55 protein-coding genes and 1 tRNA gene (2 of these 56 cut by a window edge) are annotated in these 55,142 nt (G+C 65.3%); 33 read left to right on the top strand and 23 right to left on the bottom strand.

Annotation, left to right across the window (positions count from 1 at the left end):
* The 6 genes from pyrF to ACIPPQ_RS18590 form a co-directional block, all read left to right on the top strand.
* Positions 1–561, top strand: the 3' portion of a protein-coding gene (gene pyrF / locus ACIPPQ_RS18615; protein ID WP_446545551.1) for an orotidine-5'-phosphate decarboxylase. Its footprint begins 114 nt before the window's first position; only the last 561 of its 675 coding nucleotides appear in the window; the start codon falls outside the window, past its left edge; the stop codon is at positions 559–561.
* Positions 562–659: 98 nt separating this feature from the next.
* Complete coding sequence (locus ACIPPQ_RS18610) at positions 660–1,298, top strand: phosphoribosylanthranilate isomerase (protein ID WP_446545550.1); 639 nt, start codon at positions 660–662, stop codon at positions 1,296–1,298.
* Positions 1,295–2,506 (top strand): tryptophan synthase subunit beta, encoded by a 1,212-nt coding sequence (trpB, locus tag ACIPPQ_RS18605; RefSeq protein WP_446545549.1) that lies wholly within the window; start codon positions 1,295–1,297, stop codon positions 2,504–2,506. The genes ACIPPQ_RS18610 and trpB overlap by 4 nt, the downstream gene beginning before the upstream one ends.
* Positions 2,503–3,294, top strand: a complete 792-nt coding sequence (trpA, locus tag ACIPPQ_RS18600; RefSeq protein WP_446545548.1) for a tryptophan synthase subunit alpha — start codon at positions 2,503–2,505, stop codon at positions 3,292–3,294. The genes trpB and trpA overlap by 4 nt, the downstream gene beginning before the upstream one ends.
* Positions 3,291–4,142 carry an acetyl-CoA carboxylase, carboxyltransferase subunit beta gene (gene accD / locus ACIPPQ_RS18595; RefSeq protein ID WP_446545547.1) on the top strand — a complete coding sequence of 284 codons (852 nt, stop codon included), beginning with the start codon at positions 3,291–3,293 and terminating at the stop codon, positions 4,140–4,142. The genes trpA and accD overlap by 4 nt, the downstream gene beginning before the upstream one ends.
* A gap of 120 nt (positions 4,143–4,262) precedes the next feature.
* The gene (locus tag ACIPPQ_RS18590) at positions 4,263–5,612 is read left to right on the top strand and encodes a bifunctional folylpolyglutamate synthase/dihydrofolate synthase (protein WP_446545546.1); all 1,350 of its coding nucleotides are present in this window, start codon (positions 4,263–4,265) and stop codon (positions 5,610–5,612) included.
* On the opposite strand, the gene ACIPPQ_RS18585 is transcribed toward ACIPPQ_RS18590, so the two are convergent.
* The 3 genes from ACIPPQ_RS18585 to ACIPPQ_RS18575 all read right to left on the bottom strand — a co-directional run bounded on the left by ACIPPQ_RS18585 (position 5,609) and on the right by ACIPPQ_RS18575 (position 8,486).
* Complete coding sequence (locus tag ACIPPQ_RS18585) at positions 5,609–6,352, bottom strand: PLDc N-terminal domain-containing protein (protein ID WP_446545545.1); 744 nt, start codon at positions 6,350–6,352, stop codon at positions 5,609–5,611. The two genes, ACIPPQ_RS18590 and ACIPPQ_RS18585, sit on opposite strands and share 4 nt — an antisense overlap.
* Positions 6,353–6,362: 10 nt before the next feature.
* A complete protein-coding gene (locus tag ACIPPQ_RS18580; RefSeq protein ID WP_446545544.1) occupies positions 6,363–7,919 on the bottom strand; it encodes an AmpG family muropeptide MFS transporter in 1,557 nt (518 codons plus the stop codon).
* Positions 7,920–8,024: 105 nt separating this feature from the next.
* A complete protein-coding gene (locus ACIPPQ_RS18575) occupies positions 8,025–8,486 on the bottom strand; it encodes a response regulator transcription factor (RefSeq protein WP_446545543.1) in 462 nt (153 codons plus the stop codon).
* Positions 8,487–8,618: 132 nt separating this feature from the next.
* Between ACIPPQ_RS18575 and ACIPPQ_RS18570 the strand changes: the two genes are divergently transcribed.
* Positions 8,619–9,479, top strand: coding sequence for a pseudouridine synthase (locus ACIPPQ_RS18570; protein ID WP_446545542.1), 861 nt, complete (start codon positions 8,619–8,621; stop codon positions 9,477–9,479).
* Positions 9,479–10,021, top strand: a complete 543-nt coding sequence (gene rsmD / locus ACIPPQ_RS18565) for a 16S rRNA (guanine(966)-N(2))-methyltransferase RsmD (RefSeq protein WP_446545541.1) — start codon at positions 9,479–9,481, stop codon at positions 10,019–10,021. Before ACIPPQ_RS18570 ends, rsmD begins: the two co-directional genes overlap by 1 nt.
* Here rsmD and ACIPPQ_RS18560 read toward each other — a convergent pair.
* The 3 genes from ACIPPQ_RS18560 to ACIPPQ_RS18550 all read right to left on the bottom strand — a co-directional run bounded on the left by ACIPPQ_RS18560 (position 10,008) and on the right by ACIPPQ_RS18550 (position 12,543).
* Complete coding sequence (locus ACIPPQ_RS18560) at positions 10,008–11,276, bottom strand: MFS transporter (RefSeq protein WP_446545593.1); 1,269 nt, start codon at positions 11,274–11,276, stop codon at positions 10,008–10,010. The genes rsmD and ACIPPQ_RS18560 overlap by 14 nt on opposite strands.
* Positions 11,277–11,360: 84 nt before the next feature.
* Positions 11,361–11,927: a septal ring lytic transglycosylase RlpA family protein gene (locus ACIPPQ_RS18555; RefSeq protein WP_446545540.1), complete on the bottom strand. Its 567-nt coding sequence runs from the start codon at positions 11,925–11,927 to the stop codon at positions 11,361–11,363.
* Positions 11,928–12,207: 280 nt separating this feature from the next.
* Positions 12,208–12,543, bottom strand: a complete 336-nt coding sequence (locus tag ACIPPQ_RS18550) for a hypothetical protein (RefSeq protein ID WP_446545539.1) — start codon at positions 12,541–12,543, stop codon at positions 12,208–12,210.
* 150 nt (positions 12,544–12,693) lie between these two features.
* On the opposite strand from ACIPPQ_RS18550, the gene ACIPPQ_RS18545 reads away from it, so the two are divergent.
* The 4 genes from ACIPPQ_RS18545 (at position 12,694) to ACIPPQ_RS18530 (ending at position 18,007) form a co-directional block, all read left to right on the top strand.
* Positions 12,694–13,575 (top strand): Rossmann-like and DUF2520 domain-containing protein, encoded by an 882-nt coding sequence (locus tag ACIPPQ_RS18545; RefSeq protein WP_446545538.1) that lies wholly within the window; start codon positions 12,694–12,696, stop codon positions 13,573–13,575.
* Between the two features lie 16 nt (positions 13,576–13,591).
* Positions 13,592–15,898, top strand: coding sequence for an ATP-dependent helicase (locus ACIPPQ_RS18540; protein ID WP_446545537.1), 2,307 nt, complete (start codon positions 13,592–13,594; stop codon positions 15,896–15,898).
* Between the two features lie 73 nt (positions 15,899–15,971).
* A complete protein-coding gene (locus ACIPPQ_RS18535) occupies positions 15,972–16,904 on the top strand; it encodes a DUF4349 domain-containing protein (RefSeq protein WP_446545536.1) in 933 nt (310 codons plus the stop codon).
* A gap of 53 nt (positions 16,905–16,957) precedes the next feature.
* On the top strand, positions 16,958–18,007 hold the full coding sequence (locus ACIPPQ_RS18530) for an aspartyl/asparaginyl beta-hydroxylase domain-containing protein (protein WP_446545535.1): 1,050 nt from the start codon (positions 16,958–16,960) through the stop codon (positions 18,005–18,007).
* Positions 18,008–18,123: 116 nt separating this feature from the next.
* On the opposite strand, the gene ACIPPQ_RS18525 is transcribed toward ACIPPQ_RS18530, so the two are convergent.
* Positions 18,124–18,199 (bottom strand) — tRNA-Ala (locus ACIPPQ_RS18525).
* 99 nt (positions 18,200–18,298) lie between these two features.
* Between ACIPPQ_RS18525 and ACIPPQ_RS18520 the strand changes: the two genes are divergently transcribed.
* The gene (locus ACIPPQ_RS18520; protein ID WP_446545534.1) at positions 18,299–19,315 is read left to right on the top strand and encodes an NADP-dependent oxidoreductase; all 1,017 of its coding nucleotides are present in this window, start codon (positions 18,299–18,301) and stop codon (positions 19,313–19,315) included.
* A 21-nt stretch (positions 19,316–19,336) separates the two neighbouring features.
* Here ACIPPQ_RS18520 and ACIPPQ_RS18515 read toward each other — a convergent pair whose 3' ends face one another.
* The gene (locus tag ACIPPQ_RS18515) at positions 19,337–20,728 is read right to left on the bottom strand and encodes a DEAD/DEAH box helicase (RefSeq protein ID WP_446545533.1); all 1,392 of its coding nucleotides are present in this window, start codon (positions 20,726–20,728) and stop codon (positions 19,337–19,339) included.
* Between the two features lie 126 nt (positions 20,729–20,854).
* Positions 20,855–21,376 carry a hypothetical protein gene (locus ACIPPQ_RS18510; protein ID WP_446545532.1) on the bottom strand — a complete coding sequence of 174 codons (522 nt, stop codon included), beginning with the start codon at positions 21,374–21,376 and terminating at the stop codon, positions 20,855–20,857.
* Positions 21,377–21,564: 188 nt separating this feature from the next.
* Here ACIPPQ_RS18510 and ACIPPQ_RS18505 point away from each other — a divergent pair, with 188 nt between their 5' ends.
* Positions 21,565–22,989, top strand: coding sequence for an FAD-binding oxidoreductase (locus ACIPPQ_RS18505; protein WP_446545531.1), 1,425 nt, complete (start codon positions 21,565–21,567; stop codon positions 22,987–22,989).
* Positions 22,990–23,096: 107 nt separating this feature from the next.
* The gene (locus ACIPPQ_RS18500; RefSeq protein ID WP_446545530.1) at positions 23,097–23,876 is read left to right on the top strand and encodes a SapC family protein; all 780 of its coding nucleotides are present in this window, start codon (positions 23,097–23,099) and stop codon (positions 23,874–23,876) included.
* Between the two features lie 122 nt (positions 23,877–23,998).
* Here the strand turns inward: ACIPPQ_RS18500 and ACIPPQ_RS18495 are convergent, their stop codons facing one another.
* On the bottom strand, positions 23,999–24,265 hold the full coding sequence (locus ACIPPQ_RS18495) for a DUF1674 domain-containing protein (RefSeq protein WP_446545529.1): 267 nt from the start codon (positions 24,263–24,265) through the stop codon (positions 23,999–24,001).
* Here ACIPPQ_RS18495 and ACIPPQ_RS18490 point away from each other — a divergent pair.
* A complete protein-coding gene (locus ACIPPQ_RS18490; RefSeq protein WP_446545528.1) occupies positions 24,264–25,565 on the top strand; it encodes an RsmB/NOP family class I SAM-dependent RNA methyltransferase in 1,302 nt (433 codons plus the stop codon). The two genes, ACIPPQ_RS18495 and ACIPPQ_RS18490, sit on opposite strands and share 2 nt — an antisense overlap.
* Here ACIPPQ_RS18490 and ACIPPQ_RS18485 read toward each other — a convergent pair.
* Positions 25,562–27,283, bottom strand: coding sequence for a DUF885 domain-containing protein (locus ACIPPQ_RS18485; protein ID WP_446545527.1), 1,722 nt, complete (start codon positions 27,281–27,283; stop codon positions 25,562–25,564). The two genes, ACIPPQ_RS18490 and ACIPPQ_RS18485, sit on opposite strands and share 4 nt — an antisense overlap.
* A 128-nt stretch (positions 27,284–27,411) precedes the next feature.
* On the opposite strand from ACIPPQ_RS18485, the gene ACIPPQ_RS18480 reads away from it, so the two are divergent.
* The 4 genes from ACIPPQ_RS18480 to ACIPPQ_RS18465 all read left to right on the top strand — a co-directional run bounded on the left by ACIPPQ_RS18480 (position 27,412) and on the right by ACIPPQ_RS18465 (position 31,599).
* Complete coding sequence (locus tag ACIPPQ_RS18480; protein ID WP_446545526.1) at positions 27,412–28,725, top strand: MFS transporter; 1,314 nt, start codon at positions 27,412–27,414, stop codon at positions 28,723–28,725.
* A 127-nt stretch (positions 28,726–28,852) separates the two neighbouring features.
* On the top strand, positions 28,853–29,521 hold the full coding sequence (locus ACIPPQ_RS18475) for an RBBP9/YdeN family alpha/beta hydrolase (protein ID WP_446545525.1): 669 nt from the start codon (positions 28,853–28,855) through the stop codon (positions 29,519–29,521).
* Positions 29,518–30,438 (top strand): cysteine synthase A, encoded by a 921-nt coding sequence (gene cysK, locus ACIPPQ_RS18470; protein ID WP_327454380.1) that lies wholly within the window; start codon positions 29,518–29,520, stop codon positions 30,436–30,438. Before ACIPPQ_RS18475 ends, cysK begins: the two co-directional genes overlap by 4 nt.
* A 9-nt stretch (positions 30,439–30,447) precedes the next feature.
* Complete coding sequence (locus ACIPPQ_RS18465) at positions 30,448–31,599, top strand: cell wall hydrolase (protein WP_446545524.1); 1,152 nt, start codon at positions 30,448–30,450, stop codon at positions 31,597–31,599.
* Positions 31,600–31,639: 40 nt separating this feature from the next.
* On the opposite strand, the gene ACIPPQ_RS18460 is transcribed toward ACIPPQ_RS18465, so the two are convergent.
* From ACIPPQ_RS18460 to ACIPPQ_RS18435, 6 genes are all read right to left on the bottom strand, one after another.
* Positions 31,640–32,779 carry a zinc-binding dehydrogenase gene (locus ACIPPQ_RS18460; protein WP_446545523.1) on the bottom strand — a complete coding sequence of 380 codons (1,140 nt, stop codon included), beginning with the start codon at positions 32,777–32,779 and terminating at the stop codon, positions 31,640–31,642.
* Positions 32,780–32,909: 130 nt separating this feature from the next.
* Positions 32,910–33,311 (bottom strand): hypothetical protein, encoded by a 402-nt coding sequence (locus tag ACIPPQ_RS18455; protein WP_446545522.1) that lies wholly within the window; start codon positions 33,309–33,311, stop codon positions 32,910–32,912.
* A gap of 68 nt (positions 33,312–33,379) precedes the next feature.
* Entirely contained in the window at positions 33,380–34,126 is a 747-nt protein-coding gene (locus ACIPPQ_RS18450) for a 3'(2'),5'-bisphosphate nucleotidase CysQ (RefSeq protein ID WP_446545521.1), read from the bottom strand.
* An 8-nt stretch (positions 34,127–34,134) separates the two neighbouring features.
* Entirely contained in the window at positions 34,135–36,036 is a 1,902-nt protein-coding gene (gene cysN, locus ACIPPQ_RS18445; RefSeq protein ID WP_446545520.1) for a sulfate adenylyltransferase subunit CysN, read from the bottom strand.
* The gene (gene cysD, locus ACIPPQ_RS18440; protein ID WP_446545592.1) at positions 36,036–36,887 is read right to left on the bottom strand and encodes a sulfate adenylyltransferase subunit CysD; all 852 of its coding nucleotides are present in this window, start codon (positions 36,885–36,887) and stop codon (positions 36,036–36,038) included. The genes cysN and cysD overlap by 1 nt, the downstream gene beginning before the upstream one ends.
* Positions 36,888–37,134: 247 nt before the next feature.
* The gene (locus ACIPPQ_RS18435; protein ID WP_446545519.1) at positions 37,135–38,037 is read right to left on the bottom strand and encodes a LysR family transcriptional regulator; all 903 of its coding nucleotides are present in this window, start codon (positions 38,035–38,037) and stop codon (positions 37,135–37,137) included.
* Between the two features lie 102 nt (positions 38,038–38,139).
* On the opposite strand from ACIPPQ_RS18435, the gene ACIPPQ_RS18430 reads away from it, so the two are divergent.
* From ACIPPQ_RS18430 to ACIPPQ_RS18410, 5 genes are read left to right on the top strand one after another with little or no spacing between them, the layout of a single operon-like run.
* The gene (locus ACIPPQ_RS18430; protein ID WP_446545518.1) at positions 38,140–39,309 is read left to right on the top strand and encodes an isovaleryl-CoA dehydrogenase; all 1,170 of its coding nucleotides are present in this window, start codon (positions 38,140–38,142) and stop codon (positions 39,307–39,309) included.
* Positions 39,306–39,656: a hypothetical protein gene (locus ACIPPQ_RS18425; protein ID WP_446545517.1), complete on the top strand. Its 351-nt coding sequence runs from the start codon at positions 39,306–39,308 to the stop codon at positions 39,654–39,656. Before ACIPPQ_RS18430 ends, ACIPPQ_RS18425 begins: the two co-directional genes overlap by 4 nt.
* Positions 39,657–39,658: 2 nt before the next feature.
* Positions 39,659–40,078, top strand: coding sequence for a VOC family protein (locus ACIPPQ_RS18420; protein ID WP_446545516.1), 420 nt, complete (start codon positions 39,659–39,661; stop codon positions 40,076–40,078).
* Entirely contained in the window at positions 40,075–40,467 is a 393-nt protein-coding gene (locus ACIPPQ_RS18415; RefSeq protein WP_446545515.1) for a VOC family protein, read from the top strand. Before ACIPPQ_RS18420 ends, ACIPPQ_RS18415 begins: the two co-directional genes overlap by 4 nt.
* Positions 40,464–40,751, top strand: a complete 288-nt coding sequence (locus ACIPPQ_RS18410; protein ID WP_446545514.1) for a hypothetical protein — start codon at positions 40,464–40,466, stop codon at positions 40,749–40,751. The genes ACIPPQ_RS18415 and ACIPPQ_RS18410 overlap by 4 nt, the downstream gene beginning before the upstream one ends.
* A gap of 20 nt (positions 40,752–40,771) precedes the next feature.
* Here ACIPPQ_RS18410 and ACIPPQ_RS18405 read toward each other — a convergent pair whose 3' ends face one another.
* Positions 40,772–42,856 carry a M13 family metallopeptidase gene (locus ACIPPQ_RS18405; protein WP_446545513.1) on the bottom strand — a complete coding sequence of 695 codons (2,085 nt, stop codon included), beginning with the start codon at positions 42,854–42,856 and terminating at the stop codon, positions 40,772–40,774.
* Positions 42,857–43,002: 146 nt separating this feature from the next.
* Here ACIPPQ_RS18405 and ACIPPQ_RS18400 point away from each other — a divergent pair, with 146 nt between their 5' ends.
* From ACIPPQ_RS18400 to ACIPPQ_RS18375, 6 genes are read left to right on the top strand one after another with little or no spacing between them, the layout of a single operon-like run.
* Complete coding sequence (locus tag ACIPPQ_RS18400) at positions 43,003–44,601, top strand: carboxyl transferase domain-containing protein (protein ID WP_446545512.1); 1,599 nt, start codon at positions 43,003–43,005, stop codon at positions 44,599–44,601.
* 2 nt (positions 44,602–44,603) lie between these two features.
* The gene (locus tag ACIPPQ_RS18395; RefSeq protein WP_446545511.1) at positions 44,604–44,948 is read left to right on the top strand and encodes a DUF3088 domain-containing protein; all 345 of its coding nucleotides are present in this window, start codon (positions 44,604–44,606) and stop codon (positions 44,946–44,948) included.
* Positions 44,945–45,250: a hypothetical protein gene (locus tag ACIPPQ_RS18390; RefSeq protein WP_446545510.1), complete on the top strand. Its 306-nt coding sequence runs from the start codon at positions 44,945–44,947 to the stop codon at positions 45,248–45,250. Before ACIPPQ_RS18395 ends, ACIPPQ_RS18390 begins: the two co-directional genes overlap by 4 nt.
* Positions 45,247–47,088 carry an acetyl/propionyl/methylcrotonyl-CoA carboxylase subunit alpha gene (locus ACIPPQ_RS18385; RefSeq protein WP_446545509.1) on the top strand — a complete coding sequence of 614 codons (1,842 nt, stop codon included), beginning with the start codon at positions 45,247–45,249 and terminating at the stop codon, positions 47,086–47,088. Before ACIPPQ_RS18390 ends, ACIPPQ_RS18385 begins: the two co-directional genes overlap by 4 nt.
* Positions 47,088–47,540, top strand: a complete 453-nt coding sequence (locus ACIPPQ_RS18380; RefSeq protein ID WP_327454344.1) for a MaoC family dehydratase — start codon at positions 47,088–47,090, stop codon at positions 47,538–47,540. The genes ACIPPQ_RS18385 and ACIPPQ_RS18380 overlap by 1 nt, the downstream gene beginning before the upstream one ends.
* Entirely contained in the window at positions 47,540–48,391 is an 852-nt protein-coding gene (locus ACIPPQ_RS18375) for an HpcH/HpaI aldolase/citrate lyase family protein (protein ID WP_446545508.1), read from the top strand. Before ACIPPQ_RS18380 ends, ACIPPQ_RS18375 begins: the two co-directional genes overlap by 1 nt.
* A 3-nt stretch (positions 48,392–48,394) precedes the next feature.
* Here the strand turns inward: ACIPPQ_RS18375 and ACIPPQ_RS18370 are convergent, their stop codons facing one another.
* The 5 genes from ACIPPQ_RS18370 to hisI form a co-directional block, all read right to left on the bottom strand.
* The gene (locus ACIPPQ_RS18370) at positions 48,395–49,888 is read right to left on the bottom strand and encodes a phospholipase D-like domain-containing protein (protein WP_446545507.1); all 1,494 of its coding nucleotides are present in this window, start codon (positions 49,886–49,888) and stop codon (positions 48,395–48,397) included.
* A gap of 45 nt (positions 49,889–49,933) precedes the next feature.
* On the bottom strand, positions 49,934–51,736 hold the full coding sequence (locus ACIPPQ_RS18365; RefSeq protein ID WP_446545506.1) for an acyl-CoA dehydrogenase C-terminal domain-containing protein: 1,803 nt from the start codon (positions 51,734–51,736) through the stop codon (positions 49,934–49,936).
* Positions 51,737–51,797: 61 nt separating this feature from the next.
* Positions 51,798–52,220, bottom strand: coding sequence for a MerR family transcriptional regulator (locus ACIPPQ_RS18360; protein ID WP_446545505.1), 423 nt, complete (start codon positions 52,218–52,220; stop codon positions 51,798–51,800).
* A 66-nt stretch (positions 52,221–52,286) separates the two neighbouring features.
* Positions 52,287–52,826: a hypothetical protein gene (locus ACIPPQ_RS18355; protein ID WP_446545504.1), complete on the bottom strand. Its 540-nt coding sequence runs from the start codon at positions 52,824–52,826 to the stop codon at positions 52,287–52,289.
* Positions 52,813–53,193 carry a phosphoribosyl-AMP cyclohydrolase gene (gene hisI, locus ACIPPQ_RS18350; protein ID WP_446545503.1) on the bottom strand — a complete coding sequence of 127 codons (381 nt, stop codon included), beginning with the start codon at positions 53,191–53,193 and terminating at the stop codon, positions 52,813–52,815. The genes ACIPPQ_RS18355 and hisI overlap by 14 nt, the downstream gene beginning before the upstream one ends.
* 143 nt (positions 53,194–53,336) lie before the next feature.
* Here hisI and purF point away from each other — a divergent pair, with 143 nt between their 5' ends.
* Together purF and ACIPPQ_RS18340 are read left to right on the top strand one after the other, a co-directional pair.
* Entirely contained in the window at positions 53,337–54,794 is a 1,458-nt protein-coding gene (gene purF / locus ACIPPQ_RS18345; RefSeq protein ID WP_446545502.1) for an amidophosphoribosyltransferase, read from the top strand.
* 4 nt (positions 54,795–54,798) lie between these two features.
* Positions 54,799–55,142: the 5' portion of an SDR family NAD(P)-dependent oxidoreductase gene (locus tag ACIPPQ_RS18340; RefSeq protein WP_446545501.1), read on the top strand. 391 nt of this gene lie beyond the right edge of the window; only the first 344 of its 735 coding nucleotides appear in the window; the start codon lies at positions 54,799–54,801; its stop codon lies beyond the right edge, outside the window.

Below are 55,142 nucleotides of genomic sequence, written 5' to 3'. Positions count from 1 at the left end.
TGTGCCAACGGCCACCACGGCGTGCATGAGATGGCGAAGCTCGGCCTGCCGATCTTCCTCGACCTCAAGCTCCACGACATTCCGAACACGGTGGCCAAGGCGATCCAGGCGCTGCGCACCCTCGAACCCGCGGTGCTGACGGTCCACGCCGCAGGCGGCCGCGCGATGCTCGAAGAAGCGAAGGCGGCAGCGGGTCTCAATACCAAGGTCGTCGCGGTCACCGTGCTCACCAGCCTCGATGCGCCCGATCTCGACGATATCGGCGTCGGCGGCACCCCGCATGACCAGGTGGTGCGCCTTGCCGCGCTCGCGCGCGAATCCGGCCTCGACGGCATCGTCTGTTCGGGACAGGAAGTGAAAGCGGCGCGCAAGGCGTGGCCGGGCGGCTTTTACGTCGTCCCCGGCGTCCGCCCCGCGAACGGCAAGACTGGCGACCAGAAGCGCGTCGTTACGCCGGCGCAGGCGATGGCCGACGGCGCATCGATCCTCGTGGTCGGCCGCCCGATCAGCCAGTCGGCCGACCCCGACCTCGCCGCGCGCGAAATCGAAGCGACGCTTTAAACCCCAATTTCGTCCTCCGGGCGAAGGCCGGGATCTCAACGCGGCACACCAACGCATCGTGGAGATCCCGGCCTTCGCCGGGCTGACGGCAGGATAAGATGACCATGCCCCCACTCGTCAAAATCTGCGGCCTCAAGACGATCGAGGAGGTCGACGCCGCCATCCGCCACGGCGCGACGCATATCGGCCTCAATCATTATGAGCCGAGCCCGCGCTATATCGACCTCAAGACCGCCGCCGAACTGCGCAAGCGCGCAGGCGCGGGTAACGTCAAGGTCGCGCTGCTGCTGGTCAACGCGTCGCAACAGCTCACCGGCGATGCGCTCGGCATGATCCGCCCCGACATCATCCAGTTCCACGGCAACGAGACGCCCGAATGGCTGGGCGTCGTAAAGCGGCTGACGCCCGCCGCAGTCTGGAAGGCCGTTGGCCTAAAGGACGCCGACACGCTCGTGCGGATGCAGAAATATCATGGCGTTGCCGACCGTATCCTGTTCGACGCCCCCGCGGCCGCCATGCCCGGGGGAACGGGCACGCGCTTCGACTGGTCGCTGCTCAAGAACCATCGTCACAGCATCGACTGGGGTATCGCCGGCGGGCTGACGCCGGCGAATGTGGGTGAAGCGATCGCCGCCACGGGTGCGCCACTCGTCGACGTCTCGTCGGGCGTCGAAAGCGCGCCGGGCGTCAAGGATGTGGACAAGATCGCGGCTTTCCTTAAAGCGGCGGGTCGATGACCGACTTACCCAACAGCCTCCGCTCCGGCCCCGACGCACGCGGCCATTTCGGCCAGTTCGGCGGCCGCTATGTCGCCGAAACGCTGATGCCGCTGATCCTCGACCTCGAGCGCCACTATCGCGCCGCGCAGGCCGACCCCGCGTTCAAGGCCGAATTCGACTATCTGCTCAAACATTATGTCGGGCGCCCCAGCCCGCTGTGGTTCGCCGAGCGGCTGACCGAGCACCTTGGCGGCGCGAAAATCTATCTGAAGCGCGAGGACCTGAACCACACCGGCGCGCACAAGATCAACAATTGTATCGGCCAGATCCTGCTCGCAAAGCGGATGGGCAAGACGAAGATCATCGCCGAAACCGGGGCTGGCCAGCACGGCGTTGCGACCGCGACAGTCGCGGCGTTGTTCGGCCTGCCCTGCACCATCTTCATGGGCGCAGTCGACGTCGCGCGACAGCAGCCGAACGTGTTCCGCATGAAATTGCTCGGCGCCGAAGTCGTCGCGGTCGAGAGCGGCGCGAAAACGCTAAAGGACGCGATGAACGAGGCGCTGCGCCACTGGGTCGCGAACGTCCACGACACCTTCTACATCATCGGCACCGTCGCGGGGCCGCACCCCTATCCCGAGCTCGTCCGCGATTTCCAGTCGGTGATCGGCGACGAGGCGCGCGAACAGATTCTCGAGGCCGAAGGCCGCTTGCCCGACATGCTGATCGCCCCCGTCGGCGGCGGATCGAACGCGATCGGGCTGTTCCATCCGTTCCTCGACGACGCGGGGGTCGAGATCGTCGGCGTCGAAGCCGCGGGCGAAGGGCTCGACAAGAAGCACGCCGCCAGCTTGGCGGGCGGACGCCCGGGCATTCTCCACGGCAACAAGACCTACCTGCTGCAGGACGAGGACGGCCAGATCACCGAGGCGCACAGCATCTCGGCGGGCCTCGATTATCCCGGCATCGGCCCCGAACATAGCTGGCTCCACGAAATCGGTCGTGTTCGCTATGAACCCGTCACCGATGCCGAGGCGCTGGCGAGCTTCCAGAAGCTGACGAAGCTCGAAGGCATCATTCCGGCGCTCGAAAGCGCGCACGCGATCGCTGCCGCCGAACGCATCGCGCCGACGCTGGGCAAGGACAAGATTATCATCGTCAATTGCTCGGGGCGAGGAGACAAGGACATCTTCACGGTGGCGGAATCGCTGGGGGTGGAGCTGTGACCCGTTTCGCCACCGCGTTCGCCAAGCCGCGCCCCGCGCTCGTCGCCTTCATCACCGCGGGCGACGGCGACACCGCCGCGAACCTCGACGCGCTCGTCGCAGGGGGCGCCGATGTGATCGAGCTCGGCATGCCCTTCACCGATCCGATGGCCGACGGCCCCGCGATCCAGGCGGCTAATTTACGCAGCCTCGCGAAAGGCACGACGACCGCCGATATCTTCGCAATCGCCGCCGCTTTCCGCCAGCGTCATCTCGAGACACCGCTCGTCTTGATGGGTTATGCCAACCCGATGACGATCCGCGGCGCCGACTGGTTCGCCGCCGAATGCGCGAAGGCCGGCGTCGACGGCATCATCTGCGTCGACATCCCGTCCGAAGAGGATGCGGAACTCGGGCCGAGCCTCCGCGCTGCCGGGGTCGACCTGATCCGCCTCGCCACGCCCACCACCGATCCCGCGCGCCTGCCCGCCGTGCTCGATGGCGCGGGCGGCTTCCTCTATTATGTCTCGGTCGCCGGGATCACCGGCCTCCAGCAGGCCGCGCAGGCCAGCATCGTCGACGCCGTAGCGCGCCTCAAAGCCGCAACCGACCTGCCCGTCGCGGTCGGCTTCGGCGTCCGCACCCCCAAACAGGCGGCCGAGATCGCGAAGGTCGCCGACGGCGTCGTCGTCGGTTCGGCCTTCATCGACATCATTGCCGAGCATGGCGACGCCGCAGCGCCGCATGTCGAGGCTTTTACCCGCACCCTCGCCGATGCTATTCACGGCGCAAAGGAGATCGCCGCATGAGCTGGCTCGACCGCGTTCGCAACGCCCTGCCCTTCGGCGCAAAGCGCGATACCGCCGACAATCTGTGGCACAAATGTCGCCAGTGCCAGCAGATGGTGTTCGTGAAGGAATGGGAAGACAATCTGAACGTCTGCCCGCGCTGCGACCACCATGACCGCATCGGCGCAACCGAGCGCTTCGCGCAGCTGTTCGACGGCGGCATTCACGAAATGATCGCAGCGCCCGCGGCGCCCGAGGATCCGCTTAAGTTCCGCGACACCAAGAAATATGTCGACCGCATCAAGGCCGCGCGCGCGCAGACGGGCGACCGCGATGCCTATCAGAACGCAGCCGGCAAGATCGACGGCAAGCCCGTCGTGATCGGCGTCCAGGATTTCGCCTTCATGGGGGGGTCGATGGGCGTCGCCGTGGGCGAAGCCTTTGTCGCGGGCGTCGAGGACGCGATCCGGCGCGGCTGTCCCTATATCTCGATCACTGCCGCGGGCGGCGCGCGGATGCAGGAAGGCACGTTGTCGCTGATGCAGATGCCGCGCGCGACGGTAGCGCTCGCCCGCCTGCGCCGGGCCGGGCTGCCCTATATCGTGCTGCTCACCGACCCGACCACGGGCGGCGTAACTGCGAGCTATGCGATGCTCGGCGATATCCAGATCAGCGAACCCAAGGCGCTGATTGGCTTTGCAGGCCAGCGCGTGATCGAGAATACGATCCGCGAAAAGCTCCCCGAAGGCTTCCAGCGCGCCGAATATCTGCTCGATCACGGGATGATCGACATGGTCGTCCACCGCAAGGATCTGCCCGAAACGCTCGGCCGGTTGATCGGATATCTGGCGCCCGAGAAGGCGGCCTAAGCTTTCCTGCATCGTCATTGCGAGGAGCGAAGCGACGCGGCAATCCAGCGAGTTTGGACTGCGCTCTGGATTGCTTCGCTACGCTCGCAATGACGAACTTTTGATAGGCTCCGTCTCACGATGCCCGACCACGCTCATTCTTCCGATCCCGCAGTCCAGACCCAGCTCGACCGCCTGGCCGCGCTCTCGCCGGGACGCGACATCCTTGGGCTCGAACGCATCGCCGAGCTGTGCGCGCGCCTCGGCAACCCGCAGTTCCAGCTGCCGCGCACCTTCCATGTCGCGGGTACGAACGGCAAGGGATCGACCTGCGCCTATCTCCGCGCCATCCTCGAAGCGCAGGGCCGCCGCGTCCACGCTTACACCAGCCCGCACCTCGTCCGCTTCAACGAGCGCATCCGTCTTGCCGGAACGCTTATCGACGATGCGCTACTAGCGGCGCTGCTCGAAGAAGTGCTCGACGAAGCCGCTGACCTGCAAGCGAGCTTTTTCGAGGTCACCACCGCCGCTGCCTTTCTCGCCTTCGCGCGCATCCCTGCCGACGATTGCATCATCGAAGTCGGTCTCGGCGGGCGCCTCGACGCAACCAACATCATCCCGCCTCCCGCGGTCGCCGGCATCGCCTCGCTCGGCATCGACCATGAGGCGTTCCTGCTCGAACCCGAAGCGGGCACGCCTGACGAGCCCGCCGCGCGGATCGCGTGGGAAAAGGCCGGCATTGTCAAACCCGATACGCCCGTCGCAACCTTCGCCTACCCACCGCTTGTGCAGGACACGATCGCCGCGAAGGTCGCCTCCGTCGGCGCGACGCATTTTCCCGAAGGCGATGGCTGGACGATAGAGCCGAGCGGCGACAGCTTTCGATGGTCGTCGAAACTGGGCTCGATCGATCAGCCGCTGCGTCCGCGCATGGCCGGGGCGCACCAGATGCGCAACGCGGGGCTCGCCATCGCGATGCTCCGCCTCGCCCCCGATCCGCAACCGAGCGAAGCCGAGATAGCTCGCGGAATCGCCGGCGCGCACTGGCCGGGGCGTATGCAGTTACTCGGTTCCGGTCCGCTTACCGCGCTGATGCCCGAAGGCCATGATATCTGGATCGACGGCGGCCATAATCTCGATGCCGCGAAACAGGTCACCACTTTCCTCAGCGAGACATTGGCGCGGCGTGAGCCCATCGATCTCGTCCTCGGCATGCTCGCGAACAAGGACGCGGGCGCCTTTCTCGCAGCGCTCGCGCCGTATGTGCGTCGGGTCATGACGGTGCCGATCCCCGGCCACGACCACCACGATCCTGAAAGCCTCGCCAAGATGGCGCTGGACGCGGGTATCGCCGCAGCGGTGCCAAGAACCGATATCGCAAGCGCGTTGCGCGCGCTTGCCGCCGATAGTCCGGCGCGAAACATATTGATCAGCGGATCGCTATACCTCGTCGGACAGGCACTCGACCACAATGAGGAGTGGCCGGCTTAGCCCAGCTCCGTGAGCGTCCGCTTCGCCCAGTCGTACATGTCGGAATCAGCCTTGACCGTCGCCGGCGGCATCCGCTTCATTCGCCGCTCGACATCCTGCAACAACGCGCGGGCGCCGGCCCTGTCGCCTTGTCCGATCAGAATCGCCGCCATCCGGCAACGCACCTCGTCGCCCGGCACCCGCTCGACGATCGCCCTGTAAAGCGCCAGCGCATCGGCCGGCCGGCCGTCGATCTCGGCAATCTTGCCGCGCAACAGGTCGCGGCGATCACGTTCAGACTGCGATGTGGTCTCAGGGAGCTTGTCGAGTGCATCCAGCGCGTCGCTCGCCAGTCCTGCCCCGTACGCGGCCTCGGCAATTCGCATTCCGATCGCCTTGTCGACATGCGGCGACTTACGCTCAGCCAGCCGAAACTGCTCCAGCGCTGGCCCGTAACGTTCACGCGCCATCAGCGCGTCGCCATATTCCATACGGTTGCCGACGGTATCGCTGAAATCGACCGCGGCCTGCGCGTCGCGCACGCGGCGTTCGGGATCGATCGTGTCGGCAATCTTCACCCGCGCCTGTCGTACCCGGCGGTCGCCCGACATGCCGGGCAGGATTTCGACGATCAGGTAGGCGAGCACGCCGACCATCGGGAGGAAGGCAATCGCCATGATCCACGCCGTGTTGCGCCCCGTGCGAAAGACATGAACGATGCAGAGCAGCTGCAAGGCGATCGAGATGACGAACCAGTGCATGGCGCCCGTCCTATGCCGTCTTCGGCGCCTTGCCCTTCCACGCCAGCAGGGCGCCGACGGCGAAGGTCGCAATCGAGGCTGTCATGATCGACGATGCCAGTTCGAGCTGCTGCGCCAGCAAGATGCCGACCAGTCCCGCGACGATCGCCGCGAAGCCGACGATACGCCACGCGCCCACCGGCTGCCGCAACTGGCGCTCGTCGACGCCGTCGGTCTGACGGATGCCTGAACCGACATAACCCTTGCTCCACAGGAGCCAGAGCAGCAGCATTCCCGGAATGGCCGCGACGACGGTAAAACCCCAGAAGCCGACCCAGCCGAGCTTCTCGGCAACGATCCCCGCAGGTCCGGCCATGAACGTGCGGCCGACCCCGGCAAAGGACGACAGCAGCGCGAACTGCGTCGCGGTATAGGCGATGCTCGACAGGCCCGATAGATAGGTAGCGAACACGGTCAGACCGATACCGCTGGTCATATTTTCGGTGACGATCGCCGCGACCAGCATCCAGTAATTATTGCCCGTTGCCGCGAGGATCATGAACATGACGTTCGAGAACATCATCATCAGCCCCGAAATCAAGAGCGCGCGCCCCATGCCGAGCCACAGCAGGAACGGCGCGCCGAGCGCCGATCCGACGATCAGCGCGCCGAAGCCCCACAGCTTGTTGGCCGAGATATAATCGAGGTCGGGAAAGCCGAGGTCGACGATCATTGGCCCGAGCATCGTCTGCCCCATCGCGTCGCCCACCTTGTAGACGAGGACGAAGCAGAGGATCAGGAAAGCGCCGTGGCGCGTCAGGAATTCGCGGAACGGGTTCACGACCGCCTCGGTCAGCCACTGACCGACCTTCATCCCCGCGGTATGTTCGAAGCGGTCGACGAATTTGCCCGGCCCGGCCCACAGCGCGCCGAGGATCGCGGGGACGATGCAAAAGGCGGTGAGCCCGTAAGCGGTCGCCCAGCCCAGCCCCAGCCCTTCGTTCGACGCGAAATAGATCGTGCCCGCACCCGCGATCAGATTGCCCGTCCGGTATCCGAACTGGTTCGTCGCGGTCCCGTGCGCAAATTCCTCCTCTTCGAGAATTTCGATGCGATAGGCGTCGATAACGATATCCTGCGTCGCCGACAGGAAGGCGGTGATCAGCGCCCAGATCGCGAAGGTGCCCATCTGGCCGGGCTGCGGATTGCTCGCCCCCAATTGCCAGATCGCGACGAACAGCAAGGCCTGGATGAAGAACAGCCAGCCACGCCGCTGACCGAATGCCTTGGTCAGGAACGGTAGCGGCAGCTTGTCGACGAGCGGCGCCCACAGAAATTTGATCGTATAGGGAATGCCCAGCGCGACGGCGAAGCCGATCGTCGCGGTATCGATCCCGACCTTCGCCAACCAGAAGGTCATCGTCGCGATCAGCAGCGTCAGCGGAAAACCGCTCGATATGCCGAGCAGGAAGGTGATCAGCGGATTTTTGCGCAGATAAGGCCGGAACGCCGGGATCGATAGCGCGACCACCGCCAGCCCGCCAAGGATCGCAACAAAAATGATAAACCGGATCAGATCAACCGACATGCACACGCTCCCCGCGCATCCGGCCGGCGGATGCCATTGTCTCTCGGGAAACGGCCTAAAGGCTCGGCATCAAATTGGAAGCGGCTATTTATCGGCTGGTCGCGCTCAGGCCGCGGCGGGGCGCCAATAGGTCTGCAGCCCGCTGACCTTGCGCGGCGCCTGATTCTTGCATGTCATCGTCTCGACCGCGCGTAGCGCCGCGATGAGCGCCGAAGGGCTGTGCGGTTTGCCAAGACAGGCGACGGCAATATCCGCGGCATCCTCCGGGCATTGTCCGGTCACCAGCAGCACCGCGATACCGCGATCTCGCGCCAGCCGGGCGACTTCTCGCCCCGTCATATGCCCCGCAAGACCAAGGTCGAGGACGAGTGCATCGATCGGTTCGGCGGCGATGATCGGCACCGCCGCTTCGCCCGAATCGACCGTCGCGACGATCTCGTACCCGCTGTGTTTCAGCGTGTGTTCGTTATCGAACGCGGTCAGCGGATCATCCTCGATGATCAGCAGCCGCTTGATGCAGGTCGGGCGATGGACGAAGAGCATGATGACTCCCTTTAACGTCGCCATGACTCGCTCCGCGCCGTCCTGCAAGATTGCTTCTGCTTCCCATCGACGAAGCGAGTCTTTTCCGGCTATGAGCGTGATCACAACGCAACACTATTTCCCCTCGAAAACGACAAGAAAGCCGCATCCGTTCCGATGACGACACGCCGTCCACCCCGCCCCGCGCCCCGCTCGGCGCCGAAAGCCCCTGGCGATCGCGACGCACCCAAGGGCCGTCGCGCCGCGCGCGGTGCTGCATCCGCGCTCAAATCGAAGCCCGCCGAGGCCGAACGCGAGGACGGTCCACAGCGGATCGCCAAGCTGCTGGCGCGCGCCGGGGTCGGATCGCGCCGCGATGTCGAACGGATGATCGAGGAAGGCCGCATCGCGCTGAACGGCCAGATCATCGTCCAGCCCGCGCCGCTGCTGTCGTCGCTCGAAGGGCTGACCGTCGACGGCAATCCGGTCGCCAAGCCCGTCTCGACGCGCCTCTACCGCTTTCACAAGCCCGCGGGATGCATCACTGCAGCGCGCGATCCAAAGGGGCGCAAGACGATCTATGATCTGCTGCCTAAGGACCTGCCGCGCCTGATGCCTGTCGGCCGCCTCGACTATAATACCGAAGGGCTGCTGCTGCTCACCAACGACGGCGAATTCAAGCGCCAGCTCGAACTGCCCGCAAGCGGGGTCGAGCGCACCTATCGCGCCCGCGCCTTCGGCGACATCAGCCAGGCGCAGCTCGAAGAGCTGGCGATGGGGATCGAGATCGACGGCGTCCGCTATGGCAAGATCGACGCCAACCTCGAACGCCGTACGGGGCGCAACCAGTGGGTCGAAATGACGCTGACCGAGGGCAAGAACCGCGAAGTGCGCAAGGTGCTCGAACATTTCGGATTGCAGGTCAGCCGCCTGATCCGCACGCGCTATGGTGCGTTCGAGCTGGGCGACATGCCTCTCGGCGCGGTCGATGTCGTCCCGCGCGACGAATTGTTCAAATTCCGGCGGCAGATGGGCTGATGCGCGTCATTTCGGGTGAATGGCGCGGCCGCAAGCTGCTCGCGCCGAAGAATGACGCGACGCGTCCGACCGCGGACCGCACGCGCGAAACGCTGTTCTCGATGCTGACCAGCCGTGTCGGCAGTTTCGAAGGACTCCACGTCGCAGACCTGTTCGCCGGATCGGGCGCGCTTGGCATCGAGGCGCTGTCGCGCGGGGCCGAGCAATGCCTGTTCGCCGAACAGGACCGCGACGCGATCGACGTGCTGCGCAAGAATCTGGGAGCGCTCGGCGCCACGCCGCGCGCCGACATCCGCGCGGGGTCAGTGCTGGCGCTCGGGCCTGCGCGGCGTACGTACGACCTGCTGATGCTCGACGCGCCCTATGACACCGGCGCGGGCAGCGTGGCGCTCGACAAGCTTAATCGCCTTGGCTGGATCGGCGCCGACAGCTGGATTTCGGTCGAAACGGCGCACAATGAGACCATTGATGTCGCGGGCTTCGAAATCGATGCGACACGCAAGGTCGGCAAGGCAAAGCTGACGCTGCTCAGGCTTGCCTGATCATCTGGCGCCGCACCATCAGCAGACCCAGCCAGCTCACCACACCCGCCAGCGCCAGATAATAGCCGACCGTTTCGGTCCCACCGCGCTCGGCGAGCGCCTGCGCAATGATCGGAGCCATCGCGCCGCCCAATATGCCGCCCGCGTTGAACGCGATCGAGGCGCCCGTATAACGCACCTGCACCGGGAACAGCGCGGTGAGCCAGCTGCCGAGCGGGCCATAGACCAGCCCCATCACGAACAGCGCGGTCGCAAGCCCCAGGAAGATCGTGAGCCAGCTTCCCGACGCCAGCGACGGGCCAAAGGCAAAGCCGACGAGCACTGTCGCACCGCAGCCCCAGGTCAGCACGCGCTGCGCGCTCGACGCGTCGCTCATATAGCCGGCGAAGACGATCCCTACCGCCATGAACAGGATCGCGCCGAGCTGGATCAGCAGGAACTGCTCCTTCGGATAGCCGAGCGCGGTCGTCCCGTGCGCCAGCGCGAAGCTGGTCGCGAGATAGAAGATCGCAAAACAGGCGACGACCGCAAAGGTCCCCGCGAGCGTCGCGACCAGATGGTGGCGGAACAATTCGCCGAGCGGCACGCCGACGGGCGCTTCTTTCTCGAGCGCCTCCTTGAAATCGGGAGTCTCGCCGATCCTCAGCCGCACCCATAGCCCCAGTCCGACGAGCAGCGCCGAGAAGAGGAACGGGATACGCCAGCCCCATGCCGCGAAATCGGCGTCGCTGAGGCCCAGCCCCAGCAAAAGGAACAGGCCGTTCGCGGCGATGAACCCGACGGGGGCGCCGAGCTGCGGGAACATGCCGAAGCGCGATTTCCATCCCGGCGGAGCATTTTCGACCGCGAGCAAGGCCGCCCCGCCCCACTCGCCGCCAAGCCCGAAGCCTTGCCCGAAACGCAAGATGCACAGCAAGAGCGGCGCGACCCAGCCGACCATCGCATAGGTCGGCAGGAAGGCGATCAGCAGCGTCGAGGCGCCCATCAGCATCAGCGAGGCGACGAGCGTCGACTTGCGCCCGATGCGGTCGCCATAATGACCGAAGACGATCGCCCCGACCGGCCGCGCGAAGAAGGCAAGGCCGAAGCTCATGAAGCTGAGCATCAGCTGCGCCGACGGCGATTCGGACGGGAAGAAGAGCGGCCCGAACACCAGCGCCGCGGCGGTGCCATAGATATAGAAATCATAGAATTCGACCGCGGTGCCGACGAGGCTCGCGGTCAGGATGCGCCGATGCTGCCGATAGGGTGCCAGATCCACGGGCGATGCCCCTCCCTTTTTATAACGGCGCCGCTTTGGACGCTCTACCGCGCCCCATCAAGCCGGAATGCGTCCGGCTCAGCGCCCCTGCGCCGGAAGCTGCGCGCGCAGCCGCTGCAATTCGCGTTCGGGGACCGCCGCGAGCGAGGCTGCGGGCTTACCCTTGCGAAGCCGCTCGCGGTCCTTTTCCGATGGTTCGACGCGGCGCACGCGCACCGCGGCATGGCCCTGCGCCTTCATGCCCAGTTCTTCCGCCGCGCCGCGCGAGAGGTCGATGACGCGCCCGCGTGCGAACGGCCCGCGGTCGTTGACGCGGACGATGATCCGCCGCCCGGTATCGAGCGCGGTCACCTCGACATAGGTCGGGAGCGGCAGCGTCGTGTGCGCGGCGGTGATCCAGCCGGGACGAAACTGCTCGCCGTTCGCGGTGCGGTTCCCCGACTCGCCGCCGTACCAGCTCGCATAGCCGATCGCGTCATAGGCGGGCGACGCCGCGGGCACGTAGGTCGTGCCGCGGATCGTATAGGCGGGACCGATCCGCACCGGCGTATCGGCGACGGGGCGATATTTGGCGCCGGCGCAGGCGGAGAGCGCGAGGACCGCGAACGCGGTGCCAGCCAGTCGAGTGATCCGGTAATCCAGCATGGCCAGACCGTAGAGGGTGGGAATGGCGAGATAAAGTCCGCATGACGGTAATGCGGCGGGCAGCGGACAGTCCAAAGTTCAGTAAAGTTCAGCCCTGTGCGCGCCCCGATCAGAACCCCGCGGCGTGCTGGACGCGTTCCGCACGTCGCACCTTGCGCCGACCGTTCGGTAACGACCGCCGTCATCCACCAAATCAAAGGCTGTCACAGCCCGATAATGCAGGACAGCGCTTTTTTCGGCTGATGCCAGATTTGGGGTGGCTTGCGGACGTAAGCACCGCCTAGACGATTGTGATGCGTGACTGGATGCGGGCGACAATGTCCCTCAGCACGCTTTCGTTGTCACTCATGAGCGATAAATAGCTCAGAGAATGCTCGTAATATATACGAAGATGTGTGTCCCCAAACCGCAGAGTCCCCTCCACGAAATCTTCGTTCATTTCATATAGCGGCAGCTGAAGATCGCTGTCCGGATTCTGTCCCAGACCATCAGCAATGTCCGCGAGCATATTTCGAAAGGGCGTTGCGTAGTTGAACGAGTCCAAGACCCAGAACATGAGTTGCCAGCCGCCTTCCGGGTCGACCTTAATTTCCAATGGCGAGCGGACCTGGATCATCGGTGGTTATATGTCTGCTGTTGGCCCGGGCGTCCAGCCGCTCCGGCAATGATTGGATGCGGGCAATTTTGATTCTCGCGGGAACGGCTACTTTCGGTCGAAAGCCGACGCTCCGTTGGCAAACTATCGCCCCCGCGCTACGCCGCGCCCATGACCGGTCTTCGTCTCCATCAACCCGGCGTCGTCGGCACAGGCCGCGTCGCGCAGGCGCTTGCGCTAGCCCTCGCGCAGCATTCGCTCCGGCCACCGATGATGTGGGGTCGCTCGCCTGAACGGACCGCCGGCGCGGCGACGGCGGTCGGTGCCGTCACCGCCCCCGCGGTCGATCATCTCATGGCCGAATGCAACGTCATCGCGATCGCCGTCGCCGACGATGCTCTGGCCGACATCGTCGGCGATATGGCCGCCATATCGTCGGCAGGCCGCGGCCGTTTCATCTTCCATGTCAGCGGACGCAGCGGCGCGGCGATCCTCGAACCGCTGCGCGTCGCCGGCGCGCGGACCGCGGCGATCCATCCCGCGATGACCTTTACCGGCGATCCGCAAGCCGAAGCGCGACGGATGGCAGGCGCGCGCTTCGCGGTGACTGGTTCAGCCCCCGAAGCGACCGAACAGGCGAAAAACATTGTCGCGCTGCTCGGCGGCGTCGCCGTCGAAATCGCAGAGGACCGGCGGGCGCTCTATCACGCGGCACTCTGCCACGCGTCGAACCATCTGGTAACGCTGATCACGGGCGCCTCGCACGCGCTGGAGGACGCCGGGGTCGACGACCCGGCGGCGCTGCTGGCCCCGCTCGTCCGTGCGGCGCTCGAAAACGGCCTTGCGATCGGCTTTGCGGGATTGTCGGGGCCGTTGCTGCGCGGGGACGCGCGGACGATCGGCGACCATCTCGATACGCTGGCGGCGCATAGCCCCGACCTTCTGCCCGCCTATCGCGCGATGGCGCGCGCGACGCTCGACGAGTTGAAACGCGCAGGAAACTTGCCCTCGGACCGCCTCACTGCACTGGACAGCCTGCTCGCTGTTCCCTAATCGTTCGCGCGTGAATATGCCTCCCATCTCGACGCCCGACCTGACCCGCCCCGACCCTTCGGACCCGCCCTATCTGCAAGGATTGAACGGGCCGCAGCGGCAGGCGGTGCTGACGACCGAAGGCCCGGTGCTGATGCTTGCGGGCGCGGGCACGGGCAAGACCGCGGCGCTCACCGCGCGGCTCGCGCACATCATCGCGACACGCCGCGCCTGGCCTTCCGAAATCCTCGCGGTCACCTTCACCAACAAGGCGGCGCGCGAGATGCGCGAGCGCATCGGGCGGATGATCGGCGACGCGGTCGAGGGGATGCCGTGGCTCGGCACCTTCCACAGCATCGCCGCGAAGATGCTCCGCCGCCACGCCGAACTGGTGGGCCTCCAGAGCAATTTTACCATCCTCGACACCGACGACCAGCTTCGCGTCCTGAAACAGCTCATCCAGGCCGAAGGGCTCGACGAGAAGCGCTGGCCCGCACGCCAGCTCGCGGGGCTGATCGACAAATGGAAGAACCGCGGGCTGACCCCCGCCGATCTCGATGCCGCCGACAAGGAGTCCTATGCCGACGGCAAGGGCCAGCATTTCTACGCGCTTTATCAGGCGCGGCTGAAGACATTGAACGCCTGCGATTTCGGCGACCTGCTGCTCCACATGCTGGTGATCCTGAAAACGCACCGCGACGTTCTCGAACAATATCAGGCGCGCTTCAAATATGTCCTCGTCGACGAATATCAGGACACCAACGCGAGCCAGTATCTGTGGCTGCGACTGCTCGCACAGGCGCGCAAGAATATCTGCTGCGTCGGCGACGACGACCAGTCGATCTATTCGTGGCGCGGCGCCGAGGTCGCGAACATTCTCCGCTTCGAAAAGGATTTTCCCGGCGCGACGGTGATCCGCCTCGAACAAAATTACCGCTCGACCCCGCAGATCCTCGCCGCCGCCTCCGCACTGATCGCGCAGAACAGCGACCGGCTCGGTAAGACGCTGTGGACCGAACTCGAGCCCGGCGACAAGTTGCGCGTCGTTGGTGTGTGGGACGGGCCGGAGGAAGCGCGCCGCATCGGCGAAGAGCTGGAGACGCTCCAGCGCCGCAAGGTCAGCCTCGACCGCGCCGCGATCCTTGTTCGCGCGCAGTTCCAGACGCGCGAGTTCGAAGACCGCTTCATCGCGATCGGCATGCCGTACCGCATCGTCGGCGGATTCCGCTTCTACGAGCGCGCCGAAATCCGCGACGCGCTCGCCTACCTCCGCCTCGTCCAGTCGGCGGCCGACGACCTTGCCTTTGAACGCATCGTCAACGTGCCCAAGCGCGGGCTCGGCGACAAGGCGCTCCAGCGCATCCACCAATATGCCCGCGCCGAGCAGTTGCCGCTGCTCAATGCCGCGTCGCGGATCACCGAAACCGACGAGCTGACCCCGCAGGCGCGGCGCCAGCTCGCCAATTTCGTGGCGCAGATGCGCAGCTGGCAGGCGAAGGCGAACCAACTGTCGCACCCGGAACTGACCCAGCTGATCCTCGACGAGTCGGGCTATACCGCGATGCTCCAGGCCGATCGCAGCGCCGAGGCCGCGGGACGCCTCGAGAACCTGTCCGAACTCGTCCGCGCGATGGAGGAATATGAAACGCTTGAGGAATTCCTCGAGCATGTCAGCCTCGTCATGGACCGCGACAATGACGACACGACCGAGACGGTCACGATCATGACGATCCACGCCGCGAAGGGCCTCGAGTTCGACCATGTCTTCCTCGCGGGATGGGAGGACGGGGTATTCCCGTCGCAGCGCTCGATGGACGAAGGCGGTATCGCGAGCCTCGAGGAAGAACGCCGCCTAGCCTATGTCGCGATCACCCGCGCCCGCCAGCGCGCGAGCATCTATCACGCGGCGAACCGCCGCATCTATGGCCAGTGGATGAGCAGCATCCCGAGCCGCTTCATCGCCGAAATCCCGCCCGAACATGTCGACAGCGAAAACAGCTTCGGCGGCGGGCAGAGCCTGTGGCGCGCGAACTGGTCGGCGCAGGGCGACCCCTTCGCGCATGTTGCCGAGCGCCAGCCAGCGCGCACGATGACGCGCGGCCCGGCCTGGCAACGCGCGGTCGCCGGATCGTCGACGATCACGCGCGCGCCGGCGCCGAGCGAAAAGGGCCCCGCGGCATCGGTCGGCGCCAAAGCGCGCGCCGACCTCGCCATCGGGATGCGCGTGTTTCACGAGAAGTTCGGTTATGGCGAAATCATTGATATCGACGGCAACAAGCTCGAAGTCGAGTTCGAACAGGCCGGATCGAAACGCGTGCTCGACAGCTTTATCAAGCTCGCCTGAAACAGATTGTCTACTCTTTCTATTATGATATGACATCACATGCGACCACGAGTCGCATGTTGGGAGAGACTTCATGAAAACCAAGCTCTTAGCGGGCGCGATGGCGCTCGCCCTGATCGGCTGTTCGGAAAAAAACTCGGAATCGCTAAAAGAAGCCCCCGCCTATGACATGGTGCCAGTCGACGCCGCGCCCCAGTCAATTCCGGCACCAGCGGACGCTCTCCCGCCCGCAGTGCGCAGTCCCAATATCGGCATCACATCGGCGCCGGGCGTCGCGTTCAACTATGCCTATGCCTTCCGGCTCGACGACAATCGCATCGCAAAGGTCCAGGAAGAACATGCCGCCGCATGCGAAGCGCTCGGCACCAACCGCTGCCGCATCGCCGGGATGAGCTATCGCCTCGTGCGCGAAAACGAAGTCGAGGCGCAGCTCCTCTTCAAGCTCGACCCGGCGATCGCGCGCAAATTCGGCCGCGATGCGCTCTCCAGCGTCGAAAAGGCCGAAGGTGTGCTCGCCGCGACACGGATCAGCGGCGAAGATGTCGGCACGCAAATCAGTGACTCGCAGCGCCGCAGCGCCGACCTCAATGCCGAAATCACCCGTCTCGAAACCCGGCTCAAACAGGGCGGCCTCGGCGATCGCGAACGCGCCGAGCTGCAACAGCAGATCGCGGCGATGCGACGCCAACTCGACGGCGAACGCGATACGCGCCGGACGGGCGAAGCGATGCTCGCCACGACACCGATGCAGTTCGACTATGTCGGCACCGGCGGATTGCCCGGGATCGGCTATGGCAATCCGTTCAGCGACGCGTTGAACATGCTCGTCCACAGCGGCAGCGTGATGCTGTCGTTCATCCTCGTCGTCGGGGCGGCGATCCTGCCGTGGGCCGCGCTCCTCGCACTGCTGATGGCCATCTGGCGCACCCCGCCGGTGCGCGGGATACGGACATGGCTCCGCGGCGCGGCGAAGCCTGCCGAGGCGTCGCCGCCGGCCGAAACCTGAGGCATTTCGGGGCGTCGCTTGCAAAGGTCCGGCGCCCCGTTATGGCTGGAATCATGACGGGGCAGACGACATGGCTGGATCAGGCACGCGACGCCCATCGCCGTGGCGATGTCGCGGCGGAAACCGCCGTGCTCGAAGCCGCGATCCGCGCCGACCGCGGCAATATAGCGGCGCTGCTCGCGATGGCCGAGCTCAAGCGCGGCCTCTCCGACGATCGCGCCGCGGGCAGTTTCTATCGCCTCGCGCTCGGAACCGCGGCGCAGGCGCGCAGCGTCCCGCCCGCGCTTCACCCCGGCCTCCAGCGCGCCGAACAATTTATCGCCGCAACCGAGCGCGCCTTTGCCGACCACCTGCTCGGCCAGTTGCGCGGCGCCGGAATCGATGCCGCCAGCGCGACGCCGCGCGTGGCCGAAGCGCTCCGCGTGCTTGCCGGCGAACAGCCGCTCTATCTCCAGCAACCGAGCATGTTCTATTTCCCCGGGCTCGCGCAGCGCCCCTTCTTCGAGCGCGCCGATTTCGAATGGGTCGAGGCCGTCGAGGCGGCAACCGACGCGATCCGTGCCGAACTGCTGGCGCTTGCAGGCAATGCGGCCGACCGGTTCGGCCCGTATGTGACCGCCAGTCCCGACCGTCCGCCGCCCAATAATCCGCTGCTCGACAAGCCCGACTGGGGCGCGGCCTGGCTGTGGAAGGACGGCGTCGTCGCCGACGGGATGGACGTGCTCTGTCCCGCAACCCTCGCCGCGCTCGAACTGGCGCCGCAGCCCGTGATCCCGGGCCGCGCGCCGATCGCGCTCTTTTCGCGCCTTACCCCCGGCACGCATATCCAGCCGCACCACGGACTGCTCAACACGCGGCTTATCTGCCACTTGCCGCTGATCGTGCCCGACGGCTGCGGCCTGCGCGTGGGTGCCGAAACGCTAAGCTGGCGCGAGGGCGAGGTGCTGATCTTCGACGACAGTTTCGAACATGAGGCATGGAACCGCGGCGCGAGCGACCGAACAATCCTGCTGTTCGAAATCTGGCGCCCCGATATCGATGCCGACGAGCGCGCGCAATTGACGCGCATCTTCGCGGCGATCGACACTTATGCCGGGCAATAAAGCTTATCGCGACTGCCGCGTTTACCGGGTTTGTGAAGGGACTCCGCAGGCCCGGCGACTATTGATCTTGAAGTATGCGGCGCGCAATTTTCTGGGGTTTGCGGGTGGAGGGTCGCTGGTGGAGCCGAGGGGAATCGAACCCCTGACCTCTGCAGTGCGATTGCAGCGCTCTCCCATCTGAGCTACGGCCCCGCGACCGGCGGGGTCTTAACGACACTGTTTGGCAGTGGCAACGGCTTTTCTGACCTTTGTTGCCGTCGCCGGGCGAAATCGAGAAATGGGGGGATTCCGATGGCCAAGGCATGGCATTTGACCAGTCGTCCGCACGGGCTGCCGACGATCGATAATTTCGCGCTGCGCGAACTGCCCGACGCACCGCTCGACAAGGACCAGTTGCGCGTCCGCAACCTGTGGCTGTCGGTCGATCCCTATATGCGCGGCCGCATGAACGACGCCAAAAGCTATGCGGCGAGCTTCCAGATCGACCAGCCGATGACCGGCGGCGCGATCGGCGAGGTACTCGAAAGCACCATGGACGGCTTCGCCCCCGGCGACCTGATCCTCCACATGGGCGGCTGGCGCGATGGCGGGGTCATCGGGCTCGACATGATGCCCAACAAACTGCCCGCCGAAGCGCTGGCGGCGGGGATGACCCCGCAGACCTTCCTCCACAATATGGGGCTGACCGGCGGCACCGCGTGGATCGGGCTGCTCCGCGTCGCGAGCGCCAGACCCGGTGACACGGTGTTCGTTTCCGCGGCGGCGGGTGCGGTCGGCTCGGCGGTGGTGCAGATTGCCAAGGCGCGCGAAATGACCGTCATCGGCTCGGCGGGCGGCGCGGAAAAATGCGCTTGGGCCCACGACCTCGGCGCCGATGCGGTGGTCGATTACAAGGCGGGGCCGGTGCTGCCGCAACTCGCCGCCGCGCTCGAAGGCCTCGGCAAATCGGGTATCGACGTCTATTTCGACAATGTCGGCGGCGAACATCTGGACGCGGCCTTTGCGACCGCCAACGATTTCGCACGTTTCGCGATCTGCGGCATGATCGACGTCTACAACGACGGCAAGGCGCAGGAGATGAAATATCTCGTCCGCACGATCCCGGCACGGATCCGCATGGAAGGCTTTATCTACACCGACCAGTTCATCGAGTGCATGGAGGAATTCTATGCCGACATGGGCGGGTTGATCGCGAGCGGCGCGGTGACGATACGCGAAACCGTGCACGACGGACTGGCGTCGACACCCGACGCCTTCCTCGGCCTGTTTTCGGGCGGCAATATCGGAAAGATGCTGGTCAGGCTCTGACCAGCACCGGCTCGCTGCGCGTCAGCTGCCGAAACCCACCGAAAGGAATCCCGGCATCGGGCCGTTCCAGCCGTCGTCGGGACCGTCGAGATCGTCGTGCTTCGGCCTGCGGTCCTCGCGCGCCGGCTTGCGATCGTCGCGCGGGGGCTTGGCCGGCCGTGCTTCGGCGGCAGCGGGCGCCGGACGCGCAGGCGCCTTTTCGGGCTTCGCTCCGCTCTTGCCGCGTCCGCCACGCGCCGAACGGCCGCGCCGCGGCTCGGCATCATCGGCTTCGCGTTCGGCCGTATCGGCTGCTGGCGCGCCGCCGCCATGGACCGGAATCTTGTAGCCGGTCAGCTTCTGGATATTGTCGACCGCCTCGTCGTCGGAGGGCGTCACCAGCGTGAAGGCCCGGCCCTTCGCGCCCGCACGCCCGGTGCGGCCGATACGATGGACATAATCGTCGGGGTGCCAAGGCGCGTCGAAATTGAAGACGTGGCTGACGCCCTTCACGTCGAGGCCGCGCGCCGCGACGTCCGATGCGACGAGAATGTTGATCGTGCCCGCCTTGAACCGGTCAAGCTCGGCGATGCGGCTCGACTGGTCCATGTCACCATGAATCTCGCCCGCCTTATAGCCATAGCGCTGCAGCGATTTCGCCAGTTCGCGCACGGTCGTCTTGCGGTTGCAGAAGATGATCGCGGTGCCGATGTCCTCGGCCTCGATCAGGCTGCGGAGGGTGTCGCGCTTGCCGCGTTCGGACGTCTTGACCAGGAACTGCTCGATATTCTCGTTGCGGCTTGCCGGGCGCGCCACTTCGATCGTCTTCGGGTTCGACAGGAACTTGTCGGCCAGTTTCTTGATCGGCGGCGGCATCGTCGCCGAGAACAGCAGGGTCTGCCGATTCGCGGGCAGCTTGGTGCAGATATTCTCGATGTCGGGAATGAAGCCCATGTCGAGCATCCGGTCGGCCTCGTCGATCACGAGGAGGTTGCAGCCGGTGAGCAAAATCTTGCCGCGCTCGAACAGATCCATCAGGCGGCCGGGGGTCGCGATGAGCACGTCGACGCCCTTTTCCAGCGCCTTGACCTGATCGCCCATCTGCACGCCGCCGATCAGCAGCGCCATCGAGAGCTTGTGATACTTGCCGTATTTTTCAAAGTTTTCAGCGACCTGCGCAGCGAGTTCGCGCGTCGGCTCAAGGATGAGCGAGCGCGGCATCAGCGCGCGGGCGCGGCCGTGAGCGAGGATGTCGATCATCGGCAACACGAAGGATGCGGTCTTTCCCGTGCCCGTCTGGGCGATGCCGATCATGTCGCGCATCATCAGCACCGAGGGGATGGCGCCGGCCTGGATCGGGGTCGCTTCGCTGTAGCCCGACTCGTCGATCGCGCGCAAAAGTTCGTCGGAAAGGCCGAGATCGGCAAATTTCATGAGGCAATATGTCCGGAAAAAAGGTGGCGCCCTGCCTCCCACGCAGGCGGACGTTGCCGCGGCCATTGGGGAAAGGGCGGCGAAAAGTCAAGGAAAGTCCGCGAAAAACGCGACGGGGTCAGGCCCCTAATCCTCCTCGCGAACCGGAACCATCAACCGGAACTTGTCGATCTCGCATTTCGCGCCCGTCCGCGCGTGGATCTGGTCGCGATCCTCGCACAGCCGCCCATCCTTGCTGCCCTGCATGTAGAAGCCGGCGTAGAAGTCGAGCGCGCGGCATCCGCGGTTGAGCTGTGCGCGCAAACGCTGCTTCTGCCGCGTGATGATGTCGATGCTGTCGCGCTGGACCGCCTGCATCCCCAATATATTGCGCATCGCAACGCATTTCGGGGCCTTTTTCTCTTTCCAGACGATCGGCAATTCGGTCGCGCGCCGCGACGACGAGGGTCCTGCGGCAAAATTGTTGAGCTGCGAGCGCTGGGCCGGGACACGGATGATCAGCTGCTGCTCGATCACGACCTGCCAGAAGGACGAGGCCTGATCGGGCGTCTGCGCGCCGACCGCGACCAATGGCTCGGGCGCGGCGACAGGCACCGCTGCATCGGCCGCCGGTGCGGCCATGATCCACAGGAATGCCGCCGTCAGCACAGCCGTGCCATCGCTCCTTCGGCGTCCTGACAGAAGAAAATGCTCACCCGTGGCTCCCGCGTCCATCCCGCTGGACGAAAGGATACTATTCGTCCATCGCCCCTTTTAACAAGGATGATTGAACATCAAATGAACTGCTGTCGCCCTTCGCCCGGCCCGGACGGGGGATATTTCCGGAGTGGAACGACATGACGCGCCCACCAACTGCATCGCTGCTCGACGCCCTTGCCAATTTGCTCGGGCCAAAAGGCTATAGCGCCGACGCCGACACGATGGCCCCCTGGCTGACCGACTGGCGCGGCAAATATCACGGGCGCGCTGCCGCGATGTTGTCCCCCGCCACGACCGAAGAGGTCGCCGCCGCCGTGCGCCTGTGCCACGACGCCGATGTCGCGCTGGTTCCCCAAGGCGGCAACAGCGGCATGGTCGGCGGCGCAACGCCCGACGCGAGCGGTAACCAGTTGCTGCTGAGCCTGCGGCGCATGAACCGCGTCCGCCATATCGACGAGGCGGCAAAGCTCGCCGTCGCAGAAGCCGGCGTGGTGCTCCAGAGTTTCCACGAAGCCGCCCTCGCCCGCGGCCTGCGCTTTCCGCTGACGCTCGGCGGCAAGGGGTCGGCGACGATCGGCGGGCTGGTGTCGACCAACGCTGGCGGGACGCAGGTGCTGCGCCACGGGACGATGCGCGCACTCGTCGCGGGGGTCGAAGCGGTGCTCCCCGACGGGAGCATCTTCGACGGGCTTGCCCCGCTCAAGAAGGATAATCGCGGCTATGACCTCCGGCACCTGTTCTGCGGCGCCGAAGGGACGTTGGGGATCGTCACCGCAGCGTGCCTGCACCTCGTCCCCGCGGCGACGGCGCGGCGCACCGCCTGGATCGGGATCGATTCGCCCGAAACCGCGCTGCTGTTGCTACGCCGCCTCGACGCCGCGATCGGACGCGAGCTCGAGGGGTTCGAACTCATCCCGCATGATTGCCTCGACGCCGTGCTGCGCCATATCCCGCAAACGCGCACACCGCTCGCCGCCGCGCAGCCCTGGTATGTTCTGGCCGAACTCGCCGGCGAAAGCGACCAGGCGCTGGGCGACGCGCTGGAACAACAGCTCGCGGCCGCGTTCGAGGCCGGCCTGATACGCGATGTCGTGATCGCCAAGAGCGACCGCGAAAGCGAGGATTTCTGGCGCCTGCGCGATTCCATTTCCGAGGCCGAACGCGCGGAGGGGCCCGCGCTCCAGCACGATATCAGCGTCCCGATCGACTTGATGCCCGCTTTCATTGCCGAAAACCCGCAGCGGCTGGACAGCGCCTTTCCCGGCGCGCGCGCCTTGTCCTTCGGGCATCTGGGCGACGGCAACGTCCATCACCATGTCCAGCCGCCCGTCGGGTGCGATGGCGCGGCGTGGATCGCCGAGCATGGTGCGGCGGTCAGCCGGCTCGTTTATTCGCACGTGCTGGAACTCGGCGGCTCGATTTCGGCCGAACATGGCATCGGACAGATGAAACGCGACGTTCTCGCGGAACTAGACAGCCCGGCGCGGCTGGCGGCACTCCACGGGGTCAAGGCGGGGCTCGATCCGGCCGGCATCCTCAACCCCGGCAAGCTCATCGCCTGAAGACGCCGTTCATCGCGCACCAACGCCCCCTTGCGCCGCGCGGCGCGGGTCAATAAGGCGCTGTATCCTTTTTCGTCCCACCAGCGGGACCCTACCGGAGTTCAACCATGGCCACTGCGCCCGCACCTGCCAACCTGCCGCTGTTTTACAAGGACCTCGTCCCGCTTTCGAGCGTCGACCATGCGGACTTCCACGCCCGCCCGCTCGACAATGCGGAATTCCTGGTCGGCCAGCACGCAATCCCGCTGACGTCGGACGAATTCGTGTCGGCCTGCCGCTTTTTCCCGATCGTGTTTTCGGCGGGCGAGAACCCGGTTCCGCTCGCGCTGATGGGCCTCAACGAAGGCATCAACACCTTCGTCGACGACGAAGGCAAGCTGCTCAACCCGGTCTACGTCCCGGCCTATGTCCGTCGCTACCCCTTCCTTCTCGCGCGCCTTCAGCCCGATTCGGAAGATCTGTCGCTGTGCTTCGACCCGACCTCGGGCGCGCTCGGCAAGTTCGACGAAGGCGATGCGCTGTTCGTCGACGGCCAGCCGTCGGAGCAGGTGCAGGCCGTACTCGAATTCTGCAAGAATTTCGAGGAAGCCGGCCAGCGCACCGGCCTGTTCATGGACGAACTGAAGAAGGCCGACCTGCTGATGGACGGCGAAGTCGCGATCCAGCAGGAAGGCAACGACAAGCCCTATGTCTATCGCGGGTTCCAGATGGTCGACGAGAACAAGCTGCGCGAACTGCGCGGCGACGTGCTGCGCAAGCTGATGCAGAACGGCATTCTCGGCCTGATTTTCGCGCACCTCTTCTCGCTGCAGCTGATGCGCGAAGTGTTCGCCGAGCAGGTCAAGAGCGGCAAGATGCCGCTCAACACCGAACTGCCGGCCGCCTGAGCCAGTTAAGTCCGGGCCGCCCCGCATCGCGCACGGGTGGCCCGGATATCGGCCGTCGAACGGTCGATAACTATTGCGGAATGGCTCGGCCCGGGGCGCGATGGCGCCCATATCTGCCGTCGTCAGAAATCGACCGCGATCCCTTTGAGTTCCCAATCGCCATAACGCACGGGATTGCGGCCGCCCGGCTGGTCCTCCGCCTTATCCTCATGAATCGGTGCCGGCGACGGGAGCGCGCTGCTCGTCCAGCCCGCGGGCGCCTTCACATGCGCGGGGCGCTTTACAGCGCGCGGCGTTCCGCCGATGGTCACGTTCTGGCTGCTGTCGGTCATGATGCGCCACATATAGGATTTTTCATGCGTCACGCCAACCACGCCGTTGCCCTTCATGGCTGATCGTCATCCTCCCCGGCGTCGGCGATCACCCGGCGGCGGCGATCCTGCGGGAACGGCGGCGCGCCGCGCCGCGCTTCGGCTGGTCGACGCGATCCTGCGCCGCGGCGACCCGCTCGACGTTGCGATGCACGCCGCCGCGCAAGGCCTCGGCGGCGCCGACCGGGCGTTCGCCGTCGCGATCGCGTCGGAAACGCTGCGCTGGATGGTCGATATCGACGCGCTGATCGATGGCGCGACGTCGCAAATCCTGCCCGACGACGTCAAATCGCGCGCCGTTCTGCGGATCGCCCTTGCCCAACTGCTCGTGCTCAAAAGCCCCGGTCATGCCGTCGTGTCGACCGCCCTGCCACTCGTCGATGGCGGTCCGCGGCGGCTGGTCCACGCGATCCTGTCGCGCGCGCAGCAGGAGGAATGGCGGCTTCCCGAACGCGCAACGCTTCCCCTCGCCACCGCCGAACGCTGGGCCGAGCAATGGGATTTGAAGATGGTCGAGGCGGCCGAGGCGATCTGGAGCGCGCCGCCGCCGATCGACCTCAGCTTTGCGCACGAACCCGGTACCGACGAATGGCCCGACGCGATGTCCTTCGCGCCGCGTCATCGCCGCCTGCCGCGCGGGCAGGCGGTCGAGACAATGCCCGGCTATAGCGAAGGCGGCTGGTGGGTGCAGGATCTCGCGGCCAGCCTTCCCGCACGGCTGCTCGGAGCCGGCGAAGGCCGCACCGTCCTCGACCTGTGCGCGGCGCCGGGCGGCAAGACGATGCAGCTCGCGGCGGCGGGCTGGAACGTCGTTGCCGTCGATGCCAGCGCAAAACGGCTCGACCGGCTGCGCGCCAATATGGTGCGCACCGGCCTTTCGGCCGATGTCGTGCAAGGCGATATCCGCTCGTGGACGCCCGCGGGTCCGGCCGACGCCGTGCTGCTCGACGCGCCCTGTTCGGCGACCGGCATCTTTCGCCGCCATCCCGACGTGCTGCATCGGATCGAACCCCGGCAGATTGCCGAGATGGCCGCGTTGCAGGCAGAGCTGCTGGAACGCGCGGCGGGCTGGGTCAAACCGGGCGGGACGCTGGTCTATGCGACCTGCTCGCTCGAACGCGCCGAGGGCGAGGACCAGCTGTCCGTCTTTCTCGATCGCCACACGGGCTGGTCGATCGACCCGGCACGCGCCGACGAGCTGCCCGCAGCGATTGCGGCCGACGGGCAAGGTTTCATTCGCACCCTGCCCGCCATGCTCGCCGATCAAGGGGGCCTCGACGGCTTCTTCGTCGCGCGGCTGCGCGCGCCTTCGGCCTAGAAGACCGCCTTCGGCGCAGCCTCCTTCATCATTGCCGCGCGCACCATCGGGATCGGCGGGCCGCCGTACGACAGGAATTCGTCGTGGAACGCCTTCCACTTCGTCCGGTCGCCCTTCGTCCAGTCGTCGCGCAGCTTGCGGATCATCAGCTTGCCCATCGTGTAGTTGAGATAGGCGGGATCATAGGTGCCGCGCGCCGCCTGCTGCCGCGCATTGCCCTCGTCCTGATAGCATTGCTCCTTGAACAGCTTTTCCGAATCCGCGACGGTCATGCCCTTGGTGTGCAGGCCGATGGCCGAGAGGTAGCGGCAGTCGCGCAGCAGCGCGTTCGACAGCTGGCCGATATGCGTCTCGGGATCGCCCTCGCCGAGCCCTGCGTCCCACATCATCTCTTCGGTATAATGCGCCCAGCCTTCGGCGAAGGCATAGCCGACGAAGAGCTTGCCGAAGATGCTTTCGGCGCGGTTCGCGTGGAGGAAATTGAGGAAGTGGCCCGGCCACACCTCGTGCACCGAGGTGAACATCAGGTCCTTGCGGCCGGGCACGAAATCGGCCTGCGTCTGCTTGTCCCACGCGGGGTCAGGCGGCGAGATATAATAGACCGACGGCAGGCCTTTCTCATAGGGCCCGGGGATGTCGATATAGGCGCTGTTCTGGCGGTTATACGGCGGCGATTCCTCGACCTGCGCCTGTTCGGTGCCGGGGATCGTCACGATGTCCTTTTCGATCAGGAAGGCGCGCAGCGTCGGGAGCTGGCGCCGCGCCTCGGCGACGGGGCCGTCGGCGGGCTTGTCGGCGTTCATCTTCTTCATGCAGTCGGCGATCGTCATGCCCGCGGCATAGGTCGCGCACGCCGCCTTCAGCGCGTCCTGGTTGCGCTTGAGGTCGGCCTGCCCGATGCGTTCGAGTTCGTCGAGCGGGGTATCGACGCCTTCGTTGGTGAGGATCATCTTCGCGAACTTGTCGGCTCCGAGCGCATAGCCGTCGGGCGTGCCCGGCTGCGACCCGACATATTTCGCAAGATCGGTCATCGCCGCGCCCGCCTTCGCGGCGGCTTCGTCGAACTGCTTCTGCAGCGCCTCGTCCTTGACCGACGCAAAGGCCGCCTTGGCGTCGCCCTTGTAATAGTCGGCGAAGCCGCCGAAGCCGGCGGTGCCATATTTGACGAAGGTCGCGGGCAGCGGCAGCTTCAAATTCGCCTTGATTTGCGCGGCGGCGGCGGGAACTTTTTCGGCATAGGCGATGAACGCCTTCATGCGCGTCGTCGCGTCGGCATAGGGCCGCGCGATATAGACATTGGGGTCGAGCGCGCCGGTGTAGAAGGACGGGTTCTTCTGCGCGAAATCGGTATCGCGGAGGAAGAAGAGCTGGCCTTGCGCGACGTGGACCAGATAGTCGCGTTCGAACTTCTCGGCGTCGGTCATTTCGCCGTCGAACGCTTTCGCATCCACGATCGCCTTTTCGAGATAGGCGACCTGCTTTTCGAGTCCCTCGGGCGACCAGTCGGGCAATTGCCCGTCGAACTCATGCTTGCCCTGATAAACCGCGAAGTTCGGGTTGAGCGGGAAATAGCCGGCGAGGAACTGATCGCGAAACTCGGTCCAGTTCTTCGCGCTCGGTGCGGTCGCCGACTTGTTGTCCGACGCGTTGCAAGCGGTAAGAACCAGCAGCGTCGCAGCCATCGCCGCCCCGCCGAAGCGGGCAAATTTGCTCTTCATTCGATAATCTCCCTGACTCCTGTGGCGGCGCTTCTGCCAGCCCCTGTGGCCCATGACATCCGATAATCGACGAACGGCAAAGCCATCCTGTCTGGACAGCGACGAAAAGCGGGCTACGGCGGTGATCGATGGCGACAATCCCTCCTCCCGAAGGCGAAGAACCGGTCATGCCGGAGGCGACGCCTAAAGCCCCCTCCCCGCTCAGCTTTCCCGATTTCCGCTATTTCTGGCTCGCGCGCTTCACCGCGGTGATGGCGACGATCGCGATGGTCGTCGTCATCGGCTACCAGCTCTATGACACCGCGCGCACCGACTATGGCATGTCGATCAAGGAAGCGTCGTTCCAGCTCGGACTGCTCGGCCTGTTCCAGTTCGTTCCGCTCGCCATCCTGACCCCCGTCGCCGGGTGGGCGGCTGACCGGTTCGAGCGGCGCAGCGTCGCGATCTTCTCGAACCTGATCGACTTGCTGATTGCGGCAACGCTCGGCTGGTTCACCTGGACCGACGGGCTGACGCTGCCTTTGCTCTTCGGGCTCGCCGCCATGCACGGCGTCGCGCGCGTCTTCTCGGGCCCGGCGATGAGCGCGATCGCGCCCAACATCGTCCCGCCGGCGGTATTGCCGCGCGCGATCGCGATGAGCAGCATCGCATGGCAATCGGCGTCGGTGATCGGCCCGGCGGCCGGTGGCCTCATCTACGCCGCGCATCCGGGGGCCGTCTACGTCTTCTCCGCGCTCCTCCTTGCCATTTCGGCCTTCACGCTCAGCCGGGTGCGCCAGGTCCTGCCGCCGCCCGCCGAGGTCCGCCGCCATCCGCTGCGCGAAATGGCCGACGGGCTACGCTTCGTCTGGATCGAGCGCTTCCTGCTCGGGACGATCACGCTCGACCTGTTCGCGGTGCTGCTCGCCGGCGCAACCGCGATGTTCCCGGTCTTCGCACGCGACATATTGCACGCAGGACCCGAGGGTGCCGGGTTGATGCGCGCCGCCGTCGCTTTCGGATCGGTCGGCGTCGCCGTCGGCCTCGCCATCCGTCCGATCGAGCGCAACGTCGGCGTGAAGATGCTGTGGGCGGTCGCAGCGTTCGGTGCGGGGACGGTCGTCTTCGGCTTCTCGACCAACCTCCTGCTCTCGCTCGCGGTGCTCGTACTGATGGGCGCGGCGGACATGTTCTCGGTCTTCGTGCGCGGGACGCTGATCCAGCTCAACACCCCCGACCATATGCGCGGGCGCGTCAGCGCGGCATCAGGCCTCGCGATTTCGGCATCGAACGAGCTTGGCGAGATGCGCGCCGGCGCGATGGCCGCGGCGCTCGGCCCCGTCAGCGCGGTGGTCGTCGGCGGCGCCGCCGCGGTCGGCGTGACCGCGCTCTGGGCGTGGATCTTCCCCGAACTGCGCCGTGCGCGCACGTTCGAGCCGCAATTCAAAAAGACTGCTGAATAGCTCTGCGCGGTTCGCCGCATTGCGCGCTCTTTCCGTCCGAAGCCTATTGTCAATTCATTTAGTTGAGTTATTAAGGCCTCACCCGTCTCCGCGGTTTCCCCTCTCTCCCCACGATGGAGCGACCGCCATGCAAGAATCGAATATCCGCCATAAGATCCTCACTATTCCGGGGCTTTACAACAGTGGCCCGACCCATTGGCAAAGCCTGTGGGAACGCCGCTTCGCCGATTGCGAGCGAATCGAGCTCGGCAGCTGGGACGAACCGCTGAAGGACCAATGGATCGAACGGATCGCCGACGCGATCCACGCCGAGCACGAGCCCGTCCTCATCGCCGCGCACAGCCTTGGCTGCCACGCCTTTGCCCACTGGTTCGCCGTCGCCAGCAGCGTGGCGCGCGACCGCATCGCCGGCGCGCTGCTCGTCGCGCCGCCCGACCTGACGCAGCTCCGCCGCGACAAGCGCGTCGAAAGCTTTACCGATTCGCCCGCGCTGTCGTCGCAGACACCGATGATCGTCGTCGCCAGCGATGACGATCCCTATGCCAAGACGTCGCATGTCTGGCGCCTGTCGCGGCACTGGGACGCGCGTTTCGTCAACGCCGGACCCTTCGGGCATATCAACGCAGACTCGGGTGTCGGGGACTGGCCTTATGGACAGTATCTGCTGGCCTCGTTACAACCCGCGCCGACGCTGGCGCAGGCGGATGAGGCACGCTGGCTCCGCGCCGGCGACTGGCCAAATCGCGTCCGCCGCGACCCGCGATTCGAATTCAAGGAAAGAGCGCACCGATCATGAAAGCCAATTCGATCCTCGAGACCATCGGCAACACCCCGCACATTCGCGTGGCGAAGCTGTTCCCCGACGCCGAAGTCTGGGTGAAGTCGGAACGAAGCAATCCCGGCGGGTCGATCAAGGATCGAATCGGCCTTGCGATGATCGAGGCGGCCGAGAAGGACGGCAGCCTGAAGGCGGGCGGCACCATCGTCGAGCCGACGTCGGGGAACACCGGCATCGGCCTCGCGATGGCCGCCGCGGTCAAGGGCTACAAGCTCATCCTCGTCATGCCCGAAAGCATGTCGGTCGAGCGCCGCCGCCTGATGCTCGCCTATGGCGCGACCTTCGACCTGACACCACGCGAAAAGGGGATGAAGGGCGCGATCGAGCGCGCGATCGAGCTGGTCGAGACGACCCCGGGCGCGTGGATGCCGCAGCAGTTCGAAAATGAAGCGAATATCGACGTCCATGTCCGCACGACCGGCCCCGAAATCCTTGCCGATTTCAAGGACAGTCCGATCGACGTGCTGATCACCGGCGTCGGCACCGGCGGCCATATCACCGGGACCGCGCAATTCCTGAAGCAGCATTGGCCGAACCTGAAAGTCTATGCCGTCGAACCCGAAGCCTCGCCGGTGATTTCGGGCGGCCAGCCCGCGCCGCACCCGATCCAGGGCATCGGCGCCGGCTTCATCCCGCGCAACCTGCACACCGACCTGCTCGACGGCGTGATCAAGGTCGATGCCGGCGCCGCGAAGGATTTCGCGCGCCGCGCCGCGACCGAGGAAGGCATGCTCGTCGGCATCTCGTCGGGTGCGACGCTCGCCGCCATAGCGCAGAAGCTCGCCGAGCTGCCGCCGGGCAGCCGCGTGCTCGGCTTCAACTATGACACGGGCGAACGTTACCTGTCGGTTCCCGATTTCCTCCCGGAAATCTGAGCTCACTCCATGCGCCCCGAGGGCGAACAGGACACGTTGCCCCTGAGGCGCGACTGGACAGGCTGGCTGTTTGTCCTGTTCGCTACCGTGGCGATCGTCGGCGTGCTCTACGCGAGCAGCCGGACGAACAGTGGGACCCGCCACGCGCACGCCCGCCCCGTCGCGCCGCCCGCCGATGTCGTGCCCGAGGTGGCGCCGATGGAGCTCGCGCCTGTTACCGAAGCCGACGCGCGCGCGCAGAACGCCGAGGTCGCGTTGATCACCAAGGGCTTCGTCGCGGCGCGGCCGTTCGTTTATGCAGGCGGCGGTGACGCGAAGGCCCGCGCACGCGACTGCCTCGCCGCCGCGATGATCTACGAGGCCGGCGACGACGCCAAGGGGCAGCAGGCGGTGGGTCAGGTCGTGATCAACCGCGCGCGGCATCCGGCTTTCCCCAAGTCGATCTGCGGCGTCGTGTTCCAGGGGTCGGAACGCACGACGGGCTGCCAGTTCACTTTCACCTGCGACGGGGCGCTCAATCGCCGCTATTCGGACGCCGCCTGGCAGCGCGCGCGCAACAATGCCGACCTGATGCTGTCGGGCGGGACCTATCCGCCGGTCGGGCTCGCGACCCATTATCACACCGACTGGGTGCGCCCCTATTGGAGCGACAGCCTCGAGAAGATCGCGATCGTCGATACGCATCTCTTCTTCCGCTGGCCGGGCTATTGGGGCACGCCGGGCGCGTTCCGCGGCGCGGTGTCGGGAAGCGACGGGCCGGTTGCGAAGCTGGCCGCGATATCGCCACTCCACGCGATTGCGCTGGGCCTGCCAGTCGAGGGTGCGCCGGTCGACGCCAATGCGGCGGTCGGCGAAGCGCGCGTCGTCGCAGGCGCGGGTGAGAGCGCGGGCCGCGACACCATCTACACCCAGCTCGACCGCAAGGCGGCGCCCGAAAGCTTCGTCACCACCGCGCTGCGGCTTTGCGGCGACAAGCCCTATTGCAAGTTCATGGGCTGGACCAATCCGGTGCTCAAACCCGACAGCGACGCGATGAGCGACACGCAGCGCGCAGCGATGAGCTTTTCCTACCTCCGCGACGACAAGGCGGGCTTTGAAAAGGCGCTGTGGAATTGCAGCGAATACAAGCGCGACGATGCAAGGCAGTGCATGAAGCGATGAACTGATTGTCGCCCCCGCATTCACGGGGGCGACATTATCTTCAACCGTGCGGTTTGATCAGATATTTCTCGCCCGTGCGCTTCGCGTTGTACGCCTGCGCCGTATCCACGTTCAGCGCGTCGGCCAGTGAGATTTCGTGGCTGTAGTGGCTCTTGAAGGTCGTCGTCAGTTCGTCGACGACGCGCTTCCGCATCCGGCCCACGGTCTCCATCCCCGCCTTCGCCATGAAGGGCGTCAGCAGGAAGCCGCCGAGCGCCCAGGTCAGACCGAAGCTGCGCGCCGAGAAGGTTGTCGGCGACAGGTCGAGCGCGCCGTAGATATAGACCTGCTTGAACGTGTCCGAACCGTAGCGGCTGTAGGACGTCATGCGCTTGACCGCGGCCGCCTCCATCGCGGTCAGGATCTGCCCGGCCAGCTTGCCGCCGCCCGTCGCATCGAAACCGATCGTCGCGCCGGTCTCGACGATCGCGTCGACCAGCCGTTCCATGAAATCGTCGGCGCTGCTGTTGACGATATATTTCGCGCCGATGCCCTTCAGGATTTCGACCTGCGCGTCGCTGCGCACGATGTTCACGAGCGGGATGCCGTCCTTCGCGCAAATCTTCACGAGCATCTGGCCGAGGTTCGACGCCGCGGCGGTGTGGACGATCGCGCTGTGGTTCTCCATCCGCATCGTCTCGGTAAAGGCGAGCGAGGTGAGCGGATTGACGAAGCAGGAGGCGCCGTCGGCGGGGTCGGTGCCGTCGGGCAGCGACATCACCATCTGCACGGGCAGGCAGCGATATTCGGCGTACATCTCGCCGCCGAGCAGCGCCACGGTCTTGCCGAGCAGCGCCTGCGCCTCGGGGGAATCGCCTGCCGCGACAACGGTGCCGCAGCCTTCGTTGCCGATCGCGAGTGCGTCGCCGACGCGCCCTGCCATCGCGCGCATCCCCGCGGGCGGGACGTCGGCGGTGATGACGGGCAGGCCGTCGCGCGTCGAGGCGCGCGCGGTCGACATGTCGGCGCCGCCGAACAGCAGGCCGAGGTCCGACGGGTTGATCGGTGCGGCGAGCACCTTCACCAGAACTTCGTGCGGCTTCGGCGCCGGCATCGGGCGGCCCGCAAGCGACACTTCGAGCTGCCCTTCGGGCTTCACGAGCGTCAGCATGGTGAGGTTGGTTTCAGGCAGGTCGGTCATCACGCTTCTCCCGTGTTCGGTTTCTTGATGAAACGGATTAAGGCGTGTCGCACCGGCTGGCAACCGGCGTTCGGTCCGGCGACGCCGCTATTTCAGTCCGGTTACCGACTGCGGTCAACGCATCCCGGCTCTATGGAGCCGATTTTTCCCGCTCGCAGACCCTGCGGTAAAGATGCTGGTCCGACGCCATTGTTCCCAGCTCTTCCCACGGCGAGCTATGGTCCGGGTCTGACACATCGGTGGCGATGGGCTGGTTTTTGTCGTCGAACAGCTGCGGGCCGACCATGCGCGCGCTGCGCGCGCCGCAGTTTACCTGAACTACGCCCTTCATGGCGACGGCATTGCCCGGCGCACCTTCAGCCTCGGTCATTTCGAGTGAAAAGCCGATTTGCCGTATCTCGTCATCCACCTGGCGGTAGGTGTCGGCATAAAGAATATACGTCACGCCACCATCAGTGAAGCGATCGGGGTCGGCTGCCGCCGGTGCGAGCGCGATGGAAAGCGGCAGAAGCCACGATGAAAGGTCGATCATGCTTCCTCATGGCCTCTGGCGAGCGGCCAGCCAAGAACGAAATGTGCAGCCTGCTCCGAATGGGGGGCTTACTCCGCTGGCGAATATTGTGCGGCGAGGCGCAGCACCTCTTCGGCCAGCTCCATCCGGCAGATCAGCAGATCGGGCAGATAGGGGTCGGCACAATTATAGACGAGCCGCGATCCGTCGACGCGGCTCACGTGCAAGCCTGCGGCAATCGCGACCGCGGCCGGGGCGCAATTGTCCCATTCATACTGGCCGCCGGTGTGGAGGTAGATGTCGGCCTCGCCGCGCACGACTGCCATGGCCTTGGCGCCCGCCGACCCCATCGCGAGGAGTTCGGCGCCGAGCCGCTCGGCAACGAAGACCGCTTCGGCGGCGGGGCGCGTGCGGCTGACAAGCATTTTCAGCGGCTGGTTCGCGGGCCGGAGCGATATGGGCGCACCCGAGGTCAGCGTAAGACCGAGCCCCGGCAACGCGACCGCGCCGACCGTCGCGACACCATCGACGGCGAGCGCGACATGCACGGCCCAGTCGTCCCTGCCCTCGCCATATTCGCGCGTGCCGTCGAGCGGATCGACGATCCAGACGCGCGACTGACCGCAGCGCGCGACATTGTCCTTTTCCTCTTCGGAGAGGAGCGCATCAGCGGGACGTGCGGTGCGGATTTCGCGGCAGAGCATGGCGTTGGCCTGCTCGTCACCCGCCTTCCCCAGCGCCTTGCCTTCGAGATCGCCTTGCCCGCGCAGGTCGAGCAGGATCGCGCCTGCTGCGGTTGCAAGCCGTTCGGCGAGCTGTTCGTCCGTTTCCCCCACGCGCGTCCCTATCCCAACAAGCGATCGATAATCAGGTCCGCCGCCTCTTCGGGCGTCATCGCGGTGGTATCGATCCGGATTTCCGGCTTCTCGGGCGGCTCATAAGGGCTGTCGATCCCGGTGAAATTCTTGAGCTGTCCGGCGCGCGCCTTTTTGTAGAGGCCCTTGACGTCGCGGCGCTCGGCCTCGGCGAGCGGCGTATCGATGAACACCTCGATAAACTCGCCTTCGGGCAACATGCCGCGCACCATCTCGCGCTCGGCGCGGAAGGGCGAGATGAAGGCGGTGATCACGATCAGGCCGGCGTCGCTCATCAGCTTCGCAACCTCGCCGACGCGGCGGATATTCTCGATCCGGTCGGCTTCGGTGAAGCCGAGGTCGCGGTTGAGCCCGTGCCGCACATTGTCGCCGTCGAGCAGGAAACTATGGCGGTTCATCCGGTGCAGCTTCTTTTCGACGAGGTTCGCGATCGTCGACTTGCCCGACCCCGACAGACCGGTGAACCACAAGAGCGCGGGGCGCTGATTCTTGAGGTTCGCGCGCATGTCGCGGCTGATATCGGTCGCCTGCCAATGGACATTCTGCGCACGGCGGAGGCTGAAGTGCAGCATGCCCGCGGCGACGGTCGCATTGGTGAGCTTGTCGATCAGGATGAAGCCGCCGAGGGTGCGGTTGTCCGAATAGGCCTCGAAGGTGATCGGCTTGTCGGTCGACAGCTCGACGACGCCGATGCCGTTGAGTTCGAGCGTCTTCGCCGCGAGATGGTCGAGCGTGTTGACGTTGATTTCGTACTTCGGTTGCTGGATCGTCGCCGAGACGCTCTGCGTCGCGAGTTTGAGCCAATAGGCGCGGCCCGCGATCATCGCCTCGTCGGCCATCCACACCAAAGTCGCCTCGAACTGGTCGGCGGCCTCAGGCGGGTTGTCTGCTGCCGCGATCACATCGCCGCGCGAGCAATCGACCTCGTCGGCGAGCGTCAGCGTCACCGACTGGCCCGCAACGGCCTCATCGAGGTCGCCGTCGAGGGTGACGATGCGGTCAACGGTCGTGGTCTTGCCGCTGGGCAGGATGCGCACGGCGTCGCCGGACCTCACCTTGCCGCTCGCGAGCTGGCCCGAGAAGCCGCGGAAATCGAGGTTCGGGCGGTTGACCCATTGCACCGGCAGGCGGAACGGCTTGGCTTCGTCGGCGGCCGCCCCGATCTCGACATTTTCGAGATGTTCGATGAGCGCGGGGCCCTTGAACCAGGGCGTATTGTCCGAGAGCGCGGTGATATTGTCGCCCTTGAACCCCGAAATCGGGATCGCGGTGAAGTTGGTGATACCGATCTCGCTCGCGAAGGCGCGGTACGCCAGCGTGATGCGGTCGAACACCGCCTTGTCGTAGCCGACGAGGTCCATCTTGTTCACCGCGAGCACGATATGCTTGATGCCGATCAGGTGCGCGAGAAAGCTGTGGCGGCGCGTCTGGGTAAGCACGCCCTTGCGCGCGTCGATCAGGATGACCGCGAGGTCGGCGGTCGAGGCGCCGGTGACCATGTTGCGCGTATATTGCTCATGCCCAGGGGTGTCGGCGACGATGAACTTGCGCTTTTCGGTCGTGAAAAAGCGGTAGGCGACGTCGATCGTGATCCCCTGCTCGCGCTCGGCGGCGAGACCGTCGACGAGCAGCGCGAAATCGATCTCCTGCCCCTGCGTGCCGACCCGCTTGCTGTCGGCTTCCAATGCTGCAAGCTGGTCCTCGAAGATCATCTTCGAGTCATAGAGCAGGCGGCCGATCAGCGTCGATTTGCCGTCGTCGACCGAGCCGCAGGTGATGAAGCGCAGCAACGATTTCTGCTGGTGTTGCGCGAGATAGGCGTCGATATCCTCGGCGATCAGCGCGTCGGTGACGTAAACAGGATCGGTCATCAGAAATACCCCTCCTGCTTCTTCTTCTCCATGCTGGCGTCGCCACCGTCCTTGTCGATGATGCGCCCCTGACGTTCGCTGGTGGTGGTCAGCAGCATTTCCTGGATCACTTCGGACAGCGTGGCAGCCTCGCTCTCCACCGCACCCGTGAGCGGGTAGCAGCCAAGGGTGCGGAAGCGCACCGAGCGTTCGACGGGCGTCTCGCCAGGCAGCAGCGGGAAGCGGTCGTCGTCGACCATCAGCAACAGGCCGTCGCGCTCCACTGTGGGGCGCGGCGCGGCGAAATAGAGCGGCACGATCGGGATATTCTCACGCGCGATATATTGCCAGATGTCGAGCTCGGTCCAGTTCGAGATCGGGAAGACGCGGATGCTTTCGCCCTTTGCCTTGCGCGCGTTGTAGAGGTTCCAGAGTTCGGGGCGCTGCTTCTTCGGGTCCCAGCCATGCGACGCGGTACGGAAAGAAAAGATGCGCTCCTTCGCGCGGCTCTTTTCCTCGTCGCGCCGCGCGCCGCCGAAGGCGACGTCGAAGCCGTGGAGGTCGAGCGCCTGCTTCAACCCCTCGGTCTTCCACATGTCGGTGTGCAGCGGACCATGGTCGAACGGATTGATCCCCCGTTCTTTGGCTTCGGGGTTCTGATAGACGATGAGCTCCATGCCGCTCTCGGCCGCCATGCGGTCGCGCAGCTCGTACATCGCCCGGAATTTCCACGTCGTGTCGACGTGGAGCAGCGGGAACGGCGGCGGCGAGGGGTAGAAGGCCTTGCGCGCGAGATGCAGCATCACCGCGCTGTCCTTGCCCACGCTGTACAGCATGACAGGCTTGACCGCGTCGGCCATGACTTCGCGCATGATATGGATGCTCTCGGCCTCGAGCCGATCGAGATGCGTCAATTCCAGCGATCCTGTCTGCAGATCAGACGATACCAAACTTCGCCTCCTCACACTTCCGCCGCCGGGCAGCGAAATAGGGTCTTCTTCATTTACGTCATACGTCCAAATGGACGGGATGGAGGAGGCCGCCGTTACGCCGCGCCCTGTGGACGGGCAAACGTTATGGCCTTTCGCCCCTGCAAGCCAGACTTGTGAAGCCTCGCGATCATGCGGCGATATGGACCTTCATCTGTCGCCATTCGGCCGCGATCGCGCCGATCGTTTCGAGTGCGTGGGCAAGCCGCGCCTCGACTTCGGGCAAACTGCTCCACGCCGGGTCGGCGATCAGGCCGAGCTCGCGGCGAAAATCATAGCCCGTGACCTTGAGTGGCACGATACCCTCGATCGCGAGCGACACAGGCGCCGTGGTAATCCCGATCCCCGCCGCGACCATCCGCAGGCAGCGCTCGTCGCTCTCGCTGCGCAGCGCGAAGCGCGGGCGGACCCCGTGGCGCGTGAAGAAGCGGCTCGTCGCATCGAGAAATTCGCACGAGCGGCGTGCGATCATCGTTTCGGCGGCGAGCTCTTCCGGGCCGACCTCGATGCGTCCTGCGAGCGGGTGGTCCGACGCGATGAACATGGCAAGCGGCTCTTCATAAAGCGACATTATGTGCTCGCCGCGTTCGCCGTTGCGAAGCGGAAGGAGCGCCATGTTGATGCGGCCGCTGCCCAGCGCCGCGCGCAGTTCGGAATCGCTGTTTTCGATCAGTTCAATGGCGAAGCTCGGCCGCAGCGCCGCAGCGATCGCCTGCAGCAATTCCGCGGGCGCCGATCGGATCACGCCAAGCTTGAGCTCGGCCGTCTGACGGTCGCTCTCGCGCCCGAAACTGTCGGCGGCGCGGAAGCCGCGTTCGAGATCGCGCGCGATCGGCAGGAAGCGCCCGCCCGCCTCGGTCAGCCGGATCTGGCGGCGGTTGCGGATGAACAGCGGTGTACCGACGAGCTTTTCGAGCTCGGCGATCCCGGTCGAGAGCGCCGGCTGGGTCACGCGGATGCGGAGCGCCGCCTGCGTAAAACTGCCGACATCGACGACGGCGAGGAACTGGCGGATGTGCGCGCGCTTTATCATAAATTTTCTTTATGCCAAACATCGCCCCGTTTCAATTTCCATATGATCGAATTTTGATGCACACTCGCGCCCTGTTCCGCCCCTCGACCCGATAGGTAATCCATGCGCGCCACCCCCGATTTCGATTTCGCGCTCGGCGAAACCGCCGACATGATCCGCGACACCACCGCCCGCTTCGCGGATGAGCAGATCGCCCCGCTCGCCGCCAAGGCCGATGCCGACGACTGGTTCCCGCGCGACGAATTGTGGACGCAGATGGGCGAGCTCGGCCTCCACGGCATCACCGTCGAGGAAGAATTCGGCGGGCTCGGGCTCGGCTATCTCGAACATGTCATCGCGGTCGAGGAAGTCAGCCGTGCGAGCGCCGCGATCGGCCTCTCCTACGGCGCGCATTCGAACCTGTGCGTCAACCAGATCCGCCGCTGGGGCAATGCCGAGCAGAAGGCGAAATACCTCCCCAAGCTGATCAGCGGCGAACATGTCGGCAGCCTCGCGATGTCCGAGGCCGGCGCCGGCAGCGACGTCGTGTCGATGAAGCTCAAGGCGGACCGGGTTCAGGGCGGCTATGTCCTCAACGGCACCAAATTCTGGATCACCAACGCGACCTGCGCCGACACGCTCGTCGTCTATGCCAAGACGAGCCCCGAAGCCGGATCGCGCGGGATCACCGCCTTCCTGATCGAAAAGGATATGCCGGGGTTCGCCATCGGCCAGAAAATCGACAAGGTCGGCATGCGCGGTTCGCCGACCGCCGAACTCGTTTTCACCGATTGCGAAGTGTCCGAAGAGCAGGTGATGGGCCCCGAGAATGGCGGCGTCGGCGTGCTGATGTCGGGGCTCGACTATGAACGCGTCGTGCTTGCCGGGCTCCAGCTCGGGATCATGCAGGCGTGCCTCGACACCGTCATTCCCTATGTCCGCGAGCGCAAGCAGTTCGGCAAGCCGATCGGATCGTTCCAGCTGATGCAGGCGAAGGTCGCCGACATGTATGTCGCGCTCCAGTCGGCGCGCTCCTATGTCTACAACGTCGCCAAGGCTTGCGACGCGGGCCAGACGACGCGTTTCGACGCCGCGGGCTGCATCCTGCTCGCCAGCGAGAGCGCGGTGAAGGTCGCGGGCGAAGCGATCCAGGCCCTCGGCGGCGCGGGCTATACCAAGGACTGGCCGGTCGAGCGTTACTGGCGCGACGCCAAGCTGCTCGACATCGGCGCCGGGACGAACGAGATTCGCCGGATGCTGATCGGCCGCGAACTGATCGGCGCCGGCGCGTGACCTGGCTCTGGCTGTCGGCCGCCTTCATGGTGACGACGGCCGGGGTTCATTCGGTCCTGGGGTATAGGCGGCTGATCGTGCCGTTGCTGCGCACGCGCGAAGGCCCGCTCGCCGACCCCATCTCGCGGCGGATCGTCGATTTTGCATGGCATGCAACGTCGGTGCTGATGCTGATTTCGGCGGCAGCGGTCGCGTGGCCCGGCACACCGCAGGGCCTGCTGGTCATCATCGGCAGCGGATGGCTCGCCGCCGGGTTGTTCGACGCCGCCTATACGAAGGGCCGCCATATCGCGTGGCCTGCGCTCAGCGGCGCGGGCATCCTTGCGCTGATCGGTGCGTTGGCGTGAGCGTGCGCGGGCTTGTCCATCATATCGACCTCACGGTCAGCGACGTCGTCGCATCGCGCGCTTTCTATGACCGCGTGCTCGGCTTCCTCGGCTACCGGCGCTCCGCCGATCACGACAATGGCAGCGACTGGGACCGCCCCGGCGAGCCCTTTCATTCGATCGGCATTTTGAAGGCGCGCGGCGGCGGCGGCGAACGGAAGTACGATCGTTATTCGCCCGGCCTGCATCATCTCGCGTGGGCAAGCGACAGTCGCGAAGATGTCGACCGGCTGCATGCGCTGTTGCTGGAGATCGGCGCGACGATCCTCGATGCGCCCGCCGACTATCCACGCTACGGCCCGACCTATTATGCGGTGTTTTTCGCCGATCCCGACGGGCTGAAGCTCGAATATGTGCATGGCGCGACGGCGAACGAGCGATGAGCGGCTTTCGCGTCACCGGACTCGACCATATCGTCCTGTGCGTCCGCGACGTCGCCGCGACGCGCGCCTTCTACGAACGCGTGCTCGGTATGGCGTCGCGCGAGGAGCGGCCGGGTAAATATTCGCTGCAATTCGGCGCGAACAAGATCAGCCTGCAGGATGCAGCCACAAGGCCGGCTATTGCGCGCGACACGGTGCCGGGCAGCGGCAATTTCTGCCTGCTCAGCGATACGCCGGTCGAGGCGTGGCGCGCGCACCTAGTCGAACAGGGTGTGGAAATCATCGACAGCGGGCGGCGCGACGGCGCGACCGGAACGATTGCCTCGCTCTATTTCAACGACCCCGACGGCAATCTGGTCGAGGTCAGCAACCTCGTCGAGCCGCGATGAGCGATACGTTGCTCACCGCCCTGCAATATTATGGCGCGGGCGCCGCCACGCTCGCGGCGCTGGTCGTGTCGCTCAACCTCGGCCGCCGCTGGACCGGATGGGCGTTCGTCGTCTTCGTGACGAGCAGCATCGCGCTGATCGCATGGGGTTTCCTGCAACCCGACAGCGAAGGCATCGGGTGGCAGAATATCGCGCTGCTGATCATCAACGCGATCGGCGTCTACCGATACCTGATCCTGAAGGAAAAGCCGGGTGCGCCGTCGGGTGAGGGCGAGGCGAAATGACGCCCCGCCCTGCCCGTTCATCAGCCCCAGACGCGGACGCGCTTGTCGGGCGCGAGGTACAGCTTGTCGGTCGGCTGGACGTTGAACGCCTTGTACCACGCATCGAGGTTCCGCACCGTCAGCGCGCGGTACATGCCCGGCGCATGGCCGTCAGTCGCGACGCGCGCGCGCAGCGCCTCGGCGCGCATCTTGGTCGCCCAGGTTTGCGCAAAGGCGATGAAGAAGCGCTGGTCGCCGGTGAAACCGTCGATCACCGGCGCTTCCTTGCCGCCGAGCGACGCGCGGTAGGCATCATAAGCAGCCTGAAGCCCCGCCACATCGGCGATATTCTCGCCCAGCGTCAGCTTGCCGTTGACCGCAAGGTCGGGGAACGGCTTGTAGGTGTCGAACTGCGCCGCGAGCGCGTCACCCGCGGCGTTGAACTTCGCCAAATCCGCCGCGGTCCACCAGTTGCGCAGCGCGCCGGTGGAGTCGAAGGCTGCGCCATTATTGTCGAAGCTGTGGCTGATCTCGTGGCCGATCACCGCGCCGATCGCGCCATAGTTGAACGCCGGGTCGGCCTTCGCGTTGAAGAAGGGCGGCTGAAGGATCGCGGCGGGGAAGTTCAGCGCGTTCTGGACCGGCAGGTTCACGGCGTTGACGGTCTGCGGGACCATCCACCATTCGCCCTTGTCCATCGGCTTGCCGATCTTGGCGAGTTGGTGCGCATATTCCGCCTTCTGCCCCGCGACCTCGTTCGCATAGGCGCCGGTATCGCTGACGACGTAGCTGCCATAGTCGCGCCAGCTTTCGGGGTAGCCCACGCCGACTACGATCGTCTCGACCTTCTTGATCGCTTCCTTCTTGGTGTCGGGCGCCATCCAGTCGATCGTTTCGACGCGCTTCGCAAAGGCCGTCTTGATGCCCTTCACCATGTCGCCGACTTCGGCCTTCGCCGAGGCGGGGAAATATTTCGCGGCATAGACGCGGCCGACCGCGTCGCCGAGGTCGGTGTTCAGCGCGTCGAGCGCGCGCTTGTCGCGGCTACGCTGCTGCGGTGTGCCCGCAAGGGTCGTCCCGTAAAAGGCAAAATGCGCGCCATCGATCGCGGTCGGCAGCACGTCGGTGTGGCTGTTGATCTGGTGGAACGCCAGCCAGTCCTTCCACGCATCGAGCGGCTCCGACGCGACAAGCGCCGACAGGCCGGTGATCGCGTTCGCATGATAGGCGCCGAACTTGCTCGCGCCGCCGAGCCCGGCGCCTGCAAAATACGCATCCCAATCGATGCCCGGCGCCTTCTTCGCGAAATCACCCTTCGTCCAGACCCCCGCCGATTTGGTGAAATCCTCGCTCTGTTCGCGGTTCGCATGCGCCTTGGCAATCTTGACCTCGAGGTCATAGATGCGCTTCGCCTTCGCGGCGGCATCGGCCTGCCCCGCGGCGGTCAGCAGCTTCGCGATATAGGCCTGATAGTCGGTGCGGATCTTCGCCATCTTGGCGTCGGCCGACAGATAATATTCGCGCTCGGGAAGGCCGAGGCCGCCCTGAAGCATATAGGGAATCACCTCGCCCGGGGTCGCGAGTCCCTGCGTCACGAAGATACCGAAGAGATTCTCCGTCTCGAAATCGGTCGCATTCAAGGGATCGACGTCGGCGCGCGTCTGCTCGCCAAGCACCTTCGACAGCGCGGCCTTGTCGCCGATCGCCGCGAAGCGTGCGAGATCGCCTTCGACGGGCTTCATGCCCGCAGCGTCGATCGCCTTGGTGTCGGTGTACGCCTTGTAGAAGGCGGCGATGCGGCCCTCGTCGCTGTTCGGTTCGCCGCCCTTGCTGACGATCGCGTCGACCAGCTCGCGCGTGCGCTTCTCGGTTTCGAGGAAGGCGACGTAGAAGGCGCCGATCGACGAGCGGTCGGCAGGAATTTCGGTCGTCTTGTCCCAATTGCCGTTGGCATAGGCATAGAAGTCGTCGCCGGGCTTCACGCCCGTGTCCATCGCGGCCTTGCTGATGCCGATGTCGGTGCCGACGGTATACGCCGCCTCGGTCTTTTCGCCCTTCGAACAGGCGACAGGCCCCGCGACGATCGCGGCGGTGGACAAGAGGACGGCGAAGACAGCTTTTTTCATAAGAATGACCTTGTTTTGTCACGGATAGGCAGGCGGCCGACGCGTGCGAAAATCCGGTTTCAATACCAACCATTTTCGGCCTGCCGCGCTTTTCAATCGACGAGCGACGGGTTAGTTCCGAACCGATTTCAGGGAGAGACAATACAGTGAGCGCACCGGTTCTTGGCACGAGCATCAATGCGGACAGCGACGAATATCGCACGCGCAGCGCGCATAATCGCGCGCTGACCGACGCGCTGCGGACGGCGGTTGCCGAAGCCGCGCTCGGCGGCAACGAGAAATCGCGCGAGCGGCACACGAGCCGCGGCAAATTGCTGCCGCGCGAGCGTGTCGAGCGACTGCTCGATCCGGGCTCGCCCTTCCTCGAAATCGGGCAGTTGGCGGCGAACGACCTCTACGAGGGCGAAGTGCCGGGCGCGGGCCTCATCTGCGGTATCGGACAGGTGTCGGGGCGCCAGTGCATGATCGTGTGCAACGACGCGACGGTGAAGGGCGGCACCTATTATCCGATGACCGTGAAGAAGCATCTGCGTGCGCAGGAGATTGCCGAGGCGAACCGCCTGCCCTGCATCTACCTCGTCGACAGCGGCGGCGCGAACCTGCCGCATCAGGACCAGGTGTTTCCCGACCGCGACCATTTCGGGCGCATCTTCTTCAACCAGGCGAATATGTCGGCGAAGCGCATCCCGCAGATCGCGTGCGTGATGGGAAGCTGCACCGCGGGCGGCGCCTATGTCCCCGCGATGTCGGACGAGACGGTGATCGTGCGTAATCAGGGCACGATCTTCCTCGCCGGCCCGCCGCTAGTGAAGGCCGCGACGGGCGAAGAGATCAGCGCCGAGGACCTCGGCGGCGGCGACCTCCACGCGAAGAAGTCGGGCGTCGTCGACCATCTCGCCGAAAATGACGAACATGCGCTGACGATCGTCCGCGACATCGTCAGCCATCTGGGCGAGGACAAAGGCTTCGAAGTACCGCTCAAGGCTCCGCGCCCGCCCAAATATGACGGCGAAGAGCTTTACGGCGTCGTCCCCGACGACGTCCGCGCGCCGTACGACGTCCATGAAGTGATCGCGCGCATCGTCGACGGCAGCGAGTTTCACGAGTTCAAGGCAAATTACGGCAGCACGCTCGTCTGCGGCTTCGCGCATATCTGGGGCATCCCCGTCGCGATCCTCGCGAACAATGGCGTGCTGTTCAGCGAAAGCGCGGTGAAGGGCGCGCATTTCATCGAGCTGGCGCAGCAGCGCCGCATTCCCCTGCTCTTCCTGCAGAACATCTCGGGCTTCATGGTCGGCGGCAAATATGAGGCCGAGGGCATCGCGAAACATGGCGCGAAGCTGGTGACCGCGGTCGCCACAGCAACGGTGCCGAAGATAACCGTACTTATCGGCGGCAGCTTCGGCGCCGGCAATTACGGCATGTGCGGCCGCGCCTACTCGCCCCGCTTCCTCTTCAGCTGGCCGAACAGCCGGATCAGCGTCATGGGCGGCGAGCAGGCAGCAAGCGTGCTCGCAACCGTCCACCGCGACGCCGACAAATGGACGCCGGAGGAAGCCGAAGCCTTCAAGGCGCCGATCCGCCAGAAATATGAGGATGAAGGCAATCCCTATCACGCGACCGCACGCCTCTGGGACGATGGCATCATCGACCCCGCGCAGACGCGCGACGTGCTCGGGCTCGCCTTCGCCGCAACGCTGAACGCCCCGGTCGAAGACCGCGGCTTCGGCGTGTTCCGGATGTGATGATGCGAGACCGACTCTTTCTTCTCGACCCGCTGTTCGACGATCCAGCCCTGCCCGGGCGGAATTTCTACTGTCGCGACTGCATCACGGTCGACGGATTGCTCGCGAACTTCCCCGAGCAGGCCGCTACGCTCGAGGTTATCCGCATCGCCTTTCCGCGCCCGCGCAATGCCGTGATCGCGGCGATCGGCGAAGCGAACCAGAACCTACCGGTGCTGGTGTTTGCCGATGACGCGCCCCGCGAGCTCGCCGACGGTGAGCATCAAGGCACGCGCTTTGTGGGCGACTTCAAACGGCTGCTGCACGCGCTCCACGCGCGCCACGGCTTTCCGGAACCGCACCCATGATCGCGCGGCGCTGGCACGGGATCGTCCCCAGGGACAAGGCCGAGGCCTATTTCAGGCTGATGCTCGACGTCGCGATTCCCGACTACCGGTCGGTCGCGGGCAATCGCGGGGCGTGGTGCTTCCAGCGCGCCGAGGGCGATGTCGTTCATTTCGAGATGCTGACCTTCTGGGACGATCTCGACGCGATCGAGGGCTTCGCCGGCACGCCGGTCGATGCGGCCAAATATTATGATTTCGACGATGACTTCCTGATCGAAAAGGAAGCGCATGTCCTGCATTTCGAAGTGAACGGAACCCAATGATCACCTCCCTGCTTATCGCCAATCGCGGCGAAATCGCCTGCCGCATCATCCGCACAGCGCGCGAGATGGGCATCCGCACCGTTGCGGTCTATTCGGACGCCGACGCCAAGGCGCTGCACGTGCGCGAAGCCGATGAGGCGGTTCATATCGGCCCGTCGCCGGCGCGTGAGAGCTATCTGATCGGCGAGAAGATCATCGCCGCAGCCAAGTCGACCGGCGCCGAGGCGATTCACCCGGGCTATGGCTTCCTCTCCGAAAATGCCGAGTTCGCGCAGGCGGTCGCCGACGCCGGGCTCGTGTGGGTCGGGCCGAAGCCGTCGTCGATCACCGCGATGGGGCTGAAGGACGCCGCCAAGAAGCTGATGGCCGACGCCGGGGTGCCGGTGACGCCCGGCTATATGGGCGAAAATCAGGACCCCGCCTTCCTCGCCGAAAGAGCGGCCGAAATCGGCTACCCCGTCCTGATCAAGGCGGTCGCCGGCGGCGGTGGCAAGGGGATGCGCAAGGTCGATGCCGCGGCGGACTTCGCCGACGCGCTCGCCTCGTGCCAGCGCGAAGCGGCCGCGTCGTTCGGCAACGATCATGTGCTGATCGAGAAATATATCCTGACCCCGCGCCATATCGAGGTGCAGGTGTTCGGCGACACCCACGGCGATGTCGTCCACCTGTTCGAACGCGACTGCTCGCTCCAGCGGCGCCACCAGAAGGTGATCGAGGAAGCCCCCGCCCCCGGCATGGACGAAGCGACGCGCAACGCGCTGTGCGCCGCGGCAGTGCGCGCCGCGAAGGCGGTGGACTATGTCGGCGCCGGCACGATCGAATTCATCGCCGACGCGTCGGAGGGCCTCCGCGCCGACCGCATCTGGTTCATGGAAATGAACACGCGGCTGCAGGTCGAGCACCCCGTCACCGAGGAAATCACCGGGGTCGACCTCGTCGAATGGCAGCTTCGCGTCGCGTCGGGCGAGCCGATCCCGCTGGCGCAGGACGAACTCGCAATCAACGGCTGGGCGATGGAAGCGCGCCTCTATGCCGAGGATCCGGCGAAGGGCTTCTTGCCAAGCATCGGCACGCTCGAACTGTTCCAGCTCCCCGAACACATCGGCCGCGTCGACACCGGCGTCTATGAAGGCGCCGAAGTGTCGCCCTTTTACGACCCGATGATCGCGAAGGTCATCGCGTGGGGCGAGGACCGCGAGGAAGCGCGTGAATTGCTGTCGGAAATGCTCGAGGACAGCGCGATCTGGCCGGTGAAGACCAATTCGGCGTTCCTGATCAATGCGCTCGATCATCCCGATTTCGTCGCGGGCACCGTCGATACCGGGCTGATCGGCCGCGACGGCGACGCGATGACCGAGGAACCGGTGCCGACCGCACAGGCGCTGACCAACGCCGCGATGGCGATGGTGCCGCGCTCGTTGCAATCGGGCTTCCGCCTCAACGCGCCCGACGTGCGCAGCGCACCCTTCCTGCTCGACGGCAAACGCGTCGAGGTCGAACTGCATGGCCCCGGCGCCGAGGAACCCGCACCTGCGATGCTTGTCGCCGAGGCTGGGTCGGTGTGGCAGCTCGCGCCCTGGCGCGCCGCGGGAAGCACGGGAGGCGGCGCGAGTGACGGCGCGATCCTGTCGCCGATGCCCGGCAAGGTCATCGCGGTCGATGTCGCCGCGGGCGATACGGTCACCAAGGGACAGAAATTGCTGACGCTCGAGGCGATGAAGATGGAGCACAGCCTGACCGCGCCGTTCGACGGCGTGGTCGCCGAACTCAACGCGACCGCAGGCGCGCAGGTTCAGGTCGAAGCATTGCTCGTGCGGATCGAAAAGGAAGACGCATAATGGCCGGTAAATATTTCGACGAATGGGCGATCGGCGACACGCTGACGCACGACATCCGTCGCACGGTGACCGAAACCGACAATCTGCTGTTCACCACGATGACGCATAATCCGCAGCCGCTCCACCTCGACATCGAGGCGGCGAAGGCATCGGAGTTCGGGCAAATCCTGGTCAACGGCACCTTCACCTTCAGCCTGATGGTGGGCTTGTCGGTCGGCGACACGACGCTCGGAACGCTCGTCGCAAACCTCGGTTACGACAAGCTCGTCATGCCGAAGCCGGTGTTCATCGGCGACACGCTTCGGGCCGAATCCGAGGTCGTTGGCCTCAAGGAGTCCAAATCGCGGCCGAATGCGGGTATCGTGACCTTTCTCCACCGCGCGATCAACCAGCGGGGCGAGATCGTCTGCCAGTGCGAACGTTCCGCCCTCATCAAGAAGAAAGCCGCCTGATGCGCCTTCGCTCGCTCCTTTTCGTTCCCGGCGACCGCCCCGAACGCTTCGCCAAGGCGGCCGCGTCGGGCGCCGACGCGATCATCCTCGACCTTGAGGATTCGGTGTCGCTCGCGAACAAGGACACGGCGCGTCATGCAATCGCCGAATATCTGTCGGGGACCCGCGAGGTCGTCACGCTGGTGCGCGTCAACCCGCTCGACGGACATCTGACCGCCGCCGACATCGCCGCGATTGCCGCGGCACGCCCCGACGCGATCATGCTGCCAAAGGCCGAAGGCGCGCCGAGCATCGCGCAACTCGACACGATCCTGCGGAGCGAATCTGCGCGCGATGCCTCGCTGCCGCCGATCCTGCCGATCGCAACGGAGACCCCTGCAGCAATCTTCACGCTCGGCAGCTACCGCGAGGCGAAGGACCGCCTGCTCGGGCTGACCTGGGGCGCCGAAGACCTGCCCGCCGCGATCGGCGCGACGACAAGCCGCGAGAGCGACGGCAGCTATACGTCGCCCTATGAAGTCGCGCGCGCGCTGACCCTGTTCGCGGCGCACGCCGCGGGGGCGGCGGCGATCGACACCGTCTTCCCCGCGATCAAGGACGAAGCCGGCCTCGCCGCCTATGCCGCTCGCGCGCGGCGCGACGGCTTTACCGGGATGATGGCGATCCACCCGTCGCAGGTCGAACCGATCAACGCCGCTTTCACCCCCAGTAGCGACGAGGTGTCGCGCGCGCAGGCCATCGTCGATGCCTTCGCCGCCAATCCCGGCGTCGGGGTGTTGCAGGTCGACGGCAAGATGGTCGACGCCCCGCACCTCAAGCAGGCGAAGCATATTCTCGCGCTGTCCGACTAGGATCTAGCCCTTCCGCCGGAAGGGCCGGTGCCGCTTCATCCAGTCGCGGCCGCGGTGCCAGCTTTTCTTCAGCCCGCGCTCGGTCAGGCTTTCGAACATCGCGTCGGGGCTGGTGGGGTCGAGCAGTTCGTTTTCGGCGATGAACTCGTCCATCGGCCCCGGCGGCACGAGGTCGAGCAGTTCGAGCGAGCGCCCCCTGCCGCGCAGCGTCTCGATCGTTTCGATCAGCGAACCGGTGCGTTCAAATGTCGCCGCAACGTCTTTTTCCGCGACATCGAGATGCTCGGCGATCAGCGACGTGCGCAGGCGTGCGATCACGGGCTCGACTCCCGCGTTTGCGGACAGCGCGGCGTCGATCGTGACATCGCATTCGCTGTCGAGCCCCATCGAGCGGTTGTTCAGATTGGCCGATCCCACCCGGATCAACCGGTCGTCGACGATCGCGGTCTTTGCATGGACGTAGATGGGCTCTCCGCGCTTCGTGCGCGGATAATAGACCTTCAACCGATCGCCGTGCTTCGCCTTCGCAATTTCGCGCACCAGCTGCACGCGCGCCGCGTCCATCGCCATCTGTTCGAGCCAGCCATCGGCGGTCTTGGGCATCACCATCACGAATTCGGGCGGATCGTCGCCGTTCAGCCTTTCGGCGATCGCCGCCGCGATCTTGCCTGAGGTGAAATACTGGTTCTCGAAATAGATGAAGCGCTCGGCCGCCGCGATCATGTCGAGATAAAGCTGCTCGATCTCGCGGATTTCCTCGTAACCGTCATATTCGGCGCGCGTGCGCGAGATCGCGACGTCGACGCCTTCGAAATCGGGATCGAGGTCGTCGGGCCAATTCTCGCCCTTGCCCTCCAGATCGCGTAGCGGCTTTTTGGTCGCGCGCTGCCAGCGCTCGTTGCCAAGGTCGGCGAGCGCGTTGCCGACGGGGCCCGCGAGGATCATCGTCGAATCATGCCACGGCATATAGGCTTTGCCATCGGGCGCTGTGCGATGCGGGTCGCCGTCCTTGTGATCGCGCGTGTCCCAGCGACGCGCGCCGACGTCGATGCCGCCGCACACTGCGAGATGGTCGTCGAACACCGCGACTTTCTGGTGGTGGCTGCATCCCACAGGATGTGCGCTGTCGAGCCGGAAGCTGATCGAGCGCGTCACCTTCCAGCGCGCGACCATCGACAGGATACGCGGCATCGCGAATTGTTTCAGCCCGCCGAAATTCCAGCGCAAAATGTCGATGTCGCGATCGGGCTTTTCATGCGCGAGGCGTAGCAGATAGTCGCCAAGCGGTTCGCCCTTGCCATTCTTGTCGGGCTTCAGTGCGATACGCGGATCGAAATCCCAGCCGATGAGCAGGATGCGCTGTTTCGCATCGGCCATCAGCCGTTCGAGCAGCGCATAATAGTCCGCCGCGTCGACGATCATCCGCGCCTTGTCGGCGCGTTCGATCCGCCAGCAATTGCGGCCTTCGACGACTATCGGTGATCGTTTCGTCCCCATCGCCGCCACCACGCATGATGGCGGCGATGGTTGCAAGGACTAAAGTCAGGCGGCGACGAACTGTTCGGGGGTCAGCGCCATCATCGAATCGCTGCCCGCCTCGATCTTGCGGCGGAGCGATCCCGCGTCGGGCAGGAAGCGCTCGGCGAAATAGCGCGCGGTGACGAGCTTGGCTTCGAGGAACGCCTTGTTGCCGCGGCCTTCGGCAAGCGCCTTTTGCGCCGCCTCGGCCATGCGAAGCCACATCGAACCGAGCGCAACGATGCCCAGAATGTGCATATAATGATGCGCGCCGGCGCCCACATTGTTCGGGTTGGCCATGCCATTCGCCATGAACCACATCGTCGCAGCCTTGAGTTCGCCGTTGGCCTTTTCGAGGCGCGTCGCGAAATCGGCGAGTGCTTCATCGCCCTTGGCGTTACCGCATTCCTCGTCAACGATTGCAAAGAAGGCCTGGATGGCGCGCCCGCCATTCTGCGCGAGCTTGCGGCCAACAAGGTCCATCGCCTGCACGCCGTTCGCGCCCTCATAGATCATCGTGATGCGCGCATCGCGGACATACTGGCTCATGCCCTGCTCTTCGATGTAGCCGTGACCGCCGAAGACCTGCTGCGCATTGGTCGCGACTTCATAGCCCTTGTCGGTGCCATAGCCCTTTATCACAGGGGTGAGCAGGCTGACGAGATCGTCGGCGCGCTGGCGCTCTTCCTCGCTCTCGGCGACATGCGCGAGATCAACCTGCAGTGCGCCCCAGGTGCAGAGCGCGCGGAGGCCCTCAACGGTCGCCTTGCCGTCCATCAGCATGCGGCGCACGTCGGGGTGGACGAACAGCGGATCGGCCTTTTCCTGCGGGTCCTTCGGCCCGGTGAGCGCGCGGCCCTGACGGCGGTCCTGCGCGTACTGGACGGCGTTCTGGTAGGCGACGTCGGCCTGGCCGAGCCCCTGGATGCCGACGCCGAGGCGCGCGGCGTTCATCATCACGAACATCGCGGCAAGGCCCTTGTTCTCCTCGCCGACCATCCAGCCCTTCGCGCCGTCATAGTTCATGACACAGGTCGAATTGGCGTGGATGCCCATCTTGTGCTCGATCGAGCCGCACGAGAGCGTGTTGCGCTCACCGAGCGATCCGTCGTCGTTGACGATGAACTTGGGCACGATGAACAGCGAGATGCCCTTGACGCTGTCGGGTGCGTCGGGGGTCTTCGCGAGGACGAGGTGGATGATGTTGTCGGTGAGGTCGTGCTCGCCCGACGAGATGAAGATTTTCGTGCCGGTGACCGCATAGCTGCCGTCGCCATTCGGCACCGCACGCGTGCGGATGAGGCCAAGGTCGGTGCCGCAATGCGGCTCGGTCAGGTTCATCGTCCCGCCCCAGTCGCCCGCGATCATCCGGGGGACATAGGTCGCCTTCTGCTCGTCCGATCCCTTGACGAGGATCGCGGCGGTCGCGCCCTGCGTCAGCCCGGGATACATGGCAAAAGCCTGGTTGGCGGCGTTGCGATATTCCTCGACCGGGAAACCGATGACGTGCGGCAACCCCTGCCCGCCAAATTCCTCGGGCGCGGTCAGCAGGCCCCAGCCGGCCTCCGAATAGGCCTTATACGCCTCCTTGAACCCCTTCGGCGTCGTCACGCTGCCGTCGTCGTGCCGCGTGCAGCCTTCGAGGTCGCCCGACTGGTTGATCGGGAACAGCACTTCCTCGCAGAATTTGCCAGCCTCGGTCAGCACCGCCTCGACCATGTCGGGGGTCGCGTTGGCGAAGCCGGGCAGGTTTGCGTAGCGCTCGATCCCGAGCACGTCGTTAAGGAGGAACAGCGTATCTTGCACGGGTGCGCGATAGACGGGCATGGGAAATCCTTCTGAAAAGCAGTTTCGCGTCAAACTTGCCTGGGGAGAGGCTCAGGTCGGCTTATTGGCCGGCGTCGACCTTCTTCACCATATCGATGAAACGTGACAGCTCATCTACAGCACTGTCAATATCGTCGCGCTGGCGTTGCAGCAAACCGATACGCTGCTCGCATTTCTCGATCGTCACCTGCCGCTGCGTCTTGCGACCGTCGCCGACGTCGTAAAGGTCGATCATCTCGCGAATGTCGGCAAGGCTGAAGCCCGTGCGCTTGGCGCGCAGGATCCACGCCAGCCGCGCGCGGTCGCGTTTCGAATAGATGCGCGACAATCCCTTGCGCGACGGGCTGATCAGTCCCTCATCCTCATAGAAACGCAGTGCGCGGGCGGTGACCCCGAACTCGGTCGACAAGTCGGTGATGCTGAATTGCTCGCGCCCCAGATGATCGGGCGTATCGATATGGGCGTGGCCATATTGTTCGGTCATGCCGGTGAAACTAGTTTCCGTTGACGTGAACGTCAAGCCCGGCAGATAGCGCCATTTCGAGGCAGTTCAGCCCCCGCAGGGACGCTGCATATTGCCCTGTCGATCCGCCATTCGCAAGCCCCCCGCATCGGTCGCCGACCAGCTTGCCCGCGGCAGCCGCAGGCCCGAAAGCGAAGCACGGTCGGGACACAGCAGGGCGCATTGCGGCGGCAGGCTTCCGGGAAGGCGCAACTCATCCTCTTCCTCGTGGACGAGCGCGTCGCAACCGTCGATGCCGGCAAAGCGCATCCGCCAGCCATCGCCCTCGCGCATCATCGTGCCGTTGGCGGTACAGGACAGGGTCGGGCCGAAGGCGGCGGTAACGGCAAAACGCCATTTCCCTGCCCCATCGGGAACGACGCACATCGCATCGCGGCCCAGATCGTGCGTCCGCTCGAAAACCCCGACGGGCGTCGCGGCTTCGGATCGCACGACGCCGCGCTGGCGGGCGGTTACCTCGAGCGGATTGCCTGCATCGACGCTCTTTCCGGCTCCATCCGGCGCGGGCCGGTCGCATCCGCCGAGGAAAAGCACCGCCAGTGCGAGCGCGGCGCTAGCCCTGCGCATCGTCCGCCAGGAAGGTCAGGCTGCCGTCGGCCTCGACGCGGCGGTAGAAGCAGGAACAGCGCCCGGTGTGACAGGCGGGACCAGCAGGCTTCACGCGCAGCAACAGCGCGTCCTGATCGCAATCGACGCGCATCTCGACCATCGTCAGCCCGTTGCCCGACGTCTCGCCCTTGCGCCACAGCGAAGCCCTTGACCGCGACCAGAAATGCGCCTGCCCCGTTTCGCGCGTCCGCGCGATCGCTTCTTCATTCATATGCGCGACCATCAGCAGCACATGAGTCTCCGCATCGGTGACGATCGCCGTCACCAGTCCGGCGGCGTCGAAACGCGGAAGAAATCGGTCGGTCGTGTCGCGCTGATCATCCATAAACCGCGCTTTAGAGCAGGATAGGAGCCGCTGTCACCCCGTCCGTGGCGGCGCGTATGACAAATGCGTGATTAGGGGGGCGACATTTGCGATTGCCGTCCCTATATGCGCCCCAGTCACAGCCCCTCTGCCCCTGGAACGACATGCTGACGACCCACCCTTTTGACGACGACAAGCTCCGCGAGGAGTGCGGCGTATTTGGTATTCATGGCGCCGATAGCGCCGCCGCGGTTGTCGCGCTGGGGCTTCACGCCCTGCAACACCGTGGACAGGAAGCCGCAGGCATCACCGCCTTCGACGGCAAGGAGTTCCACACCCACCGCGCGATGGGCCATGTCGCGGGCAATTTCGACCGCGACGACATCATGCGTCAGTTGCAAGGCGGATCGTCGGTCGGCCATGTCCGCTACTCGACGACGGGCGAAACCGCGCTGCGCAACGTCCAGCCGCTGTTCGCCGACCTTGCCACCGGCGGCTTTGCCGTCGCCCACAACGGCAATATCTCGAACGCCGCCGCGCTCCGCAAGGTGCTGGTTCGCCGCGGTTCCATCTTCCAGTCGACCAGCGATACCGAGGTCATCATCCACCTCGTCGCCACGTCGAACTATCGCTCGCTGCTCGACCGGTTCATCGACGCGCTGAAGCAGGTCGAGGGCGCCTATTCGCTGATCTGCCTGACCGCCGAGGGGATGATCGGCTGCCGCGACCCGCTCGGCATCCGCCCGCTCGTGATCGGCAAGCTCGGCGACGCGCATATCCTCGCGTCGGAAACGGTGGCACTCGACGTCGTCGGCGCCGAATTCGTCCGCTCGGTCGAGCCGGGCGAGCTCGTCACCATCCGCGACGGCCAGCTCACCTCGCACCGCCCCTTTGCCGACCATCCGGCGCGGCCGTGCATCTTCGAATATGTCTATTTCTCGCGCCCCGATTCGATCGTCGACGGGACGAGCGTCTATTCGGTGCGCAAGGCCATCGGTGCCGAACTCGCACGCGAAAATCCGGTCGACGCCGATCTCGTCATCCCGGTCCCCGATTCGGGTACGCCCGCGGCGATCGGCTATGCGCAGGAATCGGGCATTCCGTTCGAACTCGGCATCATCCGCTCGCACTATGTCGGGCGCACCTTTATCCAGCCCGGCGACAAGGTCCGCCACCTCGGCGTCAAGCTGAAGCACAACGCCAACCGCGCGCTGATCGCGGGCAAGCGGATCGTGCTGATCGACGATTCGATCGTGCGCGGCACCACGAGCCTCAAGATCGTGCAGATGATGCGCGATGCCGGCGCGACCGAGGTGCATATGCGCATCGCGAGCCCGCCGACGCAGCACAGCTGCTTCTATGGCGTCGACACGCCCGAGCGCGCGAAATTGCTCGCGGCGCAGATGAGCGTCGGCCAGATGGCGAACTTCATCAACGCCGACAGCCTGTCGTTCATCTCGATCGACGGCCTATATCGCGCGCTGGGTGAAGCGAAGCGCAGCGACGACGCACCGAAATATTGCGACGCCTGCTTTACCGGCGACTATCCGACCACGCTCACCGACTTCGACGAGCATGGGCTGGAAGATCAATTTTCGCTGCTTGCCGAACGGGTTGTCTGACATAATGACTGTGGCGTCTAAAGAACTGGCGGGCCAGGTTGCGCTCGTCACCGGGGCGAGCCGCGGAATCGGCGAAGCCATCGCCGAATCGCTCGCCGCACGCGGCGCGCATGTCGTGATCACCGCGCGCACCGCGGGCGGGCTCGAGGAGCTCGAAGACCGCATCCACGAAGCAGGCGGCAGCGCGACGATCGCGCCGCTCGACCTGACCGACGGCGACAGCATCGCGCGCCTGGCCAGCGCGATTGCCGAGCGCTGGCAGCAGCTCGACATGCTCGTGCTCAACGCCGCGATGCTTGGCACGCTGACCCCCGTTGCCGCGATCGACGGCAAGGAATTCAACAAGCT

It is taken from the genome of Sphingopyxis sp. LARHCG72 (assembly GCF_052871675.1).
The sequence above is the reverse complement of the archived record's forward strand: the minus strand, read 5'-3'. Positions and strand labels throughout refer to the sequence as shown.

Excerpts from the sequence above, each read along its gene's own strand:
- ACIPPQ_RS18610 (WP_446545550.1), top strand. The coding sequence starts at position 660 with ATGACCATGCCCCCACTCGTCAAAATCTGCGGCCTCAAGACGATCGAG.
- trpB (WP_446545549.1), top strand. The coding sequence starts at position 1,295 with ATGACCGACTTACCCAACAGCCTCCGCTCCGGCCCCGACGCACGCGGC.
- accD (WP_446545547.1), top strand. The coding sequence starts at position 3,291 with ATGAGCTGGCTCGACCGCGTTCGCAACGCCCTGCCCTTCGGCGCAAAG.
- ACIPPQ_RS18590 (WP_446545546.1), top strand. The coding sequence starts at position 4,263 with ATGCCCGACCACGCTCATTCTTCCGATCCCGCAGTCCAGACCCAGCTC.
- ACIPPQ_RS18585 (WP_446545545.1), bottom strand. The coding sequence starts at position 6,352 with ATGCACTGGTTCGTCATCTCGATCGCCTTGCAGCTGCTCTGCATCGTT.
- ACIPPQ_RS18580 (WP_446545544.1), bottom strand. The coding sequence starts at position 7,919 with ATGTCGGTTGATCTGATCCGGTTTATCATTTTTGTTGCGATCCTTGGC.
- ACIPPQ_RS18575 (WP_446545543.1), bottom strand. The coding sequence starts at position 8,486 with ATGGCGACGTTAAAGGGAGTCATCATGCTCTTCGTCCATCGCCCGACC.
- ACIPPQ_RS18570 (WP_446545542.1), top strand. The coding sequence starts at position 8,619 with ATGACGACACGCCGTCCACCCCGCCCCGCGCCCCGCTCGGCGCCGAAA.
- rsmD (WP_446545541.1), top strand. The coding sequence starts at position 9,479 with ATGCGCGTCATTTCGGGTGAATGGCGCGGCCGCAAGCTGCTCGCGCCG.
- ACIPPQ_RS18555 (WP_446545540.1), bottom strand. The coding sequence starts at position 11,927 with ATGCTGGATTACCGGATCACTCGACTGGCTGGCACCGCGTTCGCGGTC.
- ACIPPQ_RS18550 (WP_446545539.1), bottom strand. The coding sequence starts at position 12,543 with ATGATCCAGGTCCGCTCGCCATTGGAAATTAAGGTCGACCCGGAAGGC.
- ACIPPQ_RS18545 (WP_446545538.1), top strand. The coding sequence starts at position 12,694 with ATGACCGGTCTTCGTCTCCATCAACCCGGCGTCGTCGGCACAGGCCGC.
- ACIPPQ_RS18540 (WP_446545537.1), top strand. The coding sequence starts at position 13,592 with ATGCCTCCCATCTCGACGCCCGACCTGACCCGCCCCGACCCTTCGGAC.
- ACIPPQ_RS18535 (WP_446545536.1), top strand. The coding sequence starts at position 15,972 with ATGAAAACCAAGCTCTTAGCGGGCGCGATGGCGCTCGCCCTGATCGGC.
- ACIPPQ_RS18530 (WP_446545535.1), top strand. The coding sequence starts at position 16,958 with ATGACGGGGCAGACGACATGGCTGGATCAGGCACGCGACGCCCATCGC.
- ACIPPQ_RS18520 (WP_446545534.1), top strand. The coding sequence starts at position 18,299 with ATGGCCAAGGCATGGCATTTGACCAGTCGTCCGCACGGGCTGCCGACG.
- ACIPPQ_RS18515 (WP_446545533.1), bottom strand. The coding sequence starts at position 20,728 with ATGAAATTTGCCGATCTCGGCCTTTCCGACGAACTTTTGCGCGCGATC.
- ACIPPQ_RS18505 (WP_446545531.1), top strand. The coding sequence starts at position 21,565 with ATGACGCGCCCACCAACTGCATCGCTGCTCGACGCCCTTGCCAATTTG.
- ACIPPQ_RS18500 (WP_446545530.1), top strand. The coding sequence starts at position 23,097 with ATGGCCACTGCGCCCGCACCTGCCAACCTGCCGCTGTTTTACAAGGAC.
- ACIPPQ_RS18490 (WP_446545528.1), top strand. The coding sequence starts at position 24,264 with ATGGCTGATCGTCATCCTCCCCGGCGTCGGCGATCACCCGGCGGCGGC.
- ACIPPQ_RS18495 (WP_446545529.1), bottom strand. The coding sequence starts at position 24,265 with ATGAAGGGCAACGGCGTGGTTGGCGTGACGCATGAAAAATCCTATATG.
- ACIPPQ_RS18485 (WP_446545527.1), bottom strand. The coding sequence starts at position 27,283 with ATGAAGAGCAAATTTGCCCGCTTCGGCGGGGCGGCGATGGCTGCGACG.
- ACIPPQ_RS18480 (WP_446545526.1), top strand. The coding sequence starts at position 27,412 with ATGGCGACAATCCCTCCTCCCGAAGGCGAAGAACCGGTCATGCCGGAG.
- ACIPPQ_RS18475 (WP_446545525.1), top strand. The coding sequence starts at position 28,853 with ATGCAAGAATCGAATATCCGCCATAAGATCCTCACTATTCCGGGGCTT.
- cysK (WP_327454380.1), top strand. The coding sequence starts at position 29,518 with ATGAAAGCCAATTCGATCCTCGAGACCATCGGCAACACCCCGCACATT.
- ACIPPQ_RS18465 (WP_446545524.1), top strand. The coding sequence starts at position 30,448 with ATGCGCCCCGAGGGCGAACAGGACACGTTGCCCCTGAGGCGCGACTGG.
- ACIPPQ_RS18460 (WP_446545523.1), bottom strand. The coding sequence starts at position 32,779 with ATGACCGACCTGCCTGAAACCAACCTCACCATGCTGACGCTCGTGAAG.
- ACIPPQ_RS18455 (WP_446545522.1), bottom strand. The coding sequence starts at position 33,311 with ATGATCGACCTTTCATCGTGGCTTCTGCCGCTTTCCATCGCGCTCGCA.
- cysN (WP_446545520.1), bottom strand. The coding sequence starts at position 36,036 with ATGACCGATCCTGTTTACGTCACCGACGCGCTGATCGCCGAGGATATC.
- cysD (WP_446545592.1), bottom strand. The coding sequence starts at position 36,887 with ATGCGCGAAGTCATGGCCGACGCGGTCAAGCCTGTCATGCTGTACAGC.
- ACIPPQ_RS18435 (WP_446545519.1), bottom strand. The coding sequence starts at position 38,037 with ATGATAAAGCGCGCGCACATCCGCCAGTTCCTCGCCGTCGTCGATGTC.
- ACIPPQ_RS18430 (WP_446545518.1), top strand. The coding sequence starts at position 38,140 with ATGCGCGCCACCCCCGATTTCGATTTCGCGCTCGGCGAAACCGCCGAC.
- ACIPPQ_RS18415 (WP_446545515.1), top strand. The coding sequence starts at position 40,075 with ATGAGCGGCTTTCGCGTCACCGGACTCGACCATATCGTCCTGTGCGTC.
- ACIPPQ_RS18410 (WP_446545514.1), top strand. The coding sequence starts at position 40,464 with ATGAGCGATACGTTGCTCACCGCCCTGCAATATTATGGCGCGGGCGCC.
- ACIPPQ_RS18405 (WP_446545513.1), bottom strand. The coding sequence starts at position 42,856 with ATGAAAAAAGCTGTCTTCGCCGTCCTCTTGTCCACCGCCGCGATCGTC.
- ACIPPQ_RS18395 (WP_446545511.1), top strand. The coding sequence starts at position 44,604 with ATGCGAGACCGACTCTTTCTTCTCGACCCGCTGTTCGACGATCCAGCC.
- ACIPPQ_RS18390 (WP_446545510.1), top strand. The coding sequence starts at position 44,945 with ATGATCGCGCGGCGCTGGCACGGGATCGTCCCCAGGGACAAGGCCGAG.
- ACIPPQ_RS18385 (WP_446545509.1), top strand. The coding sequence starts at position 45,247 with ATGATCACCTCCCTGCTTATCGCCAATCGCGGCGAAATCGCCTGCCGC.
- ACIPPQ_RS18380 (WP_327454344.1), top strand. The coding sequence starts at position 47,088 with ATGGCCGGTAAATATTTCGACGAATGGGCGATCGGCGACACGCTGACG.
- ACIPPQ_RS18375 (WP_446545508.1), top strand. The coding sequence starts at position 47,540 with ATGCGCCTTCGCTCGCTCCTTTTCGTTCCCGGCGACCGCCCCGAACGC.
- ACIPPQ_RS18370 (WP_446545507.1), bottom strand. The coding sequence starts at position 49,888 with ATGGGGACGAAACGATCACCGATAGTCGTCGAAGGCCGCAATTGCTGG.
- ACIPPQ_RS18365 (WP_446545506.1), bottom strand. The coding sequence starts at position 51,736 with ATGCCCGTCTATCGCGCACCCGTGCAAGATACGCTGTTCCTCCTTAAC.
- ACIPPQ_RS18360 (WP_446545505.1), bottom strand. The coding sequence starts at position 52,220 with ATGACCGAACAATATGGCCACGCCCATATCGATACGCCCGATCATCTG.
- ACIPPQ_RS18355 (WP_446545504.1), bottom strand. The coding sequence starts at position 52,826 with ATGCGCAGGGCTAGCGCCGCGCTCGCACTGGCGGTGCTTTTCCTCGGC.
- hisI (WP_446545503.1), bottom strand. The coding sequence starts at position 53,193 with ATGGATGATCAGCGCGACACGACCGACCGATTTCTTCCGCGTTTCGAC.
- purF (WP_446545502.1), top strand. The coding sequence starts at position 53,337 with ATGCTGACGACCCACCCTTTTGACGACGACAAGCTCCGCGAGGAGTGC.